Genomic DNA, 56,503 nt, shown 5'->3' with positions numbered 1-56,503 from the left:
AGCGAGATCGGGGCGAGCGGGAGGTGCCCGAAGGCGAGGCCGCCAACAAGCGAGCCGACGGCGAACACGGCAAGCAGGATCCCCGTTTCGGGACGCTCGTGGCCGAACTCGGCGACGACGGCAGCCTCGATCGCGGAGCACGCGCCGACGAGCAGCGCGCCGATGGCCGACATGAGCACAACCACCGGGTTGCGCAGGACCGCGCCCGCCCTCCTCCGCGACTTCGGGATGCGCACCTTGCCCACCTCCGGGGCGGCGACGAACCAGAGACCGCCCAGCAGCAGGATCCCGGCTGCCACGAGGATGCCCGCGGCGGGGGAGATGGCAAACGCGACGGCCGTCGTCGCTACGGGGCCGATCACCCAGATGACTTCCTGGAGGGAAGCATCGAGAGAGAACAGCCTGGAGAGCTGCGCGGCGTTCACGACCTTCGGGTAGATCGTCCGGACGGCGGGGGAGACGGGAGGGATGGTGAGACCGGCGACCACCGCGAGAATGGATGCCTGCCAGAGCACGGGCGGCCAGAGCGCGAGCGCTGTGAGCGACAGGGCGCAGGCGACCATCGTGACGAGCAGGACCGGGCGCATGCCCCAGACCGTCATGAGGCGGCCCGCGACGGGGCCGGAGACTGCCTGGCCGATGCTCAGCGCCGCGAGCACAACGCCGGCCGAGGTGAAGTTGCTGTAGGTGTCCTCGACGTGCATGAGGATGGCCAGCGAGAGCATGCCGGCGGGGAACCTGGCGACGAGCTGCGAGAGCAGGAGTCGTGCCAGGCCGGGGGTTCTGAGTACAGTCGCGTAGTTCGTCACAGCGCCGACAATCGTACGCCCTGGACGCAGAATCTCGGTGGTTGGGGACAGGCTGTGCACAACCGCCGAAAATCGGTGGAGAAACGCCGGAAACTCGGGCATTTTCTGTGGAGGACTTGTGGAGAACTACACGGTTGTAACACCGCATCTAGTGGTGGTAGCCTCAACGAGCACAAGATGTAGTGGCCGCGGGAAACTGCGACACAACGGGGGTTCATCCACCTGGCACCGCGGGAATCTGCTCAAGCAGTGGCGCGGAAGACCGGGCGAGACGCTTTCAACACACTGCACGAATAGCACTCCCCAAGCACTTAGGAACCAGGAGAAAACCATGGCAATCGCCGTCTACAGCAAGCCGTCATGCGTGCAGTGCACCGCTACCTACCGTGCCCTCGACAAGCAGGGTATCGAGTACGAGATCTTCGACGTCTCCGCCGACGAGAAGGCGCTCCAGACCGTCAAGGAGCTCGGCTACATGCAGGCTCCCGTCGTCATCGCAGGCGACGACCACTGGTCGGGCTTCCGTCCAGACAAGATCAGCCAGCTGGCTGCTCTCGCTACGGCCTAGCCGTCGCACAGCGCCGTTCTCTCGTCTCGACTGAAGAAGGGACTGCTCCCATGACAGGCCTCATCTACTTCTCGAGCGTCTCGGAGAACACGCGCCGCTTCGTCGAGAAGCTCGATCGGCCCGCCAGCCGCATCCCGCTCTTCCCGAGCGAACCCCAGCTTGTCGCGGGCGAGCCCTACGTGCTCATCGTTCCCACCTACGGTGGCGGCGATGGGCGCGGGGCCGTCCCCAAGCAGGTCATCAGATTCCTCAACGAGCCGCGCAACCGCGAGCTCATCCGCGGCGTCATCGCCGGCGGCAACACGAACTTCGGCAAGGGCTACGGCCTCGCGGCCGACATCATCTCAACGAAGTGCGGCGTACCCACGCTCTACCGCTTCGAACTCTTCGGCACGCCAGACGACGTCGCCGCAGTCAACTCTGGATTGGACAGGTTTTGGCAGCATCAACAGCTCTCGACGACGCAGGTGTCATCACGATGAACGCACCGACGGCGGCGAACACGCTCGACTACCACTCGCTCAACGCGATGCTCAACCTGTATGACGAGAACGGCCAGATCCAGTTCGACAAGGATCGCGAAGCTGCTCACCAGTACTTCATCCAGCACGTCAACCAGAACACGGTCTTCTTCCACGACCTCGAAGAGCGCCTCGAGTACCTCGTCGAGAACGAGTACTACGAGCCCGAGACGCTCGCCATGTACTCGCACGCGTTCATTGAGGGGCTACGCAACCGCCTCTACGCGAAGAAGTTCCGCTTCCCGACGTTCCTCGGCGCGTTCAAGTTCTACACGTCGTACGCGCTCAAGACGTTCGACGGCAAGCGCTACCTCGAGCGCTTCGAAGACCGCGTCCTCATGGTCGCGCTCGGCCTCGCGCAGGGTGACGAGACCCTCGCCACCTCGCTGGCCGACGAGATGATCGCCGGGCGCTTCCAGCCCGCGACCCCGACGTTCCTCAACACAGGCAAGAAGCAGCGCGGCGAGCTCGTCTCCTGCTTCCTCCTCCGCATCGAGGACAACATGGAGTCGATCGGCCGCTCCATCAACTCCGCGCTGCAGCTCTCCAAGCGCGGCGGCGGCGTCGCCTTCAACCTCTCGAACATCCGCGAGTCCGGCGCTCCGATCAAGCAGATCCAGAACCAGTCCTCTGGAATCATCCCGATCATGAAGCTGCTCGAGGACTCCTTCTCCTACGCGAACCAGCTCGGTGCGCGCCAGGGCGCCGGTGCCGTGTACCTCAACGTGCACCACCCCGACATCATGCGTTTCCTCGACACCAAGCGTGAGAACGCCGACGAGAAGATCCGCATCAAGACGCTGTCGCTCGGTGTCGTCGTCCCCGACATCACGTTCGAGCTCGCCAAGCGCGGCGAGGACATGTACCTCTTCTCCCCGTACGACGTCGAGCGCGTCTACGGCAAGCCGTTCGGCGACATCTCTGTCACGGAGAAGTACTACGAGATGGTCGACGATGCGCGCATCCAGAAGACGAAGATCAGCGCGCGCCAGCTCTTCCAGACGCTGGCCGAGATCCAGTTCGAGTCCGGCTACCCGTACATCATGTACGAGGACACGGTGAACCGTGCGAACCCCATCGAGGGCCGCATCAACATGTCGAACCTGTGCTCGGAGATCCTCCAGGTCAACTCGCCGACGACCTACACCGACGACCTCGGTTACGAGACCATCGGCAACGACATCTCCTGCAACCTCGGCTCGATGAACATCGCGGCCGCCATGGACTCGCGCGACCTCGCGACGGCCGTCGAGACCGCCATTCGCGGCCTCACCGCCGTGAGCGACATGAGCCACATCGCCTCGGTGCCGTCCATCGCGAAGGGCAACGACGAGTCGCACGCCATCGGCCTCGGCCAGATGAACCTGCACGGCTTCCTCGGGCGCGAGCGCATCTTCTACGGTTCGGAAGAGGCCCTCGACTTCACGAACATCTACTTCTATACGGTCGTGTTCCACGCGATCCGCGCCTCCAACCTCATCGCGACCGAGCGTGGCCGCTCCTTCGCGGGCTTCGAGCGCTCGACCTACGCGACGGGCGAGTTCTTCGACAAGTACGTCGACGCAGAGTGGGCACCCAAGACGGAGCGCGTCCGCGAGCTCTTCGCGGACATGCACATCCCGACCCAGGCCGACTGGGCCGAGCTGCGCGAGCTCGTGCAGAAGCACGGCATGTACAACCGCAACCTGCAGGCAGTCCCGCCGACCGGTTCGATCAGCTACATCAACCACTCGACGTCGTCGATCCACCCGATCGCCTCGAAGATCGAGATCCGCAAGGAAGGCAAGCTCGGCCGCGTCTACTACCCGGCTCCGTACCTCTCGAACGACAACCTCGAGTACTTCGAGGACGCCTACGAGATCGGCTACGAGAAGATCATCGACACGTACGCCGAGGCGACGCAGCACGTCGACCAGGGCCTGTCGCTGACGCTGTTCTTCAAGGACACGGCAACCACCCGCGACATCAACCGCGCGCAGATCTACGCGTGGAAGAAGGGCATCAAGACGATCTACTACATTCGTCTTCGCCAGCTCGCGCTCGAGGGCACCGAGGTTGACGGCTGCGTCAGCTGCATGCTCTGACCTACCGGAGCCCAGTCCGGGCCCGAGCGGCCTCAGGGTGAGATGCCCACTACTCCAGCACGAACGCGACAGAAAAGAACTCCACGCACATGAACCCGCAGGCTGAGACGAGCCACCTCCTCCAAAAGGTCGAGGCGATCAACTGGAACCGCATCCCAGACGAAAAGGATGTCGAGGTCTGGAACCGACTCGTCAACAACTTCTGGCTGCCGGAGAAGGTGCCGCTGTCGAACGACGTGCAGTCGTGGAACACGCTCACGCCGGCCGAGCAGACGCTCACCATGCGCGTCTTCACGGGTCTCACGCTGCTCGACACGATCCAGGGAACCGTCGGCGCTGTCAGCCTCATCCCTGACTCGCTGACGCCGCACGAGGAAGCCGTTTACACGAACATCGCGTTCATGGAGTCGGTGCACGCCAAGAGCTACTCGTCGATCTTCTCGACGCTCGCGAACACTCCGCAGATCGACGACGCGTTCCGCTGGTCGACGGAGAACGAGAACCTGCAGCGCAAGGCGCAGATCGTCATGAACTACTACCACGGCAACGACCCGCTCAAGCGGAAGATCGCGTCGACGCTGCTGGAGTCGTTCCTGTTCTACTCGGGCTTCTACCTGCCCATGTACTGGTCGAGCCACGCGAAGCTCACGAACACGGCCGACCTCATCCGCCTCATCATCCGCGACGAGGCAGTGCACGGCTACTACATCGGCTACAAGTTCCAGAAGGGCCTCGAGCTCGTCGACGAGGCCAAGCGTCAGGAGCTTAAGGACTACACGTTCGAGCTGCTCTTCGAGCTGTACGAGAACGAGGTGCAGTACACGCACGACCTCTACGACGAAGTCGGCCTGGCCGAGGACGTCAAGAAGTTCCTGCACTACAACGCCAACAAGGCGCTCATGAACCTCGGCTACGAGCCCATGTTCCCCTCGAGCGTCACCGACGTGAACCCGGCGATCCTGTCGGCGCTCTCGCCGAACGCCGACGAGAACCACGACTTCTTCTCCGGGTCGGGCTCCTCCTACGTCATCGGCAAGGCCGTCAACACTGAAGACGAGGACTGGGACTTCTAAGATTTCTTCCTAGAGGCCCCAGGTAAATACCTGTTCACGCCCCTGATCCGCGAATTTTCGCAGATCAGGGGCGTTTTCGTGTCTCCAGTCAACAAGACAGAGGAGAACAGAGATGAACAGGAATACCCATTCAGAGAGGCACGTAGGGGGCACGCGCCCACCTTCCACACGGGAGCGGAGGTGCTCGCCTACCCGAATTTCTGGTTTGCGTGCCCTCCAGGTCGTGCCCCAACGTGCCCTTCGGCTGGTGGAGAAGGCCTTCAGATCCGCTGAATTAGGCGGATCTAGAGCCTGTCTCGGCGCCAGGGGCACGAAGGGGCACGACGGCCCACAGGAGTCCGTTCGAGTCCATGGGAGGGCATCATGAGTACCACGACGCAGAGCAACGCCGCAGCAAAACGCGAAGCATGGGGAAGGCTGCGAAAGCTTCCCTCCGGCCGGTGGCAGGTCCGTTACCCAGGACCAGACGGAACGACCTACACGGCTAGAACTGATCAGGATAAGCCGCTCACGTTTCTCACGAAAACGGATGCCCGCACCTGGCTGGCCGGGGTGCAGACGAAGATGGCGCGGGGGCTGTGGGAGCCACCGGAGGAGATCGCAGCCAAGCTTGAAGCCGAGCTGGCAGTCGAACAGGCGCAGTCGTTGGGCTTCGAGGAGTACTCCAAACGTTGGCTTGAAATGATCCGTACCGAACCTAATCGCAGCGGTAAGAAGCGGGCGGTTGGGACGGTGCGCTCGTACCAGGGGAAGGTCACCGGCTATCTCATTCCAGAGTTCCGAAACACTCCGGTGCGTGAGATCGACGCCGCCCGCATCAAGGTGATGACGGATCGGCTTGACCAGATCCCCGCACCGCTGAATCCGAACTCGAAGTTCAACGGCATCACGAGGCCGGTGCTCATCGTGCTCATGATGATCCTTCGGCAGGCAGCACGAGACGGCATCATCCCCGCGGCGCCAAACGTGTCGGTACCGCGGCAAGAGTCGGTGAGACACGACGCAGACCACGACGCGGGTGAAGACGTTGCAAATCCCATACAGGTTGAAGCACTGTACGAGGCGGTTCCAGATCAATGGGCTATGGCGGTGCTGCTCGCGGCATGGTGTCAGCTGCGCCGGGGTGAGTGCCTCGGTCTGCAGCGTCGTGACATCGAGTGGCACGACGACGGAAGCGCCACTTGCATGTGCGACGTCAGCTCAACGCCAACACCGGTGGCTACACCGACCTGAAGAGCGAGGCTGGTAGGCGATCCCTCAGCATCCCGAAGCTCATGATTGATCGACTGCAGCAGCACTTGGACGACTACGTTTCGTCCGATGCGAAGGCGCCGGTACTTCCCGCCGACCGTTGGGGGAGCATCCCGCTCTCGAACACCCGGTGGGGATATGGGCTGCCGCTATGTTCTCGGACAGTAGCTCCCCGGTAAATTGGGTAGGGAAGTCGCCGGGAGGGGCAATTCATGTCTCGTAGAAGATTTACGCAGGAATTTAAGGACGAGCTCTGTCAGGAGGTGATCGCGTCGTCGAAACCGATCAAGGACGTTGCAGCGTCGTATGGTGTGGGCGCGGAGACTCTCCGGAATTGGCTCGCGAAGTATCGGGCGGACAACCCGGTCACGGAACTCCCTGTGAGTGGATCGGAGCGAGAGCGACTCCGTGAGCTCGAGAAGGAAGTCCTGGAGCTACGGGCGGAGACCGCGTTCCTGAAAAAAGCTACGGCTTACTTCGCGCGGGAGCAGCGGTAGTGAGCAAGTATGAATACATTGACTCCCTGACCATTGACGCGAGTGTTAATCATTCCGTCACGAAAATGTGCGCTTGGCTTGGTGTTTCGAAATCTGGTTTCTATTCCTGGAGGGACCCGACGCCAACTCGCACGCAGGAGCGACGAGACGCACTTGTCGAGAAGATCACAATGTTCTTCGAAGCGTCGGACGGGACGTATGGGTATCGGCGAATTCACGCTGACCTTGCCGAGGCTGGCACGCACTGTTCCCCGGAGCTCGTTCGCCGCCTGATGGCTGAGCACAAGCGGCTCTTCGGACTTTCGGTGGGGGTAGGGCTCGCCGGGTGAGGTTCGACGGGTAGGGGTCGAGGTCCCGGAGGATCAGAAGCGCTAACCACCTGATCCATCACGAGGACCTCGACGTGCTTCACCCTACTTCGGTGTGCGCTGACGCGCGCTCTGCCACTGACCCGTGTTCCCGCTGTGACCTCCTGCTCGGCCTCGAGGGCGTCCATGTCGAGCACGTGGACCGCCGCAACGGACTACTGATCGTGACGGTCTCGAGTCCTGCGGCGCCTGCCGGTTGCCCGTCGTGCGGGACCGTCGCGACCGGCCGTGGACGTCGCCGCCGGCTGCTTCATGACGTGCCCGGCATGACACGGGTGCGAATCGTGTGGCGGCAGCGAGTCTGGCGGTGTGACGAGTCGGGCTGTGCACGGCAGACGTTCGTGGAACAGCTGCCGTCTCTTGTCGCCCCGCGTGGGGTACTCACCCGACGCGCGGTCGTCTGGGCAGTCGGTCAGCTGCGTCGCGAACACGCCACGATCGAAGGACTGCGTCGCCAGCTGGGCACGTCGTGGAAGACGGTGTGGCGGGCCGTCGAGCCGGAGCTTGTGAAGCTCGCGGCCGATGAGTCCCGGTTCGAGAACGTGACAACGCTGGGCGTTGACGAGCACATCTGGCATCACGTCGACCCGCGCAAGCGCGGTCCGAAGGAGCTGACCGGGATGGTCGACCTCACCCGCGACAGCACCGGGAAGACGCGGGCCCGGCTGCTGGACCTCGTGCCGGGCAGGTCGGGGAAGGCCTACGCGACCTGGCTCAGCGCACGTGGCGACGCATTCCGCAAGCAGGTGAAGGTCGCGGCGCTGGATCCGTTCGCCGGTTACAAGACCGCGATCGACGACAAACTGCAAGATGCCACCGCCGTGCTGGACGCGTTCCATGTCGTCAAGCTCGGCACTCAAGCGGTCGACGAGGTCCGCCGCCGGGTCCAGCAAGACACCCTCGGCCATCGCGGACGGACCGGCGACCCGCTCTACGGGATCCAGACCATCCTCCGCGCCGGGGCGGAGAACCTGACCGAGAAGCAGCAGGCCCGCCTCATCGCGGCGATCGAGGCGAACCCGGCCCACGACGAGGTGTTCGTCGCATGGCAGTGCGCCCAACAACTCCGCGCTGCTTACCACCAGAGAGACCTGACCACGGGACGCCGGATCGCCGAGAAGGTCATCGAGTCGTTCCACACCTGCCCGATCCCCGAGATCGCACGCCTCGGCCGCACCCTGCGACGCTGGCGCTCAGCGTTCCTCGCCTACTTCACCACCAGCCGGGCAAACAACGGCGGCACCGAGGCGATCAACGGGATCATCGAGCTGCATCGTCGCCTCGCTCGCGGCTTCCGAAACCGAGAGAACTACCGGCTCCGCATGCTCCTCGCCGCCGGCGGACTCACCCCATGACCCCCACCGAATGTCCGAAGAGCCGCACAAGCTCGTGGCCTGCCAGCCCCGACCGTTCCGAGTCACGACAACCACGGATGGCGAGGAGCATGCCCTCCCGGATCTCGTCGAGCGCGACTTCACGGCCACCCGACCGGGTCGGAAATTCGTCGGCGATATCACCTACATTCACACCTGGCAGGGTTTCGTGTATCTCGCGACCGTCATCGATTGCTATTCAAAGAAAGTCGTTGGGTGGGCCATTGAGGACCACATGCGGACCGAGTTGATCGAGCAGGCGCTCAGAAATGCCGCCGAGAGCACACCGATTGAGGAGGGCGCTGTGTTCCATTCCGATCGCGGAAGTGTCTACACGTCCAGCGATTTTCGGAAGTCGGTGAAAGATCTCGGAATGCGTTCCTCGATGGGGCGAACTGGTGTATGTTGGGATAACGCGATGGCCGAATCATTCTTCGCTGCCTTGAAAAATGAGCGAGTGTATCGGACGACGTATCCGAGCAAGAAGCATGCTCGGAAGGATATCGTTCGCTATATCGAGGGGTTCTATAACAGTCGGCGTCGCCATTCGGGGTTAGGGTATCAAACGCCGAATCAGGTCCATCACGGGCCACTCACGTTGGCAGCATAAAAGTCATCGCATTCAGGCTGGGGACAGTCCGAAAACATCGCGGCAGACCAATACATCTGGGCTGACGCGCGGGATGGAGTAGCGGGGCTGCCCCACCGCTTCAGGTTTCACGACCTGCGGCACACGGGGCTCACGATCTTCGCGCAAGAGGGGGCGACGCTCGCGGAGCTGATGCGACGCGGCGGTCACGCTGACATTCACATCGTGTTGCGTTACCAGCACGCCACGATGAATCGAGACCGGGAACTGGCTGACCGTATGAGCGATCGTGTCAGCACGAGCATTGCCCGAGCGAAGAAAGAAGGCGACGGTGGCGAGGAGACCTAACCGGACAGCTGCGGACACCTGTGGAGTGACACTCATTCGCTTACAGGGAGGTAACACCATGATTGCCCGCAACCCATCCGATGCATCCGAATCCGCGTTGCTACCATTGGCGGTCGCAGCCGAGAATCTCGGAGTTTCGGTCAAGACCATCAGACGTCGAATCGCTGACGGCACCGTCCGCGGATATCGGGTCGGGCGCCTCATTCGCGTTGACCTCGACGAGCTTCGACAGAGTCTGGTCGTAGAGATGCCGACGGCAAGGTAGGAGCTACAGCACCCGACTTTTGGGTGAGACAGCATGCGGCGCCTCCGCGCGGATCACACTTCGCGCGGGGGCGCTCGTTTCGCCCTCAAGCATGCGCATGATGTCGGTTCCATTGGTAATGACACGGGCGTGACCGCTTTGCAGCAGCAGGTTGGATCCCGTGCTGGCGGCGCTCGTTATGGGGCTCTTGGGACATTCGGTGGGGGTCAGGGGGTGAGGCCGCCGGCGGCGAGGAGCATGCGTAGTCGGTAGTTGTGGCGGTTGCGGTAGCCGCGGGCGAGTCGGCGGTGGAGTTCGATGATCCCGTTGATCGCTTCGGTGCCGCCGTTGTTCGCGCGTGCGGTGGTGAAGTAGTTGAGGAACGCGTCACGCCACCGTCGTAGTGTGCGCCCCAGGCGGGCGATCTCGGGGATCGGGCAGGTATGGAACGACTCGGCGACTTTCACGGCGATCCGCCGCCCCTCGGCCAGGTCCTTCGCGCGGTAGGCCGAGCGGAGTTCCTGCGCGCACTGCCACGCGATGAACACCTCGATGTGGGCGGGGTCGGCCCCGATCGCCGTGTCGAGGCGGGCTCGTTGCTTCTCGGTCAGGTTCTCCTCTCCCGCGCGGAGGATCGTCTGAATGCCGTAGAGCGGGTCTCCCTTTCTCCCGCGATGCCCGAGGGTGTCTTGCTGAACACGGCGGCGAACCTCGTCGACGGCGGCGGTGCCGAGCTTGACGACGTGGAACGCGTCAAGGACCGCGGTCGCATCTTCGAGCTGGTCATCGATCGCGCTCATGTATCCGGCGAACGGATCCAGCGCTGCCACCTGCACGTTCTTGCGGAACGCGTCCCCGCGCTCAGCGAGCCAGGTCGCGTAAGCCTTCCCGGAACGACCCGGCACGAGGTCGAGGAGCCTAGCCCGCGTCTTTCCGCGGTCATCTCGGGTGAGATCGACCATCCCGGTCAGCTCCTTCGGGCCACGCCTGCGGGGGTCGACGTGATGCCAGATGTGCTCATCCACCCCGAGTGTGGTGACGTTCTCGAACCGGGACTCATCGGCCGCGAGACGCTGAAGTTCGGGCTCGATGGCACGCCACACCGTCTTCCACGACGTCCCGAGTTGGCGGGCAAGACCTGCGATCGTCGCGTGCTCACGCCGCAACTGAACAATCGCCCACACCACCGCCCGCTTCGTGATCGACCCCCGCGGAGCGACGAGCGTCGAGACCTGCTCCACGAACGTCTTCCGATCGCAACTGCTATCGATGCACTGCCAGATGCGTTGCCGCCACACGATCCGCACCCGCCCAACACTGGGGACATCGTGCAGGACCCGACGCCGCCTGCCACGACCGATCGCGACGACCCCGCACGAGGGACAACCCGTCGGCACCGTCGGGCTCGAGACCGTGACCGTCAGAACCCCGTCGTCCCGCTCGACAGCCTCAACATGGACCCCGTCGAGGCCGAGCAACAGGTCACAGCGCGAGCAAGGGCAGGCAGTGGAGCGCGCAGAAGCGCACCCCGAAGTAGGGTGAAACACGTCGAGGTCCTCGGAATCGATCAGACAGTTAGCGCTACTGATCCTCGGGGACCTCGACCCCTACCCGCCAACCATCACCCGGCGCGCCTCACCCCCACCGAATGTCCCAAGAGCCACATTGACTCCCTGACCATTGACGCGAGTGTTAATCATTCCGTCACGAAAATGTGCGCTTGGCTTGGTGTTTCGAAATCTGGTTTCTATTCCTGGAGGGACCCGACGCCAACTCGCACGCAGGAGCGACGAGACGCACTTGTCGAGAAGATCACAATGTTCTTCGAAGCGTCGGACGGGACGTATGGGTATCGGCGAATTCACGCTGACCTTGCCGAGGCTGGCACGCACTGTTCCCCGGAGCTCGTTCGCCGCCTGATGGCTGAGCACAAGCTCGTGGCCTGCCAGCCTCGACCGTTCCGAGTCACGACAACCACGGATGGCGAGGAGCATGCCCTCCCGGATCTCGTCGAGCGCGACTTCACGGCCACCCGACCGGGTCGGAAATTCGTCGGCGATATCACCTACATTCACACCTGGCAGGGTTTCGTGTATCTCGCGACCGTCATCGATTGCTATTCAAAGAAAGTCGTTGGGTGGGCCATTGAGGACCACATGCGGACCGAGTTGATCGAGCAGGCGCTCAGAAATGCCGCCGAGAGCACACCGATTGAGGAGGGCGCTGTGTTCCATTCCGATCGCGGAAGTGTCTACACGTCCAGCGATTTTCGGAAGTCGGTGAAAGATCTCGGAATGCGTTCCTCGATGGGGCGAACTGGTGTATGTTGGGATAACGCGATGGCCGAATCATTCTTCGCTGCCTTGAAAAATGAGCGAGTGTATCGGACGACGTATCCGAGCAAGAAGCATGCTCGGAAGGATATCGTTCGCTATATCGAGGGGTTCTATAACAGTCGGCGTCGCCATTCGGGGTTAGGGTATCAAACGCCGAATCAGGTCCATCACGGGCCACTCACGTTGGCAGCATAAAAGTCATCGCATTCAGGCTGGGGACAGTCCGAAAACATCGCGGCAGACCAGAGGGCCCGACGGTGTTCACGTAAGTACCGGTCAATGGTCGCGGCAGACATGTGCAGCAGCTCGGCTCGCACCTCAGACGTGTAGTCGTGCTCGCCATACACGAGTTCGTGATGGGCTTCGAGCCGGGGAATCCATTCGGGGAGCATCTGCTGCATGTACTTCCCGCACGGGTACATCATGACCCGCCACAGCCACACCAGCACGCGCCTGGAAGCGGCCGAGTATTTGGTCGGTCGGTGGTGTCTGCGGTCGATCCGGGTGACGTTCTTCGCCCCGAGGTTCGGGTCGGTGAGGTAGCGTCTGGCCGTGACGCGTGACACCCCGGTAGTTGCGCAGAACTGGTCCAGAATTTCGGACTTCTCGGACTTCGCCGCGGTCGTGTACGCCTGTTTCAACTGTTTGGTGATTTCGATTCGTGTCGCCACTGACACCACACCCTTGTTCATACTCGTTCAGCGTAGAAGTACGCGATCAAAGTATGTGAGGCACGACTTAGGCTACGCGATCAATATACGCAAGGTACGCCGGCTTCTTGCACTACTCCGCGGGCGACCCCACACTTGTGTGTATGACGCACACTGTTCGAACCCATTCCTGCAACCCGACCGGCTGCCTGTGAGTGCCGGTGAGGTGGTGATCGGACTCATCTCGGCTCCGGGTGTGGCCGCCCAAGTCGCGGCTGATCTCGCTGAGGACCTGCGCGCAGAGCTGAGTGTTCTGATGCCCACCGTCCGATGGCGGGTGCCAACGGTGGTCGATGCCCTCGTCCACCCACCTGCTGACGATGCTGTCCTCGTCGGCGCGGCGCGGGAGCGGCTCCTGGTGGAGGCCTGGGACCTCGTCGTCTGCCTCACCGACTTGCCGCTCAGCGTTCGTCGCCGGCCGGTGGTCGCCCATGCCAGCCCGGTGCACGGAGTGGCTGTCGTATGCCTGCCGGCGCTCGGGGCGGTGGGACTGCGTCGACGCGCCAGTGGCGCAGTCGTCGGTCTCGTGCGCACCTTGCTCGGGGAGGCCGAGGATCACGGGTCCGCTGGCTCGCAGGCCGCCCTCCGGCGCCGCGCTGGCGAGCTCGGGAGTCAGCAGGAAGGGGAAGACGGCAGCGTCATGTTCACGGCGAGGGTCCTGAAAGGGAACGCGCGACTCCTGGTCGGAATGATCCGGGCCAATCAGCCGTGGCGGCTTGCCATTGGACTCTCCAAGGCTCTGACCGCCGCTCTGGCGGCCGGAGTCTTCGCGATGATCACATCCGACATCTGGCAACTGGGCGACGCGCTCAGCTGGACCTGGTTGACGGCGATCGGAATGGGCGCCGTCGCAGCGATCACGGCCTCGCTGATCCTCGGAGCGGGCCTTTGGGAGCGCGGTTCGAATCCGGCGGGTGGGAAGCACGTCACCCTATTCAACCTGGCCACGACGGGAACGGTCGTGCTGGGTGTGACCTTCCTGTACACAGCGCTCCTGCTCCTCGCACTCCTGATCACCCCACTGCTGGTGCCTGCACATTTGCTGGAGGAGAACCTCGGACACGCGGTTCAAGTCGGCGACTACTTCAAGCTGGCCGTGCTGGCCAGCGCCCTGGCAACGGTCGGCGGAGCCCTGGGCGCGGGCCTGGAGAGCGACGAGGCGGTCCGGGCCGCCGCCTACACGTACCGGCAGGAGCCGGGCGAGGTCCAGCGGAACGGGTGACAGACATCAACCCGGTCCCCGATCAGCGGGGCTCAAGCCATTGTCATCGTGCTGTCACGGCGTCCCTCGCGCGCGCCGGTCGCGCGGCTTCGCCCGCTGATCCAGAGGCCACCATCTCGATGACCTATGGTGTCACAGCACCTGGTGTCACAGCGCCTGGTGTCACAGCGACGCCGGGTCTCAAGACGGTGAAGAGCGACCATGAGATTCCCTTCCTGGCTCGAAGTACGCGGACCAGCATGGCGAGAAAATTCGTCGGGCCGATGCCCGTGGTGCCTCATGTCAAGATGATCGCGTAACCCGGGTCGTGCCTCACATAGATTGATCGCGTAGCCCTGGGTCATGCGGAGTGAATCTTCACGCCGCCAGCCTGCCGCTTCCGCCGGCTCTTCTGCGCGTCTGCCACCTCGGCCGTAAGGACCTCGGTCTTCCATCGCGCTTTGGTGATGAGCATGTCCTGATACCTCACAATGTCACGCGTCAACTCGACCGGGTTGAGCTTCGCATACTGCGCCCGCAACATCCGCTCCTGGGTGTGAGAAAGCACCCCCGCTTCGAGCAACCGCTGGAACGGAGTCTTCGGGGCGTCATACACGCGTCGCCTGCGCCCCTGACCGTCCACACTCCACCCGACAGGCTTCTTCGTGGGCGTGATGGCGCTCATCGAAATTCCCCAGAGTTGCTCATCGGAATTCCTCAGGTCGTGTGGTCAGGTTAGCGCAGGTTCGTGCCGGTCGTGACGCGGCGGAGTTCGTCTGCGGCGGTGGCGTGGTGGCGGAGCCGGTAAGAGGCTCCATCGAGGGTGATCACGACGGATCGGTGCAAGAGCCGGTCGAGCATGGCTGCGGCGACGGTGGTGTCGCCGAGGATCTCGCCCCAGGCTCCGACCGGCCGGTTCGTGGTGATCACGATGGAGGTCTTCAGGTAGCGCTGGTTGATGACCTGGAACAAGGCTGAGGCGGCCTCGCCGGGTAGTGGCAGGTAGCCAAGCTCGTCGATGATGAGCAGGGTCGGACCGGCGAAGAAACGCATCATCGTCGACCACTTGCCTTCGATCGCGGCGCGGTGGCAGCGGGCGGCGAGGTCGGCGGCGGAGGTGAAGTAGACGCGGTAGCCGGCGGTGACGGCGGCGTGGCCGAGGCCGGTGGCGATGTGGGTCTTCCCGACGCCGGGCGGGCCGATCAGGAGCACGTTGGTGGCGGTGTCGATGAACCGGCAGGTGCCGAGCTCGGCCAGCAGCGACCGGTCGATGCCGGATGCGGCGTCGTGATCGAAGTCGTCCAGGGTCTGCCCGGTGGGGAGGTTCGCGAAACGGAACCGGCCAGCCAAGCGGCGGGCGTCGGTGGCGGTGACCTCGACTCGCAGTAGGTGCTCGAGGGCCTGCGTCAGGGTCCATCCTTCGGCTTGCGCCTGGTCGAGGACGGCGGGGAGGGCGTCCGCGGCGTCGGCGAGTTTCAGGTCGGTGAGGTGGCCGCGCAGCTGTTGATAGACGCTCGCTGCCGTCGTGGTGGCTGTGGTTGTGGTCATCGGAGGGTGTTCCTGTTCTTCGCGGCCTGCTCGTAAGCGGCCAGGCTGATCACGGTCGAAGGCTGCGCTGCAGCGCTGGTGAGGGCTGCGGCAGCGCGCAGCGCGGCCCTGCCGGGTGGGATGCGTTCTTTGCGGCGGTGCGGGCGTCCTGGTGTCGCTGACGCCATCGCGATGGCCTCCAGTGCGGTGACATGGCCGCTGTCGCGGATCGTGACGCCGAGGCCGGGTTCGGCGACCTGGTGGCGGGCGACGACCGTCCCCGATGCGGTGGCGATGTCGATGATGTCCGCGCCGAGCCGCTGCCGGACCTCGACTTTCGCGGCGGCGAGTTCGGGCGGGACGGAGTAGCGATTCCCGCGCCAGTCGATCAGCGCTTGCCGGGTCGCGGTGCGCTCCTCTGTGATGATCACAGGGAACACAACCGCAGGTAGCGGTCTGAGTCGCTCGTTCACGAACAGGGCGGACGCTGTCGTCGTCCCGAGCTCGCCCTCACGCCGCCGGTCGTCCTGCCCTGCGGCGAACGTGTTCAGGCTGGCCTGCGCTTGCTCGAGGGTGAGGTCGTCGGGCAAGGTCCGCCACCAGCGTTGCGCGGCGGTGTGATTGTTCTTCTCGACCACGCCCTTCCTGTTCCCCGACCTCGGCCGGCAGACCACCGCGGTGACGCCGTGGTGCTTCGCGAACGCGGCGAACTGCGGGACCAGGTCGCCGGTGCGGTGGTCCAGGACCGTCCGCATCCGGTCGAACCGCCAGGTCTTCGTGAGCCCGCCCAGCAGGGCGAGCAGGGTCGTCATCGCGGCGAGCAGGTGCGGGGTGTCCATCGACGGGGAGATCACGCCCCGCCAGACACCCGAGTGCGCGAGCGACCCGACCAGGACATACGCGGTCTTGCGTCCGAACCCCCAATGCGCGGGCGGGTCGGGCATCTCGACCCAGTCGAACTGGGTCTCCTCCCCGGGCGGGTGCTCGATGACCGCGTATGCGCGTTTGGTGACGTGCGCGCACGCGGTGCACGCCGGACGCAGCCCGCGGGCACGAATCTGCCGCGTCAGCGTCGGATACGACCCCTCGTAACCGAGCGGTCGCAGCTCGTCGAGCAGCGCCACCGCCCACAGGTGCGGGTCCTCGGTCAGTCTCGCGGTGGCGTAGTCGACGAACGCGTCGAACGAGTCCGGGATGGTGCGCTCACGCATCCCGGGCTGGCGTTCACCGTTCAGATACGCGCGGATGGTCTTGCGGTCATGGTTAGTGCGGCGGGCGATCTCGCTGATCGTCATCCCCTGCCGTTTCAGAGCGTGGATGTCCACGCTGCTCCTCTCTGAGAGCATGAGAACAGGGCCTTCCTCGGGCTGGTGTGTGGTCAGAGACCACCAGCATCGAGGAAGGCCCGCCTCATGCGGCGGAGCGACCCAGAGTGGGGAATTTCGATGAGCAGAACCGAGGAATTTCAGTGAGCGCCGTCAGGCGTGAAGAAGTTCATCTTCCACCCCACCACCTGCCACAGTTTCGCGAGCACATCTCGTTCCTCGGCGGTGTCATACCGGTAGTAGAAGCCATACTTCCGGACAATGTGATTGTTCTTGGACTCGACAACGGCTTGATCGTTTTTCTTGTAGGGCCGGGACCTGGTGAAGAAAATCTTCCGCTCACCGGCCCACGTGATGACTTGGTCGTTGATGAACTCGGACCCGTTGTCGCAATCCAATCCCGCGATATCAAACGGCAGCGCAGCCTCGAGTCGTTCGAGCGCGGCAATCATGTGTACGCGGGCGTTATTGCGCAGCACTTCCAGGTGCGTCCAACCCGTATACACGCAGGTTGCGGTCAACGTTCTCGCGAACTCACCCTGCAATGTCGGCCCGCAATGCGCGACCGTGTCACACTCCAGAAACCCAGGCTCTGTTTCGGCTTCGTCACCGGCTTTCCTGATCTGGATCGAGGTACGCAACAGTGCGCCCGACCGGGTGGCCGAGATACCTTTGAGTTCGAGGGCCCGACGGTGTTCACGTAAGTACCGGTCAATGGTCGCGGCAGACATGTGCAGCAGCTCGGCTCGCACCTCAGACGTGTAGTCGTGCTCGCCATACACGAGTTCGTGATGGGCTTCGAGCCGGGGAATCCGGCTCTTCGGACATTGGGTGGGGGTCATGAAGTGAGGCCTCCTGCGGCGAGGAGCATGCGGAGTCGGTAGTTGTGTCGATTGCGGTAGCCGCGGGCGGGGCGTCGGTGGAGCTCGATGATGCCGTTCACGGCTTCGGTGCCGCCGTTGTTCGCGCGGTTGGTGGTGAAGTACGCGAGGAACGCTGACCGCCACCGGCGCAGGGTCCGGCCGAGGCGGGCGATCTCGGGGATCGGGCAGGTATGGAACCGGTCGGTGACGTGCTCGGCCATTCTGCGCCCCTCGGTGAGATGCTTCTGGCGGTACGCGGAGCGTAGTTGCTGCGCGCACTGCCAGGCGATGAACACTTCATCGTGGGCGGGGTCGGCATCGATCGCCGCGGTCAGGCGGGTGTGTTGCTTGTCGGTGAGGTTCTCCGCTCCGGCGCGGAGGATGGTCTGGATGCCGTAGAGCGGGTCGCCCTTGCGGCCGCGGTGTCCGAGGGTGTCTTGCTGGACGCGGCGTCGGACCTCGTCCACGGCCGCGGTGCCGAGCTTCACGACGTGGAACGCGTCGAGCACCGCGACGGCATCGTCGAGCTGGTCATCGATCGCGGTCTTGTAGCCCGCGAACGGATCCAACGCCGCGACTTCCACGGTTTTCCGGAAGGCGTCGCCTCGCTCACCCAGCCAGGTTGCGTAGACCTTCCCCGATCGGCCGGGCACGAGGTCGAGGAGTCTGGCCTTGGTGTTCCCGTGCACGTCGCGGGTCAGATCGACCATGCCGGTCAGCTCTTTCGGGCCCCGCTTGCGGGCATCGACGTGGTGCCAGACATGCTCATCGACACCGAGGGTGGTGACGTTCTCGAACCGGGACTCATCGGCGGCGAGCGTGATGAGTCGGGGTTCGATGGCCCGCCATACCGTTTTCCACGACGTGCCCAGCTGCCGGGCAAGCCCCGAAATCGTGGCGTGTTCGCGGCGCAGCTGCCAGAGCGCCCAGTCGATGCCGCGCTTCGTGATCGATCCTCGCGGCGCGACAAGGGTCGGCAGTTGCTCCACGAACGTCTTCCGCGCGCAGTCTTCCTCGTCACAGCGCCACACGCGCTGCCGCCACCAGATGCGCACTCGCGTCGCGCCGGGCACATCATGAAGTACTCGTCGTCGACGCCCTCGTCCAGTCGCGATGACACCGCACGACGGGCACCCGGCCGGCGTCGCGGGGCTCGAGACCGTCACCACCAACACGTCATCACGGCGGTCGACATGCTCGACATGCACACCATCGATGCCGAGCAACAGATCACAGCGGGAACACGGACAGGAAGAGCGCACGTCAGGGCGCACGGAAGTAGGGTGAAGCACGTTGAGGTCCTCGTGAAGATCAGTGAGTTAGCGCTTCTGATCCTCGGGGACCTCGACCCCGACCGCCACACCTCACCCGGCGAGCCTCACCCCACCGGATGTCCCAAGAGCCGGGAATCCATTCGGGGAGCATCTGCTGCATGTACTTCCCGCACGGGTACATCATGACCCGCCACAGCCACACCAGCACGCGCCTGGAAGCGGCCGAGTATTTGGTCGGTCGGTGGTGTCTGCGGTCGATCCGGGTGACGTTCTTCGCCCCGAGGTTCGGGTCGGTGAGGTAGCGTCTGGCCGTGACGCGTGACACCCCGGTAGTTGCGCAGAACTGGTCCAGAATTTCGGACTTCTCGGACTTCGCCGCGGTCTTGTACGCCTGTTTCAACTGTTTGGTGATTTCGATTCGTGTCGCCACTGACACCACACCCTTGTTCATACTCGTTCAGCGTAGAAGTACGCGATCAAAGTATGTGAGGCACGACTTGGGCTACGCGATCAATATACGCAAGGTACGCCGATGCCTTGCGCATTTGAAAACGGTGGTCCAGGATGGTGACAACAGCCCCAGCTTTCTGACACGGGCACGCGGAGAAAGTTGAAGTCGAGCCATATCGACTCTCCGTGTACGAGGAGGTAGCCAATGTGATCGCAAATGCAGTCGGACGCAACACCGAGCAACCGGTGCCGGTGGATCCATCTCGCGATCACGACCAGTACATTCTCGATGCCAAACACGCGGATCAGTGCCCGCTACCACAACACCGTGTTGCTCATCGGGATTTCGCTGGCGAAACTAGCTGTGCGCAGGATCCCCTCGAACATCCACTAGAGTCCCGCAGTTCACTCGCTCAGCGCCGTCCGGGCGCCAGGTTCGGCGTCTCCGGAATCCGGGCGCTCACCGCAACAGAAAGGAAACCGACATGGCCAAGGCAGTAGGAATCGATCTGGGAACCACGAACTCCGTTATCGCCGTCTGGGAGAACGGCGAGGAGAAGGTCATCCCGAACGCGGAGGGAGCCCGCACTACCCCGTCGGTGGTCGCTTTCACCGAGGACGGTGAACGGCTGGTCGGGCAGCTTGCCCGCCGGCAGAGCATCCTCAACCCGAAGGGCACCATCTCGTCCGCCAAGCGGTTCATCGGCCGTTCCTTCGACGAGATCAAGGAGGAAGCCAACGCCGTCGGCTTCGACGTCGTGGAAGGCCCCAACGGCGAAGCACGGTTCAACATCCGCGGCAAGCAGTACGCGCCGGAGGAGATCAGCGCCCAGGTGCTGCGCAAGCTCGTCGACGACGCCAGCAAGTTCCTCGGTGAGAAAGTGACCGAGGCCGTCATCACCGTTCCCGCCTACTTCAACGACGCCCAACGCACCGCGACCAGGGACGCCGGACGCATCGCCGGGCTCGAGGTGCTGCGCATCATCAACGAGCCTACCGCCGCCGCACTGGCGTACGGAATGGACAAGAAGAACCACGAGACCATCCTGGTGTTCGACCTCGGTGGCGGCACGTTCGATGTGAGCCTCCTCGACGTGGGCGACGGGGTCGTCGAAGTGCGATCCACCGCGGGTGACACCCACCTGGGCGGCGACGACTTCGACCGCCGGCTGGTGGACTACTTTGCCGACGAGTTCAAGAACGAGAATGGCATCGACCTGCGCAACGACCCGCAGGCGCTGCAGCGACTGTTCGAGGCGGCCGAGAAGGCGAAGGTCGAGCTCAGCTCGGTGTCCCAGACCCAGGTCAGCCTGCCCTTCATCACCGCCGACGCCAGCGGACCCAGGCACCTCACCATGACCGTGAAGCGGTCCAAGTTCGAAGACCTCACCGCTGACCTCGTTGAGCGGTGCCTCGGTCCGGTGCGTCAGGCGATGGCCGACGCGAAGGTCAGCGAGAACGATATCGACGAGGTCATCCTCGTGGGCGGTTCCACCCGCATCCCCGCTGTCCAAGCGCTCGTCAAGCGGCTCACCGGCGGCAAGGAGCCGAACATGACGGTGAACCCCGATGAGGTGGTCGCTGTGGGCGCCGCCATCCAGGCGGGCGTCCTCAAGGGCGACGTCGACGACGTGCTGCTGCTGGATGTCACCCCGCTGTCGCTGGGTGTGGAGACCCGCGGTGGCGTGATGACGAAGATCATCGAACGCAACACCACCATCCCCGCCCGACGCAGCGAGGTGTTCTCCACGGCCGAAGACAACCAGCCGTCGGTGGAGATCGTCGTCCTGCAGGGCGAGCGGGAGAACGCCGCAGACAACCGGGTGCTGGGCCGGTTCCAGCTCACCGGCATCCGCCCCGCTCCTCGCGGTGAAGCGCAGGTGGAGGTCACCTTCGACATCGACGCGAACGGCATCCTGCACGTGACGGCGAAGGACAAGGACACCGGCACCGAGCAGGGCATCACCATCAGCGACACCTCGAATCTGGACCAGGGCGAGATCGACCGGATGATTGAGGAAGCCGAGCAGCACCGTGCTGACGACCAGGCGCTGCGCCAGGCCGTGGACGCCCGCAACGAGCTGGACTCCGCCGCCTACCAGGTCGAGCGGGTACTGCGTGAGCTCGGCGACGCTGCACCGGAGCACGAGCGTGCCCGCGCGGAGCTGCTCATCACGCAGGCCCGCGAGGCAGTGCAGAACAACGTCGGCGAGCAGGAAGCGAAAGAGCGCACCGGCGAGCTGCTGCAGGTTGCGCAGTCCCTTGCTGCGGCCCGCGCGAACGCCAGCCACGCTGAGCAGCCCGCTCAGGACGACGAAGACGACGTCGTCGACGCCGAATTCGACAAGTAGCACGGAGGGAGGATTGCGATGGTCGAGGAGCAGAACGAGGACACGCGGGCCGTGGACCTGCTGAAGGACGACCTCACCGACGTGTCCCCGGAGGAGATCCGCGCCGCGCAAGCAGCGGTCGCCGCCCAGTTGGAGACGGCCGAGGACCGGTGGCGCCGGGCGGCTGCGGACTACGACAACCTCCGCAAACGGATGGCGCGCGAGATCCAGACCGTCCGCGAGCAGGAGCGGCAGCACACCGCCAAAGCCTTCTTGCCCGTCGTCGACGGGCTGGATCGGGCGCTCAGCTTCGGGGTGGATCTTGACGAGGGCGTTCTGGGTGGCATGCAGGCCATCCGGGCGCAGGCCGCTGATGCGTTGCGCGCACTCGGGTACCCCGAGATTGTCACCGACGGTGCGGAGTTCGACCCGCAGCTGCACGAGGCGGTCTCGGTGGTCGAGGATGCCAGCGTCCCGCCGCGCAGCATCCTCGCCGTCACTCGCCCCGGGTTCGGAACGCCTGAGCGGATGCTGCGACCGGCTGCGGTCGTGGTCACCCGCAGGCCGGATGAGGAGTAGGAGATGGCGGAGGATCTCTACAGTGCGCTGGGGGTCTCCCGGTCGGCGGATCAGAAGGAGATCCGCCGCGCCTACCGGGAGAAGGCCCGCAAGTTCCACCCGGACGTCAACAAGACCCCGGGGGCGGAGGAGACCTTCAAACGGATCAGTGAAGCCCACGATGTGCTGTCAGACCCGGAAACCCGCGCGCAGTACGACCGGTTTGGTGAGAACTTCCGGCAGTACGCCGCCGCGGACGCGGCTCGCTCCTCCGAGCAGCCGCGACGCAGCGGGGGCACTCGATACACGTGGAGCGGGGGCGGCGCGCAGAGCGTGAACTGGGAGGACCTCTTCGGGGGCGGCTTCGGTGGTTTCGGTCGCGGCGAGGACCACACCGCGGAGCTGGAGATCACCGTCGAGGAGGCCTACCGGGGCGGGCGGCGCACCGTGCAGGTTGCGTCCCCGTACGGCGGCGCGCAGGGGTACACCATCGACATCCCAGCGGGCGCTGTCGACGGGCAGCGGCTGCGGATCGCTGGCGCAGGCGGAGCGGGCGCCGACGGACAGGACGGGGACCTGCTGGTCACGCTGCGCGTGAAGGGCAGTAAGCGGTACCGGCTCAGCGGCGCGGACATCGAAACGGACCTTCCCATCTCACCGTGGGAGGCGGCGCTGGGCGCGGATGTCAGCCTGCCCACCCCCGGCGGCCCGGTCACCGTGCACGTTCCGCCCGGCTCGTCCACTGACAGGCGGCTCCGCCTGCGCGGGCAGGGGATGCCCCGCAAAGGACAGCCGGGAGACCTGTATGCCCGGGTGAAGGTCGTCGTTCCCCGCACTCTCAGCAAGAAGGAGAAGGAGCTGTTCGAACAGCTCCGCGACGAATCGTCTTTTGATGCTAGGAGAGGATCATGACTTCACGTCACCTGCCCGTCCGTGTCGCCCGGGCCGACCTGGCGACGACCGCGGTGGCCGCAGGCATCCACCCGGATACGCTGCGGAAGTTCGTCGAGCTGGGGCTGGTCACCGCCCACGTCGACACCAGCGGACGGCTGTGGTTCCCCCGTACCGTCCCCGCCCGCGTGCACACCATCGTGCGTCTGCACTCCGATCTTGCCGTGAACTACGCCGGCATCGCACTCGTGCTCGAGCTGCTCGCCCGCATCGAGCAGCTCGAGCGGCACCGGACCATCCGACTTGAAGGAGACAACCCATGGACATGAACTCACTCACTCAGAAGTCGCAAGAAGCGCTCACCTCGGCCCAGAGCATCGCGGTCCAGGCCGGTCAGATCGAGACGGATGAGGAGCATCTCCTGCTCGCACTGCTCCAGCAGGAGGAGGGGCTGGTTCCCCGACTGCTGCAGACAGCGGGTGCTGACGTGGAAGCGGTACGCGCCGACGTCGAAGCGGAGATCGCCCGCAAGCCCAGCGTCTCCGGGTCCTCCCCGCAGACCGGTCAGGTGTACGTGAGCCGCAGCCTCACCTCCACCCTGGAACGAGCGGAGCGGGAGGCAAAGCGGCTGAAAGACTCCTACATCTCCGTGGAGCATCTCGTTCTGGCCCTCGCCGACGACTCCTCCAACCGTGCCGCGTCCCGAGTGCTGCGCGGGCACGGTGTCACACGGGAGAGCTTCCTCAGCGCGCTCACCAAGATCCGCGGCAACCAGCACGTCAACTCCGCCACCCCCGAGCAGACGTACGAGGCGTTGGAGAAGTACGGCCGTGACCTGGTCGCTGACGCCCGGCTGGGCAAGCTTGACCCGGTCATCGGGCGTGATGCGGAGATCCGTCGGGTCATCCAGATCCTCTCCCGCAAGACCAAGAACAACCCCGTCCTCATCGGCGAGCCCGGTGTCGGAAAGACCGCCATCGTGGAGGGCCTTGCCCAGCGGATCTTGCGTGAGGACGTGCCCGAGGGCCTTCGCGACAAGACCGTGTTCTCGCTGGACCTGTCTGCCCTGGTCGCTGGCGCGAAGTACCGGGGCGAGTTCGAGGAGCGAATGAAGGCAGTCCTGGCAGAGGTGAAGGCAGGGGAGGGACGCATCCTGCTGTTCATCGACGAGCTCCACACTCTGGTGGGGGCGGGAGCCACCGAAGGGGCGATGGACGCCGGCAACATGCTCAAGCCGATGCTCGCCCGCGGGGAGCTGCACCTCATCGGTGCCACCACCCTCGATGAGTACCGCAAGCACATCGAGAAGGACGCTGCCCTGGAACGCCGGTTCCAGACGGTGATGGTCGAGGAGCCTGACGTGGAGGACGCGATCTCCATCCTCCGCGGCCTGCGCGAACGACTGGAGATCTTCCACGGTGTCCGCATCCAGGACAGCGCATTGGTCGCGGCCGCCGTGCTGTCCCACCGGTACATCTCCGACCGGTTCCTGCCCGACAAGGCCATCGACCTCATCGACGAAGCCTGCGCGCGATTGCGAACAGAGATCGACTCAATGCCCGCTGAGCTCGACGAGCTGACCCGGCGGGTGACCCGCCTGGAGATCGAGGAAGCGGCGCTGTCGAAGGAAACGGACACTGCCAGCAAGAAACGGCTGGAGGAGCTGCGCCGGGAACTAACCGACCTGAAGGCGGAGGCGGACTCCAAGCGCGCCCAGTGGGAGGCGGAGCGTCAAGCGATCCGCAAGGTCCAGGAGCTGCGCGGTGAGCTGGAGCGGCTGCGGCGGGAGGCGGAGGAAGCTGAGCGCTCCTACGACCTCAACCGTGCCGCTGAACTGCGGTACGGGTCTATCGCTGACGCGGAACGACGCCTGCACGCCGAGGAGGAGCGTCTCGCCTCCAAGCAGGGCAGGCAGCGCCTGCTGCGGGAGGTGGTCACCGAGGACGAGATCGCCGAGATCGTCGCAGCGTGGACGGGGATCCCCGTGGCCCGGCTGCAGGAAGGTGAACGCAACAAGATCCTCACCCTGGACGCCACCCTCAAGGAGCGGGTGGTCGGTCAGGATGAGGCCATCACGCTCGTCAGCGACGCGATTATCCGTGCCCGCTCCGGCATCCGCGACCCGCGCCGACCCATCGGCTCGTTCATCTTCCTCGGCCCCACCGGAGTGGGAAAGACCGAACTGGCCAAAGCGCTCGCGCAAGCACTGTTCGACAGCGAGTCGGCAATGGTCCGGCTGGACATGAGCGAATACCAGGAACGTCACACCGTCAGCCGGCTCGTCGGTGCACCTCCCGGGTATGTCGGGTACGACGAGGGAGGGCAGCTGACCGAGGCGGTGCGCCGCCACCCGTACAGCGTGGTCCTTTTCGACGAGATCGAGAAAGCGCACCCGGACGTGTTCAACACGCTGCTGCAGGTCCTCGACGACGGCCGCATCACCGACAGCCAGGGACGCACCGTCGACTTCCGCAACACCATCGTCATCATGACCTCCAACATCGGTGCTCATCACCTGTTGGGCTCCGATGGCGGCGCGATCCCCGACGACGTGCGAAACCGTGTGCTCGGTGAGTTGCGCGCCCACTTCCGTCCCGAGTTCCTCAACCGGGTGGACGACATCGTGGTGTTCTCGCCGCTGGGTCGTGAACAGATCCAGGACATTGTGGAGCTGCAGTTCACCGACCTGCGCTCCCGGCTGGCCGAGCGTCAGATCCGCATCGAGCTGACGCCCGCGGCACGCCAGCTCATCGCCGACCGAGGCTACGACCCCGTGTACGGTGCGCGTCCGCTGCGACGCTACATCAGCCATGAGATCGAGACCCGACTGGGTCGTGCGCTGCTGAGCGGGCAGCTGGTGGACGGGTCGACGGTCACGCTGGACGTGCAGGACGGCGACCTCGTCTTCAACATCGCAGCGCCCGCCGAAGAGGAGGACACGGCGTGAGCGCGATTGTGACCTGCCCCAACTGCGGGAAGAAGAACCGTGTCCCCGCCGCCGCGTCGGGGTACCCGCGCTGCGGCGTCTGCAAGAGCGCCGTGCCGTGGATCGTCGATGCGGGCGATGCGGACTTCGCCGAGGTGGTCGAGCAGGCCCCGCAAGTGGTGCTCGTGGACTTGTGGGCGACCTGGTGCGGACCGTGCCGGATGGTCAGCCCCGCCCTCGAGAAGGTCGCCACGGAACGTGCCGGCAAGCTCAAGCTGGTGAAAGTGGACGTGGACGCCGCCCCGGAGACGGCCCGCAAGTTCTCCGTCCAGGCGGTGCCGACTCTGCTCATCCTCAACCAGGGGAACGTGCTCTCCCGCCAATCCGGAGCCGCCCCGCCGGACGTGCTGCTGCGCTGGGTGGACGAGGCGCTGCAGAAGAAGGCTGACTCGGCCGGCGCTGCCCCATGAGACACGTCGACCCACACGTCCCGCTCATCCGCCCGGTCCGTCCCCGGACACCCGGGTCATGTGAGGACTGCGTGGCGGCCGGCACGCCCTGGCTGCACCTGCGGATGTGCCGCACCTGCGGGAAGGTCGGGTGCTGCGACTCCTCCCCGATGCGGCACGCTCGCACGCATGCGCTCACGGCGGGGCACCCCATCGTGCGGTCGCTGGAGCTGGGGGAGAACTGGAGCTGGTGCTACGTGGACGAAGCGTACCTATGAGTGACACGCCCGCCGCCAACCGCCGCCAGGTCGCTCAGACCGAGACGACTGACACCATCGGCGCCTTCCCGCGGCTCAGCGGCGAGCAGATCGCGGTGCTGCTCGTACGAGGGCAGCGCCGCACACTCACCGACGGGGAGGTTCTCATCCAGCCCGGCGAGCACCCGTCCTCCCTCTATGTCGTCCTGGAAGGGCACCTGCTGACGGCGGACACCGAGCTTGCGGCGGATCCGCGTCACTCCGATGAGTCGTTGGCGGTCGAGGTGCACGGCCGCGGCCGGTTCGTGGGGGATGTCGGGCTGCTGGAAGGACAACCGTCTTTCGTGTTCGTCTCCGCCATCGGCGCCGCCGAGGTGGTGGAGGTGCCCGTCGATGAGCTGGAGGCCATCGTCACCTCGGACCCGCTGTTGGGTGAGATCATCCTGCGGGCCTACCTCATCCGCCGCTCCCTGGCCATCGGGGCGGGAGCGGGCCTGCGGATCGTCGGCTCCTGCTTCTCCCCGCAGACCCGGGATCTGCTGGACTTCATCGCACGAAACCGGCTGCCCCACCGGCTGGTGGACCTGGATGAGGACGATAAAGCGGAGCGGCTGGTCCGCCAGCTCGGCGCCACCGTCGCCGACTTCCCGCTGGTGATCCTCGGCGGCTCGCGCACCGTCCTGGGTGCCACCCCGGCACGGCTTGCCGACGAGTTGGGGATGCGCCCGCCCGCCCCACCGGCCACCTGCGATGTGGTGGTCGTCGGCGCTGGGCCGGCTGGTCTTGCCGCGGCGGTGTACGCAGCCTCCGATGGGTTGTCGGTCTACCTGTGCGACGCGGTCGCCACCGGCGGGCAGGCGGGAACGTCAGCGAAGATCGAGAACTATCTGGGGTTTCCCGCCGGAATCTCCGGCACCGAGCTCGCCGACCGCTGCCTCCTGCAAGTGCGCAAGTTCGGTGCCACGTTGGACATCCCGACCACGGTCCAGGAGGTCGTGGAGGATGAGGACCGCTTCCGGGTGATCTTCGAAGATGGCAGGGAGGTCACCTCAGATGTGGTGGTCCTTGCCACCGGGGTGCGATACCGCTCGCTTCCCGCCGCGGGGCTGGACCGGTTCCAGACCTCGAACTTGTTCTACGCGGCAACAGCGCAGGAAGCGCGGATGTGCGTAGACACACCTGTCGCTGTTGTCGGCGGCGGCAACTCCGCCGGACAGGCCGCACTGTTTCTTGCCCGCACGTCCTCCCGTGTGCACCTTGTGGTGCGCGCCGCGGACCTGGGAGCGGGAATGTCCAGGTACCTGGTGGACCAGATCCAACATCACCCCCGTATCAACGTGCTGCTGTCCTCGGAGGTCGTGGAAGCACACGGCGGCAACCGTTTGGAAGCGGTCACAGTCCGTCACGGTGACGTGCTGGAGAAGCTCCGCGTGTGGCACATGTTCGTCTTCATCGGCGCCGCTCCGGCGACGACGGGATTGAAGGTCGATGTGGCACGCGATCCCGATGGGTACATCCTCACCGGCGCGGAGGCGGAGCTGGCCGGCGCGCGGACGGAAGGAAGCCCCCGCTTCTCCTTGGAGACCACCATCCCCGGGGTCTTCGCTATCGGCGATGTACGGCACGGGTCTGTGAGGCGAATGACCTCGGCTGTGGGTGAGGGCGCCAGTGTGGTCCGGCAGATCCACGAGTACCTGAACGAGGGTCGTCACAGTCGAGTGCGCGCAGGAGCTCCGACATCCAGGGACACCTGATGCCGCAAGCCTCCCCGAACCCGGCAGCCGTGGGAAAACCCGCGGATCCTCCGGTGGCCCATGCGGGCGTAGCGGGCGAGATCCGCTCGACGTTGCGTCGGATGAGGTGGTTTCGCCGCATGCCGGTGCTGCACATCGCCGAGGAACGCGGCGAGGGCCCGACGGTGCTGCTGCTGCACGGTATCGCGTCCTCGTCGGTGACGTTTCACCACGTGATCCCGCTGCTCGAGCGCACCCACCGGTGCATCGCCATCGACCTGCTCGGCTTCGGCGAGTCGCCGGCGCCGGAGTGGGCCGATTACACCCTGGCCGACCAGGTCGCCGCTATCGAGCGGACGGTCGCGTCGCTGCGGCTGCGCGAGCCGTTCACTGTGGTCGGGCATTCCATGGGCGCCCTCATCGGCGCCCGGTACGCCGCCCGGCGGCAAAAGCGAGTCGCGAAGTTCGTGATGGTCAGCCCACCTATCTATCTCGCACCCCATGAAATAGGGGACGTCATCGAGCGGGCCCGGATGGACTTCTACCTGCGGCTCTACGAGTACCTCCGCACGAACCGGGAGTTCACCCTCCGGCACGCTGCGCTGGTACAGCGGCTGCTGCCCATCCCCAAAGCTGTAGATATCACTGAACGCAACTGGGAGCCATTCGTCAAGTCGTTGCAGCACTCCATCGAGTCACAGACCACTCTCAGCGACATCGCCCATGTCAAAGCCCCCATCGACGTCATCATGGGCGACCTCGACGAGTTCCGCTCCGAAGCCGTGCTGCGCATCGTGGAGCGGATGATGGGGGTCACCGTTCGGCGTGTGCGGGCAACGAACCACCTCATCGGCAAGCGCCTCGCGCGAGTCGTCGCCGAGGCGGTGACAGCATGACGATTTCGCCCAAGAAAGCAGATTCTTGGTACGAGAAATAACCAGATGAAAGGGTCAAAAACGATGGCGCTCCCGCGTGGAGAGTGCTAATTTAAAGGCATCGGGATAGACCCGAGGACCCGCATACGGAAAGGAATTGATTCATCATGGCAATGTCGTTCGATCCTTTGAGCGAGCTCGACCGCCTCGCGTCCGGCCTGCTTCAGTCCCGTCCGGGACCGCGTGTGATGCCGGTAGACCTGTACCGTGAAGCTGACCGTTACATTCTCACCGCCGACCTGCCCGGGGTCGAACCGGAGTCGGTAGACATCGACGTCGACGGTCAGCTGCTGACCATCCGCGCCCAGCGCACTGCACCCCACACCGAGGGAGCCAAGTGGCTCGTTCAGGAGCGACCGGCGGGTACCTACCTCCGCCAGTTCAGCATCGGTGAGGGTGTGGACTCGGCGAACATCTCCGCCTCGTACGACAACGGCGTGCTGAGCCTGGTCATCCCGGTCAGCGAGAAAGCCAAGCCGCGCAAGGTTCATGTCCTGAGTCAGCACTCGCCTCAGGAGTAACGCCCGGCCGGAGACCCATCGACGAGCCAGAGTTAGCTTCTCGTTCGCAGCACGCGCCGAAAGCAAACAGGGGCGACCTTTCCCTGATGCCGAACGGCGCAACACCCGGCCTTGCAAGACCGGAAGACGGGCGTGCACCCAGCCTTCTGGTCTTAGCACGGTGATTCATCCAGTTTTCACTAAAGGAGTACGCCCATGACCAGCCCCGAGGCCCCTCGCAACAACCCTTCGGAACAGGACGCTAGTGAGCCCCCGTTCACCAATGACCCCCGCTGGAAACAAACGATCGCGCGGTTCTCTGACTACGCCAGTGCGCAGGCAGCGGTTGACCGTCTTTCCGACGCCGGCTTCGCTGTGGAACGAGTGGCGATCGTGGGGCTCGACGTTCGTGTTGTCGAGCATGTACTCGGTCGCTTGACAGGAGGAAAGGCTGCGCTACGGGGCGCAGGCGTTGGAGCATGGTTCGGTGTTCTGCTAGGTCTGCTGTTCGGGCTGTTCGCCCCCGGATTCGGTTGGCTGGCCATCCTGATCATCTCGGTCGCCTCTGGCGCAGTTTGGGGCGCTTTGCTTTACTTCCTTGGACACCTGGCTACGGGCGGCCGACGGGACTTCGACTCACTGGGGACCCTTGAGGCGGGCCACTACGAGGTCCAAGTGGAAGCACCATACGCTGCGGAGGCCGCTCGTCTCCTCGCGGACCAGACCGCCCACCCCGGAGACTGAAAAGGGCCCTTCACGAATGAGGGTGTAGCGCGGGTCTGAAGCCTCCGGCTTCGAGCAGCGATCTCGGCACCAGCCGGCGCACCCTCGAACGACGAGTCCGTGCGGCGCTCAACCTCACTCCGCTCGGCTTCGTCCAACGGCTGCGCATCGAACGAGCTCGGCACCTCTCAGCAACCACGGACCTCACCTCCGCCGAGATCGCGCTACGGGTCGGCTACGCGAACGCCGAGACTCTGCGCTCCCTCCTGCGCAGGGAGCGACGCCGTTCCTGACCTATCGCCTTGCCTTAGAACCGCTCCTGCCGCTCGAAGCAGGCGTTCAAGACGTGGCTCTCGGCCCACACGAAAGCATGGAGGGACGCGCTCACGGTGGTGGCGATGGATGGCTTCGCCGGTTTCAAGACCGCCGCCGCGGAAGAGGTGCCGGACGCGGTCGCGGACATGGATCCGTTCCACGTCGTCCGCCACGCCGGCGACGCTGGACGACTGCCGTAGGCGCGTGCAGCAGCACATCCACGGCCATCGTGGCCGCAAGGGCGATCGGGTCTGCTGAAGGTTTGATTGACTCTTGTCCGCCAGTTCTGTAGGACTGGCTGGGAGGATATGGATCATGGCCAAATACTCGGAAGAGTTCAGAAAAGATGCTGTCGCGCTCGTCAGACAAGGCGCGACCCAGTCACAGATCTGCAAAGACCTCGGGATCTCGAAATCAGCGCTCTCGAAATGGGTGACCGATGCCGACCGAGCTGATCGTGGACTGCCCCTCGCGGCGGAAGTGACGCGAGAGGAAGATGCTCAGATTCGTGAACTGATTTGGCCTGGGTTTAGTGGCTCTTCGGACATTCGGTGGGGGTCATGGGGTGAGTCCGCCGGCGGCGAGGAGCATGCGGAGCCGGTAGTTCTCTCGGTTTCGGAAGCCGCGAGCGAGGCGACGATGCAGCTCGATGATCCCGTTGATCGCCTCGGTGCCGCCGTTGTTTGCCCGGCTGGTGGTGAAGTAGGCGAGGAACGCTGAGCGCCAGCGTCGCAGGGTGCGGCCGAGGCGTGCGATCTCGGGGATCGGGCAGGTGTGGAACGACTCGATGACCTTCTCGGCGATCCGGCGTCCCGTGGTCAGGTCTCTCTGGTGGTAAGCAGCGCGGAGTTGTTGGGCGCACTGCCATGCGACGAACACCTCGTCGTGGGCCGGGTTCGCCTCGATCGCCGCGATGAGGCGGGCCTGCTGCTTCTCGGTCAGGTTCTCCGCCCCGGCGCGGAGGATGGTCTGGATCCCGTAGAGCGGGTCGCCGGTCCGTCCGCGATGGCCGAGGGTGTCTTGCTGGACCCGGCGGCGGACCTCGTCGACCGCTTGAGTGCCGAGCTTGACGACATGGAACGCGTCCAGCACGGCGGTGGCATCTTGCAGTTTGTCGTCGATCGCGGTCTTGTAACCGGCGAACGGATCCAGCGCCGCGACCTTCACCTGCTTGCGGAATGCGTCGCCACGTGCGCTGAGCCAGGTCGCGTAGGCCTTCCCCGACCTGCCCGGCACGAGGTCCAGCAGCCGGGCCCGCGTCTTCCCGGTGCTGTCGCGGGTGAGGTCGACCATCCCGGTCAGCTCCTTCGGACCGCGCTTGCGCGGGTCGACGTGATGCCAGATGTGCTCGTCAACGCCCAGCGTTGTCACGTTCTCGAACCGGGACTCATCGGCCGCGAGCTTCACAAGCTCCGGCTCGACGGCCCGCCACACCGTCTTCCACGACGTGCCCAGCTGGCGACGCAGTCCTTCGATCGTGGCGTGTTCGCGACGCAGCTGACCGACTGCCCAGACGACCGCGCGTCGGGTGAGTACCCCACGCGGGGCGACAAGAGACGGCAGCTGTTCCACGAACGTCTGCCGTGCACAGCCCGACTCGTCACACCGCCAGACTCGCTGCCGCCACACGATTCGCACCCGTGTCATGCCGGGCACGTCATGAAGCAGCCGGCGGCGACGTCCACGGCCGGTCGCGACGGTCCCGCACGACGGGCAACCGGCAGGCGCCGCAGGACTCGAGACCGTCACGATCAGTAGTCCGTTGCGGCGGTCCACGTGCTCGACATGGACGCCCTCGAGGCCGAGCAGGAGGTCACAGCGGGAACACGGGTCAGTGGCAGAGCGCGCGTCAGCGCACATCGAAGTAGGGTGAAGCACGTCGAGGTCCTCGTGATGGATCAGGTGGTTAGCGCTTCTGATCCTCCGGGACCTCGACCCCTACCCGTCGAACCTCACCCGGCGAGCCCTACCCCCACCGAAAGTCCGAAGAGCCGGTTTAGTTCCGACCTTTCATCAAGGAAGATTGGAACATCATGCCCAAACCATACGAACCAGAGTTCAAAGAACGCGCACTCCGCATGCTCGCCGAAGCGCTCCCCGAGCATGCGAGCGTGCACGCTGCGAGCATGCATGTCGGAGGGCTGCTCGGCATCTCACCTGACACGCTCAGAATCTGGCATCGACAAGCGCAGATCGATACCGGCTCAAAGCCCGGCGTGACGACTGATATCGCTGCCGAGAACCGTCGCCTCCAGAAAGAAAACACGGAACTGCGCAAAGCGAACGAAGTCCTCAAAGCCGCGAGCATATTTTTCGCGAAAGAACTCGACCAGCCACGAACGAAATGATCCGATTCATCGACGAGCATCGTGATCGTTTCGGGGTCGAGTTCCTCTGCCGTACGCTGCGTGCGGCAGTTCGTGGATTCCTCACGTCACGCGGATATCGGGCAGCGAAGAAACGACTCCCCTCGCCCCGTCAGCTCCGTGACGAGATCCTTGTTCCCGAGATCAAGCGACTCCACCATCAGCATTACGGTGTCTACGGGCGCCGCAAAATGCATGCCCTGCTGCGACGCGAGGGCTGGGAGATTGGCCGTGACGCCTGCGAGCGGCTCATGAAACTGGCTCTTCGGACTTTCGGTGGGGGTAGGGCTCGCCGGGTGAGGTTCGACGGGTAGGGGTCGAGGTCCCGGAGGATCAGAAGCGCTAACCACCTGATCCATCACGAGGACCTCGACGTGCTTCACCCTACTTCGATGTGCGCTGACGCGCGCTCTGCCACTGACCCGTGTTCCCGCTGTGACCTCCTGCTCGGCCTCGAGGGCGTCCATGTCGAGCACGTGGACCGCCGCAACGGACTACTGATCGTGACGGTCTCGAGTCCTGCGGCGCCTGCCGGTTGCCCGTCGTGCGGGACCGTCGCGACCGGCCGTGGACGTCGCCGCCGGCTGCTTCATGACGTGCCCGGCATGACACGGGTGCGAATCGTGTGGCGGCAGCGAGTCTGGCGGTGTGACGAGTCGGGCTGTGCACGGCAGACGTTCGTGGAACAGCTGCCGTCTCTTGTCGCCCCGCGTGGGGTACTCACCCGACGCGCGGTCGTCTGGGCAGTCGGTCAGCTGCGTCGCGAACACGCCACGATCGAAGGACTGCGTCGCCAGCTGGGCACGTCGTGGAAGACGGTGTGGCGGGCCGTCGAGCCGGAGCTTGTGAAGCTCGCGGCCGATGAGTCCCGGTTCGAGAACGTGACAACGCTGGGCGTTGACGAGCACATCTGGCATCACGTCGACCCGCGCAAGCGCGGTCCGAAGGAGCTGACCGGGATGGTCGACCTCACCCGCGACAGCACCGGGAAGACGCGGGCCCGGCTGCTGGACCTCGTGCCGGGCAGGTCGGGGAAGGCCTACGCGACCTGGCTCAGCGCACGTGGCGACGCATTCCGCAAGCAGGTGAAGGTCGCGGCGCTGGATCCGTTCGCCGGTTACAAGACCGCGATCGACGACAAACTGCAAGATGCCACCGCCGTGCTGGACGCGTTCCATGTCGTCAAGCTCGGCACTCAAGCGGTCGACGAGGTCCGCCGCCGGGTCCAGCAAGACACCCTCGGCCATCGCGGACGGACCGGCGACCCGCTCTACGGGATCCAGACCATCCTCCGCGCCGGGGCGGAGAACCTGACCGAGAAGCAGCAGGCCCGCCTCATCGCGGCGATCGAGGCGAACCCGGCCCACGACGAGGTGTTCGTCGCATGGCAGTGCGCCCAACAACTCCGCGCTGCTTACCACCAGAGAGACCTGACCACGGGACGCCGGATCGCCGAGAAGGTCATCGAGTCGTTCCACACCTGCCCGATCCCCGAGATCGCACGCCTCGGCCGCACCCTGCGACGCTGGCGCTCAGCGTTCCTCGCCTACTTCACCACCAGCCGGGCAAACAACGGCGGCACCGAGGCGATCAACGGGATCATCGAGCTGCATCGTCGCCTCGCTCGCGGCTTCCGAAACCGAGAGAACTACCGGCTCCGCATGCTCCTCGCCGCCGGCGGACTCACCCCATGACCCCCACCGAATGTCCGAAGAGCCATGAAACTCGCTGGATTGCGGGGCGTGCGACGTTCTCGGCAGGCTTTTACGACGAAGAGTGACCCGGCAAACCGGCTGCCAGGTGATCTCGTCAACCGGAACTTCACTGCGACAGCTCCCAAGCGGCTCTGGGTCGTCGACATCACATACGTCGCGACGTGGTCTGGGTTCGCATATGTGTCGTTCGTAACTGACGTGTACTCGCGTCGGATCGTGGGCTGGAACGTAGCTGCGACGCTGAAGGCTGAAGTGTTGCCGTTACAAGCCCTCGAGATGGCAGCATGGCAGGCCGGCGGCAGTCTTGAGGGGCTCGTACATCACAGCGATCACGGCTCGAACTACATGTCGATGGTCTACACGAACCGGGTCGCTGAGCTCGGCGCGATCCCGTCAACCGGGACGGTCGGCGATAGCTACGACAATTCGATGGCTGAAGCAGTGAACGCGCTCTACAAGGCTGAACTTATCCGGCAGCAAGGACCCTGGAGAACGGTCGAGCAGGTTGAATTCGCCACGTTGAAGTACGTGTGGTGGTGGAACAACGAACGTTTGCATGGGGAACTCGATATGCGCACCCCTGCAGAAGTGGAAGCGGCGTACTACGCTGACACTGAACCGGTGCCGGAACTCATCCGGTAACGGACAAACCGGTCGGAACTAAACCCAGGCCAAATCAGTTCGAGGGCCCGACGGTGTTCACGTAAGTACCGGTCAATGGTCGCGGCAGACATGTGCAGCAGCTCGGCTCGCACCTCAGACGTGTAGTCGTGCTCGCCATACACGAGTTCGTGATGGGCTTCGAGCCGGGGAATCCATTCGGGGAGCATCTGCTGCATGTACTTCCCGCACGGGTACATCATGACCCGCCACAGCCACACCAGCACGCGCCTGGAAGCGGCCGAGTATTTGGTCGGTCGGTGGTGTCTGCGGTCGATCCGGGTGACGTTCTTCGCCCCGAGGTTCGGGTCGGTGAGGTAGCGTCTGGCCGTGACGCGTGACACCCCGGTAGTTGCGCAGAACTGGTCCAGAATTTCGGACTTCTCGGACTTCGCCGCGGTCGTGTACGCCTGTTTCAACTGTTTGGTGATTTCGATTCGTGTCGCCACTGACACCACACCCTTGTTCATACTCGTTCAGCGTAGAAGTACGCGATCAAAGTATGTGAGGCACGACTTAGGCTACGCGATCAATATACGCAAGGTACGCCGTCTCGTTGCCCGGGGAACCATGCGCGACTACCCTTGAAAGTGTCCCACCCCGCCGCTGGACAGCGCGGGACACGAAGCCCATTCCACAGTGGCACGCTGAGGGCACGACAACTCTATAACTGCCGAGAATCCGCGAAATCACGCGGGTGGTGACGAGTACTGGGACTTCTAAACCCGCGTCTTCGACGCTGTCAACCTCGAGGCGGCACCAGCCAGATTCCTGGTCGGTGCCGCCTCGAGGCGTTTCGAGCGCGTACGCCCCGCAGTTTGTTGCCACGCCCGCCCGCAGCCCGCCGCCCGCATCCTGCGGCCCGCCCGCGCCCCCGCTGCCCACAGGGTCGGCAGCGGTCTTGTGGTCGCTTCCGGTGCGTCTTAACGGCCACAACACCGCCCTCCGTCCAGGGGGCACCGCCGGGGGCGGAGTTGAGGTTGTGCTCGACGTGTGGTGCGCGCGGCCCAACTGCTGCCGCGGTCCAGGCGTCGCGCGCTACGCTCTGCTGAGCGGCACTCTGCCGCGAAAGGGCGAGCACGGTTCCCCCGAGCACGATCGAAGGAGACCCCCATGGGACACGAGAAGAACGAAGAACTGCGCGACGAGCACGAGCAGCAGGAAGAGCACCGTCAGGAGCACCGCGACGAAGCATTCGAAGCCGGTAACGGCGCCGTCGACGACGAGGGCTCGCAGGACCGCCGCCGCGAGGATGGCGTCAGGGACCTCGCCTGATCGCCGAGCCCGGCGCGGCCAACGGTCCGCGCCGGGCTCCCAGCGCGCGCTGAGCGCACGCCCAGCGCAACGCTGCGCACAGGCACGACTCCGGGAACGCAGGAGAAGCCATGGCTGACAACGAAGTCACCACCACGCCAGATGACGGGCGCCATGAGACGCCCAACGAGCGCTACGACCGCAACTGGAACGAGCTCATGCAGGAGTTCCGCGTGCTGCAGACCGGCACGCAGATCATGGCAGGGTTCCTACTGACCTTGCCGTTCCAGCAGCGGTTCACCGAGCTCGGGCCGTTCGACCACGTGCTCTACCTGTGCCTCGTCATCTTCGCCGTCCTCGTCACGCTCTTCGCGCTCGCTCCGGTTCTGCTGCACCGCCTGCTCTTCCAGGAGCACGCGAAGGCCCAGCTTGTCCACGCGGCGAGCGTCATCCTCATCGTGTGTCTGGTCGCGGCCTCACTGCTCTTCGTCGGCATCGTGCTGTTCGTCTTCGACTTCGTGGTGTCACCCACCGCGGGCCTCTGGGCTGGGGGAGGCGTCGCGGCCCTCGCTGTCTTGCTCTGGACGGTTGGGCCGAGGTGGCTGAGGCGAGCTCGCGACCGCGCAGCACTCGGCTACCCGAGTGCGAACTCGTCGAAGAGGTGAGCCGGTGCCTCCGGCGTGCGGGTGTCGTACACGTAGCTGCCGACCACGGCGCCCGCATCCGCTGACACGGTCAGCACGCTGAAGATGCTCAGGTCGGGGTCGGCGACGTAGGGGAGAGGCAGGTCGGCTACCCCTCGCCGCGGACTGATCGTCGGCACGACCGGGGCGAGCCCGCCCGGGTCGCCCTGGGAGAGGGCGTCGTAGACGTTCCACTGCCGGGGCGGCCCCGCTCGCCGTCGCCCGCTGCTTCGGTCGAATGCTCCGTGCGTGCTGCCGGCGTGCGAGGTCTCGAGGTAGTGCACGCCGGCCTTCGAGGTGAACCGCGACCAGAGGTGGGAGTGGCCGCCGAGAACGAGTTCAACTCCGGCTGCTTCGAGGAGTGGTGCGATATCTCGCAGCAGGATGTTCTCGCTCGACGGGTAGTCGTAGCGCACGCCCGACACCTCGCCGGCCGCATTGCGCTCCTCGAGGCGCACGGGATGCGCGAAGTGCGGCATCGCGTTCACCCCGATGCTGTGCGGGCTCTCGTGCATGACAACAATCCGCAGGCGGGCTTCCGCAAAAGCAGGGCTCGCCAGCTCTCGACGCAGCCAATCATGCTGCTCGCTGCCGGCGCGCAGGTCGTCGATGATGTGCGAACCGTAGCGCTGCCCGAGCGGGTCACCGAGGACTCTGCGGGCCTCCTGGTAGCGGCTCGACACGAATCGATCCTCCGGGTGGTCGTCGGCGCGGTCCGAGCGCCAGACGCGCGCCGCGCTGAGCGCGATGATGCGCACGCCTCCGAACGTGACCGCGTAGTAGCGCGACCCTGATACGGAAGGGAACAGCGTCTCGTAGTTGGAGAGGCTGTGGCCGTCGGCGCAGGCGGCGAGGGGCAGCGCGCTCTCGAACGACTCGGCGAGCATTGCTCCTTCCTCTCTCCGGCCCTGGACCTCGTGGTTGCCGACGACGGGAAAGATCGGGGTGCTTGGCAGGATGCCTTGCATCGAAGGGAAGAACGCCGAGCCTCTGGCGTCGTCGAACCACTCTGAGGCGCGATCGGGAACGTTCACGAAATCACCGGCGTAGAGGACGGCGTCGAACGCGCCAGCAGTCACCGTCGCCTGCTCCATGGCACCGGGGACGCTGGCACCCAGCTGGTGATCGCTGGTCAGCAGGATCCGCAGCAAGGGCACATCAGCCGGGGGAGCGGGGCTCAGGCGAGCGACACGCGATGCGGCGCCGCCGCTGACAACCCGGTACGCGTAGTCCCTGCCTGGGACGAGTCCCGTGGCCCTGGCCGAGACGCGCCACACCTCGCGAGCCACGGTCACCTCGGTCTCGAGGGCTCGACGCAGCTCGATCAGGCCGGTCGGGAGCGCACTCTCGCGATCCTCCGCCATCGCCTTGAGGTGCGTGCTCGACGCATCCACCGTTACGGCACCGGGAAGCAGGATGGCAAGCTCCGAGCTCTGCAGCTCGGTCGCAGTAAGGTTCGCGAGCTGCTCGGCAACTTCGGCCGCGGCGTAGACGAGACGGCTCTCGGGCGGCCGACCGTCGGTCACCCAGGCGACCTCGACGCTGGACTCATCCGGACGGAGCAGGTAGGGCTCGCACAGCAGTCCTATATCGTCTCTGACACGCGTCATTACGCCATCGCCCCCGCTCCGACTCTTGCGGCTATCCCCGCCAGTGGCAAGAGTAATCACATGAGCACCCCCTTGACGCCTCCCTCCGGCGAAATTCCTCCGACGATCTTCAGCAGCGCCGACGAGCTCGCGCCGCTCCCCAAGCTGAGACTGCCCAAGGGCGGCACGAGGAGCGAGGTCGCCTATCAGCTCGTCAGGGACGACGCGATGCTCGACGGCAACGCTCGGCAGAACCTCGCCACCTTCGTCAGCACGTACATGGACGAGCACGCCGACCGTCTCTACTCGGAGACGTTCGATAAGAACATCGTCGATAAGGACGAGTACCGCCGCACCGCCGAGATCGAGCAGCGTTGCTGGAAGATGATCGCCAACCTCTGGCACGTGCCCGACGTGACAAAAGCCATCGGCACAAGCACGGTCGGCTCCTCGGAGGCGGCCATGCTCGCTGGCCTCGCGCTCAAGAAGCGCTGGGCCACCGCACGCAAAGCGAAGGGCCAATCAGCGGATGCACCGAACATCGTGCTCTCGAGCGCCGTGCAGGTGTGCTGGGAGAAGTTCTGCGTCTACTGGGATGTCGAGGCGCGCTTCGTGCCCATCGACGACGCCCATCCGACCCTCTCGGGCGACCAGCTCGACGCCGTCGTCGACGAGAACACCATCGGCGTCGTCGCCATCATGGGCGTCACCTACACGGGCGCCTACGAGCCCGTGAAGGAGATCTCCGCCGCGCTCGACAGGATCCAGGCCGCGCGCGGGTTGGACATCCCCGTGCACGTTGACGGTGCATCCGGTGGCATGATCGCGCCGTTCCTCAACCAGGACCTCGAATGGGACTTCCGCGTCGACCGGGTCGTCTCGATCAACACGTCCGGGCACAAGTACGGGCTCGTGTACCCCGGTCTCGGCTGGGTTGTGTGGCGCGACGTCGACCTCGTGCCGCCGGAGCTGATCTTCCGCGTCAGCTACCTCGGCGGCGACATCCCAACTCTCACGCTGAACTTCTCGCGGCCCGGCGCGCAGGTGCTCCTGCAGTACTACCAGTTCCTGCACCTCGGGTTCTCCGGCTACCAGCGCGTGCAGCGGGCGACGATGGACGTCGCCGAGTTCCTCGCGCAGGAGATCGACACGATGGACGAGTTCACGCTCTTCAACAAGCAGCTCGACATCCCAGTCTTCGCGTGGCAGCGCACGGACGTCGGCGGCGCGTGGACTCTCGCCGACGTCTCGGACCGACTGCGCATGACGGGCTGGCTGGTTCCGTCGTACCCGCTTCCAGACAATCTCAGCGATCGACTTGTGCAGCGCATCGTGGTTCGCAACGGTCTCGGTCGGGACCTGGCGGGTGATCTCATCGGAGACCTCCGGGCCGCTGTCCGCGACCTCGACTCCGGTGCAGCCGGTCACTCCGCCGCCGCTAGCAGCACTCGCGGCTTCGCGCACTAGGCGCTTCTGCCTCTGGCCGTGAGTCGCGGCCACCGTCTTGCGGGGTGCTCCGCCGCTTGGAGCATCCCGCAAGGTGAGAAAGGGCGTTTCCGCGCCGTAAACGAAACATCACAAGGCGAACACGAGCTGCGCAACGCGTCATACAGCGGACTCTCAGGCCGGTAGCGTTGCGCTCACAATTCGGTTGAGGCGATCTGCGTCAGCCGACAGACCGGCAGACGCGGGGGCAGCGCAGGGTTCCGACAGGTTCCAACGCTGCTTCAGACTCTGCCCTGGCCGAGGAGCACGATGCGAACTTCGCTCACCTCACTCCTGCAACGAGTCGCAGACTCACGAAACCAAGTCCTATCCGTCATCGCGGTAGCACTGCTGATACTGCTGACTGGCGGTGCCATCGCGGGAACCGCCCAGGCGGCCACGATCGGCAAGAGCGCGGTCGAGGGACAGACCTACACCATCGCCACCGACACCACGTGGGCGCCGTTCGAATTCGAGATCGACGGCGAACTCCGCGGTATCGACATGGACCTCATCAACGCCATCGCGGATGATCAGGGATTCAACGTCGAGATCAAGTCGCTCGGCTTCGACGGTGCGCTGCAGGCAGTTCAGACCAACGCCGTTGACGGCATGATCGCCGGAATGTCGATCACTGACGAGCGAAAGGGCACGTTCGACTTCTCGAACCCCTACTTCGACTCGGGCATTCAGATGGCCGTCTCCAAGAGCAACAACGACGTCACCACCTACGAGGACCTCGCGGGCAAGACCGTGGCCGCCAAGAACGGCACGGAGGGTTTCACGTTCGCTGAGGCGCTCGGCAAGGAAGTCGGCTTTAGCGTCACGGGCTTCCAGGATGCGTCTGACGCTTTCAACGACGTCACGAGCGGCAACTCGGTTGCTGTCTTCGACGACTTCCCGATCCTCCAGTACGGCATCGAGACGGGTGAGATCAACCTCAAGACCGTCACCGAGCCGGAGCGCGCGTCGTCGTACGGCTTCGCCGTCAACAAGGGCCAGAACCCCGAGCTCCGCGAGGCGTTCAACGAGGGCCTGAAGAACGTCGTCGAGAACGGCACGTACCAGGGCATCCTCGACGAGTACCTCGGAGATGGTGCACCTGAAGCGGCCAAGATCTCTGGTGGCGTCGTCACGCTCGGCAACGAGGTCATCGAGGACGACGGCCCTGGCACGCTCCCGAAGAACCCGCTCTTCGCCGTCGACACCCCGCAGGACAAGGGCTCGTACGTCATCGCGACGGACAACACCTACGCGCCGTTCGAGTTCGAGCAGAACGGCGAGACGATCGGCATCGACATGGACCTGATGCGCGCGATCGCCGCGAACCAGGGCTTCACGGTCGACATCAAGCCGCTCGGCTTCGACGCCGCTCTCCAGGCGGTGCAGTCCGGACAGGCCGACGGCATCATCGCCGGCATGACCATCACCGACGAGCGCAAGGAAGTGTTCGACTTCTCGGAGCCGTACTTCACCTCCGGTGTGCAGATGGCCGTCAAGGATGGCGACACGAGCATCACTGGCTACGAGGACCTCGCCGGTAAGAACGTCGCGGTCAAGACCGGAACGGTCGGCGCATCCACCGCTGAGGAGCTCTCGACCGAGTACGGCTTCACGATCCGCACGTTCTCGGACACCGCAGACATGATCGCGGAGGTGAAGACGGGCAACTCCGTCGCGCTGTTCGAGGACTTCCCGGTGCTGCAGTACGGCATCCAGCAGGGCAACGGCCTCATGACCGTGACCGAGCCCATCGCGGGCGGCGAGTACGGTTTCGCGGTCCTCAAGGGCCAGAACGCCGAGCTCCTCGAGATGTTCGACGCCGGCCTTGCCAACGCTGAAGACACGGGCGTGCTCGACACGATCAACGACCGCTACCTCGGCTCGGAAGAAGAAACCGGACAGGTCGGCTTCTTCGAGCTCGTCGCTGCAGCCTTCCCGTCGCTCATGCTCGGCCTCGGCTACACGCTGCTCGCGACCGCGCTCTCGCTCGTCTTCGCGATGATCCTGGGCCTTGCGTTCGGCTTCCTGAAGATCTCGAAGAACATGCTGCTCCGCGGCATCGCCTCGACGTACGTGAACATCTTCCGAGGCACCCCGGTGCTGGTGCAGGCGTTCTTCTTCTACTTCGGTGTGCCAGCAGTGACGGGCATCTCGCTCGACGCGCTGACGGCCGGTGTGATCACGCTGAGCCTCAACGCCGGTGCGTACATCACGGAGACCGTGCGATCCGGCATCCAGTCGGTTGACCCCGGCCAGATGGAAGCGGCTCGCTCGCTCGGTCTGACGCGTGGCAAGTCGATGCGCCGGGTTGTGCTGCCGCAGGCGTTCAAGATCATGACGCCGTCGCTCATCAACCAGTTCATCATCACGCTTAAGGACACGTCGCTGCTGTCCGTCCTCGGCTTCGCTGAGCTCACCTACCAGGGCCGCATCGTCATCGCGTCGACCTTCCGGTCGTTCGAGATCTGGCTCGTCGTCGGTGTGCTCTACTTCATCGTCATCTACCTGCTGACGGTCCTCTCCAACTACGTCGACAAGAGGTTCAACAAATGAGTGACGTGAACAACTCAGCGTCGGATGCATCCGCAGTGGAGCAGACCCCATTCACGGGACGCTTCGACGCGGTCAACTCGGGCAAGCCGCGCGTGCGCGTCGTCGAGATGCACAAGTCGTTCGGCCCCGTCGAGGTGCTCAAGGGCATCGACCTGGAGATCGCGAACGGCGAGGTCATCGCGATCATCGGCCCGTCCGGTTCCGGAAAGTCGACGCTCCTGCGCTGTCTCAACCGCCTCGAAGAGGTCACCAAGGGCCACGTCTTCGTCGACGACGACGACATCACCGCCCCGAAGACGAACCTCGACAAGGTGCGCCAGCGCATCGGCATGGTGTTCCAGCACTTCAACCTCTTCCCGCACATGACCGTGCTGGAGAACGTGACGCTGGCGCCCCGCGAGATCAAGGGCATCACGAAGGAAGCGGCCAACAAGCGCGGCGAAGAGCTGCTGCGCCGAGTCGGCCTCGACCACCTCATGGATCGCCGCCCCGCGCAGCTCTCCGGCGGTCAGAAGCAGCGCGTGGCGATCGCCCGCGCGCTGGCCATGGACCCGGAGATCATGCTGTTCGACGAGGCCACGAGCGCCCTCGACCCCGAGATGGTCGGCGAAGTGCTCCAGGTCATCCGCGACCTCGCGAAGTCGGGCATGACGATGGCCCTGGTCACACACGAGATGGGCTTCGCACGCGAAGTCGCTGACCGCGTCGTGTTCATGGCCGACGGCAAGATCGTCGAGATGGGAACGCCTGACGAGCTCTTCGGGAACCCGAAGGAGTCGCGCACGCAGGACTTCCTCGGCAAGGTTCTCTAGCCGCCGCAGCGCGTTCCAGCGCTGAAGAACGACGTGCCCCCTGTCCAGTGGACAGGGGGCACGTCGTTTCCACTAGCCTGTCGAGGTGACGCTCAACTATGCACCCCCAGAGGCCCAGTTCGCCAACGACACCACCCCCGGATCCGAATGGTGGCGGTCGGCCGTCATCTACCAGGTCTACCCGCGCTCGTTCGCGGATGGCAGCGGTGACGGGATCGGCGATCTCGCCGGTGTGACGGAGCACATCCCAGACCTCGCCGACCTTGGCATCGACGCCATCTGGCTGTCCCCGTTCTACCCGTCGCCCCTCAACGACGCCGGCTACGACGTCGCCGATTACTGCGACGTCGACCCCGTGTTCGGCACGCTCGCCGAGTTCGACCGGATGCTCGAGGCTGCTCACGAGCGCGGCATCCGCATCATCGTCGACATCGTCCCGAACCACTCTTCCTCGGAACACGCCTGGTTCAAGGCGGCGCTTGCCGCAGGGCCAGGCAGCCCTGAGCGTGCCCGCTACCTGTTCCGCGAAGGCAAGGGCGAGCATGGCGAGCTGCCGCCGAACAACTGGCAGTCGCTGTTCGGCGGACCAGCCTGGACGCGCCTCACGGAGGCCGACGGCACGCCGGGCCAGTGGTACCTGCACCTCTTCGACTCCACGCAGCCCGACTTCGACTGGTCGAACCCCGTCGTGCACCAGGACTTCGAGGACATCCTCCGCTTCTGGCTCGACCGCGGTGTCGACGGCTTCCGCATTGACGTCGCCCACGGCTTGGCCAAGGAGGACGGGCTGCCCGACTACATTCCGGTCGAGAGCAACCTGCCGATCGTCGGCGACCCCCGCACGCCGTACCTCGGCCAGGAGGCCGTGCACGAGATCTTCCGCGCCTGGCACCTGGTCGCCGCCGAGTACGACGGCGACCGAGTCCTGTGCGGCGAGGCATGGCTTCCGAGCGTCGAGGAGATGGCCGAGTGGGTTCGCCCTGGCCAGCTGCACCAGACCTTCAACTTCGCGTACCTGCGGGCACCTTGGGACGCGGACGGGCAGAAGGAGGTCGTGACGCGCTCGCTTGCCGCGTTCGCCGCATCCGGCGCCCCGAGCACGTGGGTGCTGTCGAACCATGACACCGTGCGCCACGCGACCCGCCTCGCGCTGACGGAGCCGAACACGCACGGCGCCGGCGTCGGCCCGAAGACGCCTGGCCAGCCAGACCCGGTTGTGGGGGAGCGCCGGGCGCGTGCCGCCACAGCCCTCATGCTCGGCCTGCCGGGTTCGAGCTACCTCTACCAGGGCGAAGAGCTCGGACTGCCCGACGTCATCGACCTCGCCGACGAGGACCGCCAGGACCCGATCTTCATCCGCTCGGAGGGTGAGCTGTACGGCCGCGACGGCTGCCGCGTGCCGATCCCGTGGGCGGCGGAAGGCAAGAGCTTCGGCTTCAGCGAGACCGGTGAGTCCTGGCTGCCGCAGCCAGCGCTGTGGGGGAAGCTCGCGCGCAGCGAGCAGGTGCACGACGCCGCCTCGACCCTCAACCTGTACCGCTCGCTGCTCGCGCTGCGTCGCGAGCACGATCTCGGCATGGGGGATGCGCGCTTCGAGTGGGTCGACGGCTTCGGCGACGAGGTGCTCGCGTACCGCAACGGCGACGTCACCGTGATCACGAACTTCGGCGCCGAGCTGGTGGCCCTGCCTGCCGGCTTCCGGGTGCTCGCTCGCAGCGAGGTCGCGCACGTCGACGGCGCTGGGCTGCTCACGACCGACACGACGGTCTGGCTGGGTGCCGAGCAGTAGCTCCGTCGCCCTGGACGTAACGGCGACGGGCAGTGCCGGGGCTGCGAGGCTTATCACCGAGCTCTCGACCCCGGCGCTGCCCGTCGTCGTCATCTCGCTGCTGTGCGGCATCTCGAGTGCCCCGGGCTGGGCAGGCCTCCTGTGGGGCGCGATCCCGGCCGTCCTTTGCGGGGTTGTGCCGTATGCGGTGCTTGAGATCGCGTCTCGGCGCGGGATGCTCACCGACCGTCACGTCACGCAGAAGCGGCAGCGTCCGTGGGCCTACGGAATCTGCCTCTTGTCCGTCGGCGTGAGTGTCGTGCTGCTGGCAGTGCTCGGTGCTCCGTCGATGATGTTCTGGGCGCTCGCGACGATGTTCGCGAAGCTGATCGCGGCAGGCGGCATCACCCTGGTCGGCCCGAAGGTCTCGGTGCATGCGTTCTGTTGGAGCGCACTGTGCGCGTTCCTCGCGCTGCTCTTCTCGCCTTGGTGGCTGCTGCTTGGCCTCGTCCTGCCGGTGATCGCCTGGAGTCGTCTCCGGCTCGGGCACCACTCGCCGACCGAGGTTGTGCTCGGAACCGTCCTCGGCGCGCTGGTCACGGCGGTTGCCTGGTTCTTGCAACCGATGTGATCGGCGGCGCGGGCGGGCCGACCCGCGGCGCGGCTGGGTACAGCTCAGTCGGATCGTACGCCTCTTCGCTGACTCAAGACACAGCCAATTGTGGATGCCGGGGAGCACATTCGAAGCGGTGGCCGGATAACGCCGGCCCAGTTTCGGAAGGATTGAGCAGATGGCATTTGAGGGCAAAGTCGCGATCGTAACCGGCGGCGGTTCGGGGATCGGCGAGGCGATCGCGAAGGACCTCGCGGCGAACGGCGTCAAGGTTGTCGTCTCGGACATCAATCTTGACGGCGCGAAGCGGGTTGTCGGTGAGATCGAGGCTGCTGGCGGCACGGCGTCGGCGTTCGAGGCGAACACGGCAGTCGCCGAAGACAGCGTTCGAACCGTCGAGTTCGCGGTTGCGACCTACGGGAAGCTCAACTACGCGGTGAACAACGCTGGTATCGGCGGCAAGGCTGCCCCCGCCGCCGAGGTCGAGGTTGACGACTGGGACCGCGTCATCAACATCAACCTCAATGGCGTCCTCTACGGCCTGCGCGCACAGATCCCCGCCATCCTCGCGGCAGGAGCGGACGAGGGCGCGATCGTCAACATGGCGTCGATCCACGGCACCGTCGCCGCGATCGGCAGTGGCGCGTACACGGCCGCGAAGCACGGCGTGGTCGGCCTCACCAAGAACGCGGCAGCAGAGTACGGGCCGCAGGGTCTGCGCATTAACGCGGTCGGCCCCGCGTACATCCGCACCCCACTGCTCGAGCAGCACCTCGACGCCGCTGGCTTCGCCGCGCTCGAGGCGAAGCATCCGCTTGGCCGCCTCGGAAAGCCAGAGGAAGTGGCGAACCTCGCGACGTTCCTGCTCTCCGAGAAGGCGAGCTTCATGACGGGCTCCTACGTGCTCGTCGACGGCGGCTACACGGCGGTCTAGCGGTCTAACCGCCGCGCCGGCCACAAGTGTCAGCCAGAAGCACGCTCCTCCTCGGAGCAGCGTGCTTCTTGCTGACTCTTCGTGCCGCGGTGGGCTCGGCTGCTACTTGGCTGACAGAGCCTGGCGGATGCGCTTGAGCGAGACCGTCTCAGCTGTGCCGAGCTGCTGAGCGAAGAGGCTCACGCGGAACTCCTCGAGCATCCACCTGACCTGCACGATGGGTGCGGGGGCCGTGCGGCTCACGGGGAACGTGCCGCCGGCCTCCGTGTAGAGGGCCGTCGCCTGCTCGACCTGCATGAGGCCGGCCCGTTCGATGCTCGAGTGGCTGAGCACGCGCTCGAGTCGGTAGGTGAGGGCACGCAGGTAGCGCGGCAGGTGCGCGAGGCGGGCGACGCCGGTCTTCGACACGAAGCCGGGGTAGACGAGCGCCTGCAGCTGCGAGCGCGCGTCGGAGAGCGACGGCAGTACGGAGATGTGGTTCGCCGACTTGAGCGCCTTGTTGGCCTCGCGGAAGCGGTCGAGCACCTCGGAGACGAGCTTGGTCTGCGCGAACATGCGATCGACGAGCGTCGCGTTGAAGGCGTCGCGCAGCTCGTCGAAGGCCGCGCGAGTGCGCACCGGCCCGCCGTGCTCGGCGCTGTACGCGGCGACCGCGTCCTGCGCGAGGGCGGCGACGATGTCGTTGAAGAGCGCGGGCGTCGAGTGGTACGGGCTCGTCGCGAGGGCGAGCTTCTCCTTCGCCGTCAGGTGCTCCTGCACGTAGCTGGCGGGGGACGGCACGGATGCGGCGAGCAGGGCCGCGACCCCGACGGGATGCTCGCGTGCCTGGTCCTCGGGTGTGGTCACGAGGCGCAGGTCGATGCTGCCCTTGACGACGGCAAGCGAGGGGTAGGCGCGAATCACGCCGTGCTTGCGCTTGATGTCGATGAGCTCGGGGATCTCGTCGAGCGGCCACTCGCTGAGCGCGTGCTGGTCGTAGCGGAGCTCCGCCGTCGACGCGCTCTGCGCGGGCACCGAACCGGCCTCGCGCACGCCACTCCCTGGCCGTGCCGGGGCCGCGACCTGCTGCGTGGCGCGCAGCACGGAGGCCTCCGACGCCTTCTTCAGCTTCTCCTGCAGCCTCTTCAGGTCTTCGCCCGTGCCGAGCTCGCGGCCGCGGTCGTCGAGCACCCGGAAGCGCACGCGCAGGTGCGACGGCACGCGGCTCCAGTCGAACTCGCTGACGTCGAAGCGGATGCCCGCCTGCCGCTGCATGATCTGTCGAAGCGCGTCGTCGAAGTCGCCTGGCACGTCCTGGCCCAGGTCGGGTCGAGCCTCGCCGAGCTCGCCGAGCAGCTTGTCGGCCCAGTCGGAGGAGGGCACGAAGTTGCGCCGCGTCGCTTTGGGCAGCGACTTGAGGAGCGCGATGACCAGCTCCCGACGCATGCCGGGCACCTGCCAGTCGAAGCCGCGGTCGTCGAGCCGAGAGAGCAGGGGGAGCGGGATGTTGACGGTCACTCCGTCGTCGGGCGCTCCCGGGTCGAAGCGGTACCTGAGGCGGAGGCGCTGGTCGCCCTGCTTCCACTCGGTCGGGAAGCCGGCGCCCTGCTCGTCGGGGTCGGCGTGCTCCTCGCCGAGCACATCCGCCCGCGTCATGGTGAGCAGCTGCGGGGTCTGCTTCTGCGCGCCCTGCCACCACTTCTCGAACGTCGACTGCGAGACGACGTCGCGCGGGAGCCGTTCGTCGTAGAACTCGAACACGGCGTCTTCGTCGTCGGAGTAGGCGCCGCGAGACCGCGTGCGCTCCTCGAGGTCGGCGAGGGACTTGCGCAGAGCCCGGTTCTTCGAGTCGAAGCTGTGGCGGCCGTTCCAGTCGCCCTCGACGAGTGCATGGCGGATGAACAGGTCGCGCGACCAGGCCGGGTCGATCTTCGAGAACTGCACGGTGCGGCCGCGGACGATCGGCACGCCGTAGAGGGTGACGCGCTCGATGGCGACCGCCGAGCCCTGCTTCTTCTCCCAGTGCGGGTCGGAGTGGTTGCGTTTCGCGAGGTCGCCGGCGAGCGCCTCGGCCCAGGCCGGGTCGATCTTCGCGACGGTGCGCGCGAACAGGCGGCTCGTCTCGACGAGCTCGGCGGCCATGACGACGTCTGGCTGCTTCTTGGCCTTCGCGAGGCCTGAGCCGGGGAAGATCTGGAACCGCGTGCCGCGGGCACCCGCGTAGTCGCGCTTCAGCTCGTCGCGGATGCCGATGTGGCTGAGGAGGCCCGCGAGCATGGAGCGGTGGATGGCATCGGCGAGCGCGCCGGGCTCCTGTACCTGTCCGGCGGCCGGCCGCTGCACCTTGAGGCCGATGGGGCCGGCGAGCTGGCGCAGCTGGCGGAACACGTCCTGCCACTCGCGGAAGCGCACGAAGTTGATGAACTCGTCGCGGCACTTGCGCCGGAAAGCGCTCGAGCCGAGCTCCTGGCTCTGCTCCTCGAGGTAGTTCCAGAGGTTGACGAGCGTTAGGAAGTCGCTGGACGGGTCGCGGAAGCGGGCGTGCAGCTCGTCGGCCTTCTGCCGGTGGTCGAGGGGCCGTTCGCGGATGTCCTGCACCGTCATGCCGGCCACGATGATGAGCACCTCGCGGCTCACGTCGTGCTGCTTCGACTCGATGACCATGCGCCCGAAGCGAGGGTCGATGGGGAGTCGGGCGAGGCTGCGGCCCGTCTTCGTCAGACGGAGCTGGCTAGCCTTTCCGTGGCTGGCCTTGCCGGGCTCGACGGCGCCGAGCTCGCTGAGCAGGTCGGTGCCGTCCTTGATGCCGCGCGCGTCCGGCGGCTGCAGGAACGGGAACTCGGAGAGGGCGCCGAGGCCGAGCTCGAGCATCTGCAGGAGCACGCTCGCGAGGTTCGTGCGGAGGATCTCGGGCTCGGTGAACTCGGGGCGGCGGTCGAAGTCGGCCTCCGAGTAGAGGCGGATGGCGATGCCCGCCGAGGTGCGGCCGGCGCGGCCGGAGCGTTGCTTCGCGGAGGCCTGGGAGATGGCCTCGATGGGGAGGCGCTGCACCTTCGCGCGCGTCGAGTAGCGCGAGATGCGGGCGGTTCCCGTGTCGATGACGGCGACGATGCCTGGCACCGTGAGGCTCGTCTCGGCGACGTTCGTCGCCAGAACCACTCGGCGGCGCACGCCGGGTGGGCGCTTCGACTCGAACACGCGGTGCTGCTCGGCGGAGGAGAGGCGGCCGAAGAGCGGCAGCACCTCGGTGGACTCTGGGCGGCGCTCGCGCGCGAGGTGCGCGCGGATCGCGTCCTGCGCATCCCGGATCTCCTGCTCGCCCGACAGGAACACGAGCACGTCACCCGGCAGGTCGCGGTCGAGCTCGTCGAGCGCATCCACGATGCCCTCGAACATGTCCCGCTCCGGGGTCTGCGGGGCGGCGTCCTCGTCGTCTTCTCCTGGCAGAGCAGCATCGGCGACGAGGGGGCGGTAGCGCACGTCGACGGGGAACGTTCGACCGGAGACCTCGATCATCGGGGCGTCGTTGAAGTGCTTCGAGAACGACTCAGGGTCGATCGTCGCCGACGTGATGATGACCTTGAGGTCTGGGCGTTTCGGCAGGAGCGTCTTCAGGTAACCGAGGAGGAAGTCGATGTTGAGGCTGCGCTCGTGGGCCTCGTCGATGATGATCGTGTCGTACTTGCGGAGCAGCCGGTCGCGGTGGATCTCGTTGAGGAGGATGCCGTCCGTCATGAGCTTGACGCGCGTCTCGGCAGACACCTCGTCGGTGAAGCGCACCTGGTAGCCGACGAGCCCGCCGATGTCGCCGCCGAGTTCGTCGGCGATGCGCTCGGCGATCGTGCGCGCGGCGATGCGTCGTGGCTGCGTGTGCCCGATCATCGTGCGACCGAGCTCGAGGCAGATCTTCGGTAGCTGCGTGGTCTTGCCTGAGCCCGTCTCGCCCGCGACGATGACCACCTGGTTTGCGGCGATGGCGTCGCGGATCTCGTCCCGCATCTGGCTGACGGGCAGCTCCGGCGGGTAGGAGATCGCGAGGGGAGTCGTAGTCATGAGCAGTTCAGTCTATTGCCAGGTGCGTCCAGAATGTGCCTCGCACCGGCCACTCAGCGGGCCCGGTTCGCCATCGTTCGCTTCCAGCGTGGTGTGGGAGTTCGCTTTAGTTGCACACGCTTGGTAAAACTGTGGGATGACCGCATTGCAGATCCCCAACGTTTCCCTCAACGACGGCACCAGCATCCCCCAACTCGGCTTCGGTGTCTTCAAGGTCGACCCGGCAGAGACCGAGCGCATCGTCTCCGACGCGCTCGAGGTCGGTTACCGCCACATCGACACCGCCAAGATCTACGGCAACGAGGAGGGTGTGGGCCGCGCGATCGCGAAGTCGGGCATCCCGCGCGACGAGCTCTACGTCACCACGAAGCTGTGGAACGACGAGCAGGGTCGCGACACGCCTCGCGCCGCGATCGACGCGAGCCTCGAGCGCCTCGGCCTCGAGAAGGCGGACCTGTACCTCATCCACTGGCCGACGCCGAAGCAGAACAAGTACGTCGAGAGCTGGGAGGCGCTTGTCGAACTGCAGCAGGCTGGCCTCACGACGTCGATCGGTGTGTGCAACTTCTTCGAGTCGCACCTGCGCGACATCATCTCGGCCACGGGCGTGAAGCCTGTCGTCAACCAGATCGAGCAGCACCCGGCGCTGCAGCAGCCCGAACTCGACGCCTACCTGCGTGCCGAGGACATCAAGACCGAGGCGTGGGGGCCGCTTGGCCAGGCCAAGTACCCGCTCTTCGAGCTCGAGCCCGTCACGGCGGCCGCGGATGCACACGGCAAGACACCCGCGCAGGTTGTCATCCGCTGGCACATCCAGAAGGGCAACATCGTCTTCCCGAAGACCACATCGCGTGAGCGCATGATCGAGAACGCCCAGGTCTTCGACTTCGAGCTGTCCGGTGCCGAGTTCGACGCCATCACGGCGCTTGAGCGTGGCGAAGAGGGACGCGTCTCGGCGCACCCCAACGAAGTGAACTAGCTCCCCGCAGTCGCTGAGAACGGCCGGTGCTCCCACAGGGGGCACCGGCCGCTTCACTTGCGATGTCGAAGACGTCGGTCGGCTCGCCTCCGAAGATCGAGCGCGTTGCGACGCGGCGGCGGGGGAGCGAGTGCAGCGGCGTCAGGCCATGCTCTGTCGCGTGCTGGGCGAAGGCGACCACCTGCAGGTAGGCGTCACCGGTCTCGGCGACGAGATCGTCCGCGTTGGCGGATCCCGCGAAGGTCAGCTCCGTGCGTCTCGGCAGGGTTCCAGAGGCAAGTTGCCCGCCACCGCTGGCCAGTTTCGAGATCTCCTCCTGCAAGCTTCGCAACTGCCGCACCGAGAGGGGCGCCGCAATCCGGTGGGCGAAGAGCATCCGCGTGTCGGTCTCTCCGCCCGCGGCCATAGTCCACGCCTCGTCCTCGACGGCGATGCTGGCCTGCTCGAGTACGTCGAGGAGCCTACGGTCGAGCTCCGGCGTGACGACGGCGAGGTCGCTGAACGTCTGCACAATGTCCTCGGGGTCCGCGGGCGAGCCGAGGTCGACGCTGATCGCCACCCAGTGGGTCTCGGGAACGTCGACGTATTCCGTCACGAAGTCCGCCACATCTCGTGTTGCGACGTGCTCGGCGATGTCGAGGTAGAAGTCTTCCATGCTGCGGCGAAGGGCGAGCTTCTCGCGCCAGTCGGCGACGGAGAACGAGCCAGCGTCGTCGATCTCCGCAAGGGGAACGTGCGCGCGGCGGAGGAAGTCCAGGCGAAGCCCGGCACGCAGCTGGTCGTGGGAGAACGTGCGGTAGCCGGACGCCGGGTCGACATCGGCCGGCGTGAGGAGGCCCCGCTGCGCGTAGACGCGCAGGGCCTTGGGGGAGAGACCTGTCAGTGCGCGGAACTCCCCGGCGGTCAGTCCTGAGTGTGCTGAATTGGTCATGCATCCACCCTGAGTCATGCCCCTGGGGCCAGGTCAACTCGGGATGTTGCTGCCGCGTGGGCGGCTCGACGAGGCTGGGCTCGTGGGCCGGCGTTCTGCCAAGGCGGTCGCCCAGACGGCGCGGTTCGTCCTGACGTACCGCGCGGCAGCCTCCCAGTGCGCGCCGTGCCCATCGTGGAACATCGACGCCCAGGGTTCGTGCCCCGTCAGGCCCGAGGTGCGCAGCAGGTCGTGCATGGCGCTGGCCCGCTCGGCCATCGCAGAAGGTAGGTGCCTGCGCATTTCGGGATCCGCGCCGTAGCCGTCGACGAATGCGGCGAGCTCGAGGGCGGCGACCTCTGGCGGTTTCTCCGTGTCGTTGAGCGTGAAGGCTTGGGCCGCGTAGGCTGTGTCCCACAGCCGGGTGCTGGGAGCTGCGGCGTCCCAGTCGATGAACACCCAACGGTCACCCATGATGAGGTTCCACGGTGCCAAGTCGTTGTGACACATCAGCTCGGCCCCTGGCGCCTCGATCGCCGTCTCCCAGCTTGCCTGTGGCCTCGGCTCGAAGCCTGAGCTCGCCTCGTGGATTGCGCGTACCAGCGAACCGACCCGGTGCAGGGCCGTCAGGGAAAGCGCAGGGGCATCAATCGCGAGGGTGCCTGGGATGAACTCCTGCACCTGCCGGCCAGACTCGTCACGGCCCAGGGGCGTCGGCGCATCCACACCCGCTTTTCGGAGGAAGGTCACGAACTCGACGACGCCCGCCGTCGATGCGCTCCACCGCTTCCGCACCGTGTCCCCGACACGGACGACCTCACCACCGACGTTGCCGCCATCAAGATGCTCAGCGTCGTCCATCTCACGAGGTTAGCCGTGCGCCAAGTGAGGCGTCTGGAGGCAGACGCGCGATGGGCTCGCGCGCATCGACTCGATCTCGGGGCGCTCTCGAACTCGCGCACTCACAGGATGCGGAAGGACCTCGGATGGCTCGCCCAAGGAAGCCTCCTAGCCTCGCACGATGACGAATTCAAAGACTCGCAAATTTGCTGGGCTCAGCGGACTCGCTGCGGTTGGAGTGTTGGCCGGTGCCCTCTTCTCGGCAACTCCCGCCAACGCCGCGGGGTCCGCCTACTACGCCTTTCCGACGCAGGCCGAGTGCCTGACGAAGTGGGGAGCTGTCGTCGGAGGCTCGATTGGCACGGGCTGAAACGTCTACATCGGGCCGAACGCGTGCGAGCAGGACACGAGCGGGACCTTCGCGGGCATGTATCGCCTGTACGTCGCGTACCCGTGAGCCGTCATGGCGCAAGCCGTACGTGAGCGGAAAGGCGGCTAGGTCGGTCGGCCGGCGATAGCCGCGAGTTCGCCCACTGAACCGTCGGCGATGACGCGCAGGTGCTCAGTGATCGTCTCGATCGGCCAGTCCCACCAGGCGACGTCGAGTAGCGCCTCGATGTCGGCGTCGTCGAAGCGGCGGCGGATGAGCGTGGCCGGGTTGCCGGCGACGATTCCGTAGTCGGGCACGTCTTTCGTGACGACGGAGGAGGTCGAGATGATCGCGCCGTGGCCGATGTGCACCCCCGGCATGATCGTCACGTCACCGCCGATCCACACGTCGTTGCCGACGACGGTGTTGCCGCGGCTCGGCAAGTCGGTGACGAGGTCGAAGTGCTGCGCCCACGAGCCGCCCATGATCGGGAACGGGTAGGTCGACGGACCCGACCTGCGGTGGTTCGCGCCGTTCATGATGAACTTCACGCCGGCCGCGATCGCGCAGAACTTTCCGATGATGAGGCGGTCTGGCCCGTAGTGGTGCAGCACGTTGCGGGTCTCGAACGCCGTCGCATCGTCAGGATCGTCGTAGTAGGTGAAGTCGCCGACGCTGACGAGCGGGCTGGTGATCAAGGGCTTGAGTAAGACGACCCGTTCTTGCCCCTCGATCGGATGCAGCGTGCTGGGGTCGGGGGGGGGAAGGGCGGGCTCGTTCACCGGCTCAGTGTAAATCTCGAGTTCCTCGCGCACATCTCAGTTGGCGTCGCGCAGGAGCGATCCGTGTGGCCGCAGCGTGCACACTTGAGGCGAGTGCACCGGACCTTCCGGTGCCCGAACGCCTGCGAGGACCCCATGATCACGAGCACCGAGATACTCGGCACAGAGGAGCACCTGCTGCAGCGGAATTCGCGCGCTGCGGCCGTGCACGAGGCGGTCGCGGCGAGGGGTCGCGCTGCGGTGATCGCCCTGAACGCCCGCTACGACGCCGAGTCAGGCGAGACGGCTCTCGAGCAACTCGATATCGAGCTCGAAGCCGTCATCGGGCGGAGCCTCGACGAGTACGTGAAGGAAGCCAGTGGGCTCTTCAGCGCCGAGGAGCTCGCCCTGTGGACAGCGAAGATAACTCGGGTGTCCGGCAGCTACGTCGGCCGTGCCGCCGCCGTCGGAGTACCAGGCGCGCTCCTACTGCTCGATGCTCTCGAAGAAGCGGAGGCGGGGGAGTCGAACGGCTTCATCTCGCTCGACGACACCCTTGGCAACGGCGCCAAGTATTGCCAATGCGGCTACGCCTCGAGCCGGACCGTGCCCGAACGGTTGTGCCCCCTCTGCTCAGGTGCGGTGCTCAACGAGTGGAGAGCCGAGGAGGATCGCCTGCTGAAGAGCGCCCCCGGGGTTGGGGCTGATCTTGAGGTTGTCTTCGACGGGTTGCTCGACGAACTTGCGGGCATCCACCTTGCTCCGGGTGGCGTCGCAGCCTCGACCTCAGCACGCCGCCGTGCGGGAGACCGAGGGATCACGCGCGTGAACGAGACGAGAGCCGCTGAGATCGCGCTCCTCAACCTTGCTCGCTGGCGCGAACTCTGTGAGCTCAACGCGCTCGGCCAGACCATGGCGGTGACTGCTCACAGCAAGTACTGGTCGCGCTGGGGCCTCGGATCGGCGCGGATCTCAACCCTCGCGGTGGTCAGCGCTCCGGAGCTCCAGGCGCGGATGCGCAAGGTCTCTGGCAGTAGGCCGGCTCCGAACCCCACCTTCTTCGAACGGTTGTTCTCTCGGAGGTGATGAGCCTGCCCGCCACCTACCGCCAGCTGGGCAGCCAGTGCGTGAGCGACCAGTACGAGGTG

Annotated in this window: 53 protein-coding genes and 6 pseudogenes (2 of these 59 cut by a window edge); 42 read left to right on the top strand and 17 right to left on the bottom strand. The window is 65.5% G+C overall.

Annotated elements, in window-relative coordinates; all coding sequences use genetic code 11:
• A protein-coding gene (locus FHX72_RS06735) for an MFS transporter (RefSeq protein WP_068478739.1) crosses the window boundary here: on the bottom strand, nt 1-809 show its 5' portion. 406 nt of this gene lie to the left of the window's left edge; 809 of the gene's 1,215 nt are visible here — the first part of the coding sequence; its start codon is at nt 807-809; its stop codon lies beyond the left edge, outside the window.
• Between the two features lie 331 nt (nt 810-1,140).
• On the opposite strand from FHX72_RS06735, the gene nrdH reads away from it, so the two are divergent.
• From nrdH to FHX72_RS06680, 11 genes and pseudogenes are all read left to right on the top strand, one after another.
• A complete protein-coding gene (nrdH, locus tag FHX72_RS06730; RefSeq protein WP_068478736.1) occupies nt 1,141-1,377 on the top strand; it encodes a glutaredoxin-like protein NrdH in 237 nt (78 codons plus the stop codon).
• 50 nt (nt 1,378-1,427) lie between these two features.
• Entirely contained in the window at nt 1,428-1,859 is a 432-nt protein-coding gene (gene nrdI / locus FHX72_RS06725; protein WP_183623806.1) for a class Ib ribonucleoside-diphosphate reductase assembly flavoprotein NrdI, read from the top strand.
• A complete protein-coding gene (nrdE, locus tag FHX72_RS06720; protein WP_068478731.1) occupies nt 1,856-3,982 on the top strand; it encodes a class 1b ribonucleoside-diphosphate reductase subunit alpha in 2,127 nt (708 codons plus the stop codon). Before nrdI ends, nrdE begins: the two co-directional genes overlap by 4 nt.
• An 89-nt stretch (nt 3,983-4,071) precedes the next feature.
• Nucleotides 4,072-5,055, top strand: a complete 984-nt coding sequence (nrdF, locus tag FHX72_RS06715) for a class 1b ribonucleoside-diphosphate reductase subunit beta (protein ID WP_068478728.1) — start codon at nt 4,072-4,074, stop codon at nt 5,053-5,055.
• A gap of 363 nt (nt 5,056-5,418) precedes the next feature.
• Nucleotides 5,419-6,288 carry a site-specific integrase gene (locus FHX72_RS06710; RefSeq protein ID WP_244963982.1) on the top strand — a complete coding sequence of 290 codons (870 nt, stop codon included), beginning with the start codon at nt 5,419-5,421 and terminating at the stop codon, nt 6,286-6,288.
• Nucleotides 6,289-6,518: 230 nt separating this feature from the next.
• Nucleotides 6,519-6,803, top strand: a complete 285-nt coding sequence (locus tag FHX72_RS19905; protein WP_068476283.1) for a transposase — start codon at nt 6,519-6,521, stop codon at nt 6,801-6,803.
• 65 nt (nt 6,804-6,868) lie between these two features.
• Nucleotides 6,869-7,132, top strand: coding sequence for an IS3 family transposase (locus FHX72_RS19335; RefSeq protein WP_276510476.1), 264 nt, complete (start codon nt 6,869-6,871; stop codon nt 7,130-7,132).
• Between the two features lie 74 nt (nt 7,133-7,206).
• Nucleotides 7,207-8,526, top strand: coding sequence for an ISL3 family transposase (locus FHX72_RS06695; protein ID WP_420874862.1), 1,320 nt, complete (start codon nt 7,207-7,209; stop codon nt 8,524-8,526).
• Nucleotides 8,527-8,557: 31 nt separating this feature from the next.
• Nucleotides 8,558-9,154: pseudogene (locus FHX72_RS06690) on the top strand (IS3 family transposase); the annotation flags it as partial.
• A 36-nt stretch (nt 9,155-9,190) separates the two neighbouring features.
• A complete protein-coding gene (locus tag FHX72_RS06685; protein WP_338110073.1) occupies nt 9,191-9,481 on the top strand; it encodes a tyrosine-type recombinase/integrase in 291 nt (96 codons plus the stop codon).
• Nucleotides 9,482-9,539: 58 nt separating this feature from the next.
• Entirely contained in the window at nt 9,540-9,746 is a 207-nt protein-coding gene (locus FHX72_RS06680; RefSeq protein WP_183623802.1) for an excisionase family DNA-binding protein, read from the top strand.
• A gap of 206 nt (nt 9,747-9,952) precedes the next feature.
• Here the strand turns inward: FHX72_RS06680 and FHX72_RS06675 are convergent, their stop codons facing one another.
• Nucleotides 9,953-11,272 (bottom strand): ISL3 family transposase, encoded by a 1,320-nt coding sequence (locus FHX72_RS06675; RefSeq protein WP_420892888.1) that lies wholly within the window; start codon nt 11,270-11,272, stop codon nt 9,953-9,955.
• Nucleotides 11,273-11,389: 117 nt separating this feature from the next.
• Here FHX72_RS06675 and FHX72_RS06670 point away from each other — a divergent pair.
• Nucleotides 11,390-12,256, top strand: a pseudogene (locus tag FHX72_RS06670) (IS3 family transposase); the annotation flags it as partial.
• Here FHX72_RS06670 and FHX72_RS06665 read toward each other — a convergent pair.
• Nucleotides 12,229-12,753, bottom strand: a complete 525-nt coding sequence (locus FHX72_RS06665; RefSeq protein WP_183623798.1) for a hypothetical protein — start codon at nt 12,751-12,753, stop codon at nt 12,229-12,231. The pseudogene FHX72_RS06670 and the gene FHX72_RS06665 sit on opposite strands and share 28 nt — an antisense overlap.
• A 274-nt stretch (nt 12,754-13,027) precedes the next feature.
• On the opposite strand from FHX72_RS06665, the gene FHX72_RS06660 reads away from it, so the two are divergent.
• Nucleotides 13,028-13,993, top strand: a complete 966-nt coding sequence (locus FHX72_RS06660; protein ID WP_221186727.1) for a hypothetical protein — start codon at nt 13,028-13,030, stop codon at nt 13,991-13,993.
• A 340-nt stretch (nt 13,994-14,333) separates the two neighbouring features.
• Here the strand turns inward: FHX72_RS06660 and FHX72_RS06655 are convergent, their stop codons facing one another.
• From FHX72_RS06655 to FHX72_RS06630, 6 genes are all read right to left on the bottom strand, one after another.
• Complete coding sequence (locus FHX72_RS06655) at nt 14,334-14,657, bottom strand: hypothetical protein (RefSeq protein ID WP_183623796.1); 324 nt, start codon at nt 14,655-14,657, stop codon at nt 14,334-14,336.
• A gap of 50 nt (nt 14,658-14,707) precedes the next feature.
• The gene (istB, locus tag FHX72_RS06650) at nt 14,708-15,520 is read right to left on the bottom strand and encodes an IS21-like element helper ATPase IstB (protein WP_068476904.1); all 813 of its coding nucleotides are present in this window, start codon (nt 15,518-15,520) and stop codon (nt 14,708-14,710) included.
• Entirely contained in the window at nt 15,517-16,824 is a 1,308-nt protein-coding gene (gene istA / locus FHX72_RS06645; RefSeq protein WP_478219664.1) for an IS21 family transposase, read from the bottom strand. Before istA ends, istB begins: the two co-directional genes overlap by 4 nt.
• Nucleotides 16,825-16,964: 140 nt before the next feature.
• Nucleotides 16,965-17,666, bottom strand: coding sequence for an integrase catalytic domain-containing protein (locus FHX72_RS06640; protein ID WP_183623794.1), 702 nt, complete (start codon nt 17,664-17,666; stop codon nt 16,965-16,967).
• Entirely contained in the window at nt 17,663-18,979 is a 1,317-nt protein-coding gene (locus FHX72_RS06635; protein WP_420892889.1) for an ISL3 family transposase, read from the bottom strand. Before FHX72_RS06635 ends, FHX72_RS06640 begins: the two co-directional genes overlap by 4 nt.
• Nucleotides 18,980-18,998: 19 nt before the next feature.
• Nucleotides 18,999-19,391, bottom strand: a complete 393-nt coding sequence (locus tag FHX72_RS06630; protein WP_183623792.1) for a hypothetical protein — start codon at nt 19,389-19,391, stop codon at nt 18,999-19,001.
• Nucleotides 19,392-19,896: 505 nt separating this feature from the next.
• On the opposite strand from FHX72_RS06630, the gene dnaK reads away from it, so the two are divergent.
• The 14 genes and pseudogenes from dnaK to FHX72_RS19900 all read left to right on the top strand — a co-directional run.
• Complete coding sequence (gene dnaK, locus FHX72_RS06625; RefSeq protein WP_183623790.1) at nt 19,897-21,762, top strand: molecular chaperone DnaK; 1,866 nt, start codon at nt 19,897-19,899, stop codon at nt 21,760-21,762.
• Nucleotides 21,763-21,780: 18 nt separating this feature from the next.
• Nucleotides 21,781-22,320, top strand: a complete 540-nt coding sequence (locus FHX72_RS06620) for a nucleotide exchange factor GrpE (protein ID WP_183623779.1) — start codon at nt 21,781-21,783, stop codon at nt 22,318-22,320.
• A 3-nt stretch (nt 22,321-22,323) separates the two neighbouring features.
• The gene (locus FHX72_RS06615; RefSeq protein ID WP_183623777.1) at nt 22,324-23,211 is read left to right on the top strand and encodes a DnaJ C-terminal domain-containing protein; all 888 of its coding nucleotides are present in this window, start codon (nt 22,324-22,326) and stop codon (nt 23,209-23,211) included.
• Nucleotides 23,208-23,519, top strand: coding sequence for a chaperone modulator CbpM (locus tag FHX72_RS06610; protein WP_183623775.1), 312 nt, complete (start codon nt 23,208-23,210; stop codon nt 23,517-23,519). The genes FHX72_RS06615 and FHX72_RS06610 overlap by 4 nt, the downstream gene beginning before the upstream one ends.
• Nucleotides 23,510-26,137: an ATP-dependent chaperone ClpB gene (gene clpB, locus FHX72_RS06605; protein ID WP_183623773.1), complete on the top strand. Its 2,628-nt coding sequence runs from the start codon at nt 23,510-23,512 to the stop codon at nt 26,135-26,137. Before FHX72_RS06610 ends, clpB begins: the two co-directional genes overlap by 10 nt.
• Nucleotides 26,134-26,586 carry a thioredoxin gene (trxA, locus tag FHX72_RS06600; protein ID WP_183623771.1) on the top strand — a complete coding sequence of 151 codons (453 nt, stop codon included), beginning with the start codon at nt 26,134-26,136 and terminating at the stop codon, nt 26,584-26,586. Before clpB ends, trxA begins: the two co-directional genes overlap by 4 nt.
• Nucleotides 26,583-26,843 carry a UBP-type zinc finger domain-containing protein gene (locus tag FHX72_RS19620; RefSeq protein ID WP_141386015.1) on the top strand — a complete coding sequence of 87 codons (261 nt, stop codon included), beginning with the start codon at nt 26,583-26,585 and terminating at the stop codon, nt 26,841-26,843. The genes trxA and FHX72_RS19620 overlap by 4 nt, the downstream gene beginning before the upstream one ends.
• A complete protein-coding gene (locus tag FHX72_RS06590; RefSeq protein ID WP_183623769.1) occupies nt 26,840-28,576 on the top strand; it encodes an FAD-dependent oxidoreductase in 1,737 nt (578 codons plus the stop codon). The genes FHX72_RS19620 and FHX72_RS06590 overlap by 4 nt, the downstream gene beginning before the upstream one ends.
• Nucleotides 28,576-29,451, top strand: coding sequence for an alpha/beta fold hydrolase (locus tag FHX72_RS06585; protein ID WP_221186726.1), 876 nt, complete (start codon nt 28,576-28,578; stop codon nt 29,449-29,451). The genes FHX72_RS06590 and FHX72_RS06585 overlap by 1 nt, the downstream gene beginning before the upstream one ends.
• Nucleotides 29,452-29,597: 146 nt before the next feature.
• Nucleotides 29,598-30,011, top strand: a complete 414-nt coding sequence (locus FHX72_RS06580; RefSeq protein WP_183623767.1) for an Hsp20/alpha crystallin family protein — start codon at nt 29,598-29,600, stop codon at nt 30,009-30,011.
• Between the two features lie 195 nt (nt 30,012-30,206).
• Complete coding sequence (locus tag FHX72_RS06575) at nt 30,207-30,734, top strand: YflT domain-containing protein (RefSeq protein WP_183623765.1); 528 nt, start codon at nt 30,207-30,209, stop codon at nt 30,732-30,734.
• A gap of 53 nt (nt 30,735-30,787) precedes the next feature.
• Nucleotides 30,788-31,006: pseudogene (locus FHX72_RS06570) on the top strand (helix-turn-helix domain-containing protein); the annotation flags it as partial.
• Nucleotides 31,007-31,036: 30 nt separating this feature from the next.
• Nucleotides 31,037-31,274, top strand: a pseudogene (locus FHX72_RS06565) (transposase); the annotation flags it as partial.
• Nucleotides 31,275-31,343: 69 nt separating this feature from the next.
• A pseudogene (locus FHX72_RS19900) lies at nt 31,344-31,532 on the top strand (transposase); the annotation flags it as partial.
• Between the two features lie 54 nt (nt 31,533-31,586).
• Here FHX72_RS19900 and FHX72_RS06560 read toward each other — a convergent pair.
• Nucleotides 31,587-32,888: an ISL3 family transposase gene (locus tag FHX72_RS06560; RefSeq protein WP_183623759.1), complete on the bottom strand. Its 1,302-nt coding sequence runs from the start codon at nt 32,886-32,888 to the stop codon at nt 31,587-31,589.
• A gap of 173 nt (nt 32,889-33,061) precedes the next feature.
• Here FHX72_RS06560 and FHX72_RS06555 point away from each other — a divergent pair, with 173 nt between their 5' ends.
• From FHX72_RS06555 to FHX72_RS06540, 4 genes and pseudogenes are all read left to right on the top strand, one after another.
• Nucleotides 33,062-33,376, top strand: coding sequence for a transposase (locus FHX72_RS06555; protein WP_183623763.1), 315 nt, complete (start codon nt 33,062-33,064; stop codon nt 33,374-33,376).
• Nucleotides 33,373-33,708 (top strand): IS3 family transposase, encoded by a 336-nt coding sequence (locus FHX72_RS19895; protein ID WP_183623761.1) that lies wholly within the window; start codon nt 33,373-33,375, stop codon nt 33,706-33,708. The genes FHX72_RS06555 and FHX72_RS19895 overlap by 4 nt, the downstream gene beginning before the upstream one ends.
• Before the next feature lie 78 nt (nt 33,709-33,786).
• On the top strand, nt 33,787-35,088 hold the full coding sequence (locus FHX72_RS06545) for an ISL3 family transposase (RefSeq protein ID WP_183623759.1): 1,302 nt from the start codon (nt 33,787-33,789) through the stop codon (nt 35,086-35,088).
• A 21-nt stretch (nt 35,089-35,109) separates the two neighbouring features.
• Nucleotides 35,110-35,751: pseudogene (locus FHX72_RS06540) on the top strand (IS3 family transposase); the annotation flags it as partial.
• Here the strand turns inward: FHX72_RS06540 and FHX72_RS06535 are convergent.
• The gene (locus FHX72_RS06535) at nt 35,712-36,218 is read right to left on the bottom strand and encodes a hypothetical protein (protein ID WP_183623756.1); all 507 of its coding nucleotides are present in this window, start codon (nt 36,216-36,218) and stop codon (nt 35,712-35,714) included. The pseudogene FHX72_RS06540 and the gene FHX72_RS06535 overlap by 40 nt on opposite strands.
• Nucleotides 36,219-36,882: 664 nt before the next feature.
• Here FHX72_RS06535 and FHX72_RS06530 point away from each other — a divergent pair.
• Nucleotides 36,883-37,044, top strand: coding sequence for a hypothetical protein (locus FHX72_RS06530; protein ID WP_183623754.1), 162 nt, complete (start codon nt 36,883-36,885; stop codon nt 37,042-37,044).
• Nucleotides 37,045-37,154: 110 nt separating this feature from the next.
• Nucleotides 37,155-37,688, top strand: a complete 534-nt coding sequence (locus FHX72_RS06525) for a DUF6328 family protein (RefSeq protein ID WP_183623752.1) — start codon at nt 37,155-37,157, stop codon at nt 37,686-37,688.
• Here FHX72_RS06525 and FHX72_RS06520 read toward each other — a convergent pair.
• Nucleotides 37,658-39,316: a metallophosphoesterase family protein gene (locus FHX72_RS06520; RefSeq protein ID WP_183623750.1), complete on the bottom strand. Its 1,659-nt coding sequence runs from the start codon at nt 39,314-39,316 to the stop codon at nt 37,658-37,660. The two genes, FHX72_RS06525 and FHX72_RS06520, sit on opposite strands and share 31 nt — an antisense overlap.
• A gap of 60 nt (nt 39,317-39,376) precedes the next feature.
• On the opposite strand from FHX72_RS06520, the gene gad reads away from it, so the two are divergent.
• From gad to FHX72_RS06490, 6 genes are all read left to right on the top strand, one after another.
• On the top strand, nt 39,377-40,762 hold the full coding sequence (gene gad, locus FHX72_RS06515; RefSeq protein ID WP_183623748.1) for a glutamate decarboxylase: 1,386 nt from the start codon (nt 39,377-39,379) through the stop codon (nt 40,760-40,762).
• Between the two features lie 288 nt (nt 40,763-41,050).
• Nucleotides 41,051-43,336: an amino acid ABC transporter substrate-binding protein/permease gene (locus tag FHX72_RS06510; protein WP_183623745.1), complete on the top strand. Its 2,286-nt coding sequence runs from the start codon at nt 41,051-41,053 to the stop codon at nt 43,334-43,336.
• Nucleotides 43,337-43,443: 107 nt separating this feature from the next.
• The gene (locus tag FHX72_RS06505; RefSeq protein ID WP_068478862.1) at nt 43,444-44,148 is read left to right on the top strand and encodes an amino acid ABC transporter ATP-binding protein; all 705 of its coding nucleotides are present in this window, start codon (nt 43,444-43,446) and stop codon (nt 44,146-44,148) included.
• Nucleotides 44,149-44,233: 85 nt separating this feature from the next.
• Nucleotides 44,234-45,937, top strand: coding sequence for an alpha-amylase family glycosyl hydrolase (locus FHX72_RS06500; protein ID WP_183623743.1), 1,704 nt, complete (start codon nt 44,234-44,236; stop codon nt 45,935-45,937).
• Nucleotides 45,924-46,547 (top strand): phosphatase PAP2 family protein, encoded by a 624-nt coding sequence (locus tag FHX72_RS06495; RefSeq protein ID WP_183623741.1) that lies wholly within the window; start codon nt 45,924-45,926, stop codon nt 46,545-46,547. Before FHX72_RS06500 ends, FHX72_RS06495 begins: the two co-directional genes overlap by 14 nt.
• Nucleotides 46,548-46,707: 160 nt before the next feature.
• Nucleotides 46,708-47,463, top strand: coding sequence for an SDR family NAD(P)-dependent oxidoreductase (locus tag FHX72_RS06490; protein ID WP_068478713.1), 756 nt, complete (start codon nt 46,708-46,710; stop codon nt 47,461-47,463).
• A gap of 102 nt (nt 47,464-47,565) precedes the next feature.
• On the opposite strand, the gene hrpA is transcribed toward FHX72_RS06490, so the two are convergent.
• Nucleotides 47,566-51,495, bottom strand: a complete 3,930-nt coding sequence (gene hrpA / locus FHX72_RS06485) for an ATP-dependent RNA helicase HrpA (protein ID WP_183623739.1) — start codon at nt 51,493-51,495, stop codon at nt 47,566-47,568.
• A gap of 136 nt (nt 51,496-51,631) precedes the next feature.
• Here hrpA and FHX72_RS06480 point away from each other — a divergent pair, with 136 nt between their 5' ends.
• Entirely contained in the window at nt 51,632-52,474 is an 843-nt protein-coding gene (locus tag FHX72_RS06480) for an aldo/keto reductase (protein WP_183623737.1), read from the top strand.
• Here the strand turns inward: FHX72_RS06480 and FHX72_RS06475 are convergent.
• Both FHX72_RS06475 and FHX72_RS06470 read right to left on the bottom strand, forming a co-directional pair.
• Nucleotides 52,413-53,405 carry a MerR family DNA-binding transcriptional regulator gene (locus tag FHX72_RS06475; RefSeq protein WP_183623735.1) on the bottom strand — a complete coding sequence of 331 codons (993 nt, stop codon included), beginning with the start codon at nt 53,403-53,405 and terminating at the stop codon, nt 52,413-52,415. The two genes, FHX72_RS06480 and FHX72_RS06475, sit on opposite strands and share 62 nt — an antisense overlap.
• 33 nt (nt 53,406-53,438) lie before the next feature.
• Nucleotides 53,439-54,245, bottom strand: a complete 807-nt coding sequence (locus FHX72_RS06470; RefSeq protein ID WP_068478701.1) for a phosphotransferase — start codon at nt 54,243-54,245, stop codon at nt 53,439-53,441.
• Nucleotides 54,246-54,405: 160 nt separating this feature from the next.
• Here FHX72_RS06470 and FHX72_RS06465 point away from each other — a divergent pair, with 160 nt between their 5' ends.
• Nucleotides 54,406-54,594 (top strand): hypothetical protein, encoded by a 189-nt coding sequence (locus tag FHX72_RS06465; RefSeq protein WP_068494489.1) that lies wholly within the window; start codon nt 54,406-54,408, stop codon nt 54,592-54,594.
• A gap of 125 nt (nt 54,595-54,719) precedes the next feature.
• Here the strand turns inward: FHX72_RS06465 and FHX72_RS06460 are convergent, their stop codons facing one another.
• Nucleotides 54,720-55,376 (bottom strand): CatB-related O-acetyltransferase, encoded by a 657-nt coding sequence (locus FHX72_RS06460; protein ID WP_183623733.1) that lies wholly within the window; start codon nt 55,374-55,376, stop codon nt 54,720-54,722.
• Nucleotides 55,377-55,511: 135 nt separating this feature from the next.
• Here FHX72_RS06460 and FHX72_RS06455 point away from each other — a divergent pair, with 135 nt between their 5' ends.
• Nucleotides 55,512-56,441, top strand: coding sequence for a hypothetical protein (locus FHX72_RS06455; RefSeq protein WP_183623731.1), 930 nt, complete (start codon nt 55,512-55,514; stop codon nt 56,439-56,441).
• A 16-nt stretch (nt 56,442-56,457) separates the two neighbouring features.
• Here the strand turns inward: FHX72_RS06455 and FHX72_RS06450 are convergent, their stop codons facing one another.
• Nucleotides 56,458-56,503, bottom strand: the end of a protein-coding gene (locus tag FHX72_RS06450) for a dolichyl-phosphate-mannose--protein mannosyltransferase (RefSeq protein WP_338110059.1). It continues 1,787 nt past the right edge of the window; the window shows 46 of its 1,833 coding nt (coding positions 1,788-1,833); its start codon lies beyond the right edge, outside the window; its stop codon occupies nt 56,458-56,460.

This window comes from Pseudoclavibacter helvolus (genome assembly GCF_014191305.1).
GTDB lineage: Bacteria > Actinomycetota > Actinomycetes > Actinomycetales > Microbacteriaceae > Pseudoclavibacter > Pseudoclavibacter helvolus.
Note: the sequence above shows the minus strand (reverse complement) of the source record. Positions and strands in the feature narration are given on the sequence as shown.

Excerpts from the sequence above, each read along its gene's own strand:
- FHX72_RS19895 (WP_183623761.1), top strand. The coding sequence starts at position 33,373 with ATGATCCGATTCATCGACGAGCATCGTGATCGTTTCGGGGTCGAGTTC.
- FHX72_RS06640 (WP_183623794.1), bottom strand. The coding sequence starts at position 17,666 with ATGACCCCCACCCAATGTCCGAAGAGCCGGATTCCCCGGCTCGAAGCC.
- FHX72_RS19905 (WP_068476283.1), top strand. The coding sequence starts at position 6,519 with ATGTCTCGTAGAAGATTTACGCAGGAATTTAAGGACGAGCTCTGTCAG.
- FHX72_RS06680 (WP_183623802.1), top strand. The coding sequence starts at position 9,540 with ATGATTGCCCGCAACCCATCCGATGCATCCGAATCCGCGTTGCTACCA.
- FHX72_RS06480 (WP_183623737.1), top strand. The coding sequence starts at position 51,632 with ATGACCGCATTGCAGATCCCCAACGTTTCCCTCAACGACGGCACCAGC.
- FHX72_RS06545 (WP_183623759.1), top strand. The coding sequence starts at position 33,787 with ATGTGCGCTGACGCGCGCTCTGCCACTGACCCGTGTTCCCGCTGTGAC.
- FHX72_RS06520 (WP_183623750.1), bottom strand. The coding sequence starts at position 39,316 with ATGACGCGTGTCAGAGACGATATAGGACTGCTGTGCGAGCCCTACCTG.
- FHX72_RS06505 (WP_068478862.1), top strand. The coding sequence starts at position 43,444 with ATGCACAAGTCGTTCGGCCCCGTCGAGGTGCTCAAGGGCATCGACCTG.
- nrdF (WP_068478728.1), top strand. The coding sequence starts at position 4,072 with ATGAACCCGCAGGCTGAGACGAGCCACCTCCTCCAAAAGGTCGAGGCG.
- hrpA (WP_183623739.1), bottom strand. The coding sequence starts at position 51,495 with ATGACTACGACTCCCCTCGCGATCTCCTACCCGCCGGAGCTGCCCGTC.
- FHX72_RS06585 (WP_221186726.1), top strand. The coding sequence starts at position 28,576 with ATGCCGCAAGCCTCCCCGAACCCGGCAGCCGTGGGAAAACCCGCGGAT.
- FHX72_RS06660 (WP_221186727.1), top strand. The coding sequence starts at position 13,028 with ATGCCCACCGTCCGATGGCGGGTGCCAACGGTGGTCGATGCCCTCGTC.
- FHX72_RS06530 (WP_183623754.1), top strand. The coding sequence starts at position 36,883 with ATGGGACACGAGAAGAACGAAGAACTGCGCGACGAGCACGAGCAGCAG.
- FHX72_RS06525 (WP_183623752.1), top strand. The coding sequence starts at position 37,155 with ATGGCTGACAACGAAGTCACCACCACGCCAGATGACGGGCGCCATGAG.
- FHX72_RS06610 (WP_183623775.1), top strand. The coding sequence starts at position 23,208 with ATGACTTCACGTCACCTGCCCGTCCGTGTCGCCCGGGCCGACCTGGCG.
- gad (WP_183623748.1), top strand. The coding sequence starts at position 39,377 with ATGAGCACCCCCTTGACGCCTCCCTCCGGCGAAATTCCTCCGACGATC.
- FHX72_RS06455 (WP_183623731.1), top strand. The coding sequence starts at position 55,512 with ATGATCACGAGCACCGAGATACTCGGCACAGAGGAGCACCTGCTGCAG.
- FHX72_RS06575 (WP_183623765.1), top strand. The coding sequence starts at position 30,207 with ATGACCAGCCCCGAGGCCCCTCGCAACAACCCTTCGGAACAGGACGCT.
- FHX72_RS06475 (WP_183623735.1), bottom strand. The coding sequence starts at position 53,405 with ATGACCAATTCAGCACACTCAGGACTGACCGCCGGGGAGTTCCGCGCA.
- FHX72_RS06620 (WP_183623779.1), top strand. The coding sequence starts at position 21,781 with ATGGTCGAGGAGCAGAACGAGGACACGCGGGCCGTGGACCTGCTGAAG.
- FHX72_RS06590 (WP_183623769.1), top strand. The coding sequence starts at position 26,840 with ATGAGTGACACGCCCGCCGCCAACCGCCGCCAGGTCGCTCAGACCGAG.
- FHX72_RS06510 (WP_183623745.1), top strand. The coding sequence starts at position 41,051 with ATGCGAACTTCGCTCACCTCACTCCTGCAACGAGTCGCAGACTCACGA.
- dnaK (WP_183623790.1), top strand. The coding sequence starts at position 19,897 with ATGGCCAAGGCAGTAGGAATCGATCTGGGAACCACGAACTCCGTTATC.
- FHX72_RS06560 (WP_183623759.1), bottom strand. The coding sequence starts at position 32,888 with ATGTGCGCTGACGCGCGCTCTGCCACTGACCCGTGTTCCCGCTGTGAC.
- FHX72_RS19335 (WP_276510476.1), top strand. The coding sequence starts at position 6,869 with ATGTGCGCTTGGCTTGGTGTTTCGAAATCTGGTTTCTATTCCTGGAGG.
- FHX72_RS06555 (WP_183623763.1), top strand. The coding sequence starts at position 33,062 with ATGCCCAAACCATACGAACCAGAGTTCAAAGAACGCGCACTCCGCATG.
- clpB (WP_183623773.1), top strand. The coding sequence starts at position 23,510 with ATGGACATGAACTCACTCACTCAGAAGTCGCAAGAAGCGCTCACCTCG.
- FHX72_RS06470 (WP_068478701.1), bottom strand. The coding sequence starts at position 54,245 with ATGGACGACGCTGAGCATCTTGATGGCGGCAACGTCGGTGGTGAGGTC.
- FHX72_RS06665 (WP_183623798.1), bottom strand. The coding sequence starts at position 12,753 with ATGAACAAGGGTGTGGTGTCAGTGGCGACACGAATCGAAATCACCAAA.
- nrdI (WP_183623806.1), top strand. The coding sequence starts at position 1,428 with ATGACAGGCCTCATCTACTTCTCGAGCGTCTCGGAGAACACGCGCCGC.
- FHX72_RS06490 (WP_068478713.1), top strand. The coding sequence starts at position 46,708 with ATGGCATTTGAGGGCAAAGTCGCGATCGTAACCGGCGGCGGTTCGGGG.
- FHX72_RS06655 (WP_183623796.1), bottom strand. The coding sequence starts at position 14,657 with ATGAGCGCCATCACGCCCACGAAGAAGCCTGTCGGGTGGAGTGTGGAC.
- FHX72_RS06580 (WP_183623767.1), top strand. The coding sequence starts at position 29,598 with ATGGCAATGTCGTTCGATCCTTTGAGCGAGCTCGACCGCCTCGCGTCC.
- nrdE (WP_068478731.1), top strand. The coding sequence starts at position 1,856 with ATGAACGCACCGACGGCGGCGAACACGCTCGACTACCACTCGCTCAAC.
- nrdH (WP_068478736.1), top strand. The coding sequence starts at position 1,141 with ATGGCAATCGCCGTCTACAGCAAGCCGTCATGCGTGCAGTGCACCGCT.
- FHX72_RS06465 (WP_068494489.1), top strand. The coding sequence starts at position 54,406 with ATGACGAATTCAAAGACTCGCAAATTTGCTGGGCTCAGCGGACTCGCT.
- istB (WP_068476904.1), bottom strand. The coding sequence starts at position 15,520 with ATGACCACAACCACAGCCACCACGACGGCAGCGAGCGTCTATCAACAG.
- FHX72_RS06615 (WP_183623777.1), top strand. The coding sequence starts at position 22,324 with ATGGCGGAGGATCTCTACAGTGCGCTGGGGGTCTCCCGGTCGGCGGAT.
- FHX72_RS06710 (WP_244963982.1), top strand. The coding sequence starts at position 5,419 with ATGAGTACCACGACGCAGAGCAACGCCGCAGCAAAACGCGAAGCATGG.
- FHX72_RS19620 (WP_141386015.1), top strand. The coding sequence starts at position 26,583 with ATGAGACACGTCGACCCACACGTCCCGCTCATCCGCCCGGTCCGTCCC.